The organism is Cryobacterium sp. AP27 (assembly GCF_056680495.1).
The window spans coordinates 1,769,092-1,825,665 of sequence record NZ_CM155285.1 but is presented as its reverse complement, the minus strand read 5'-3'; the positions used below and the strand labels follow the sequence as shown (position 1 = coordinate 1,825,665).

52 protein-coding genes and 4 tRNA genes (2 of these 56 cut by a window edge) are annotated in these 56,574 nt (G+C 66.2%); 37 read left to right on the top strand and 19 right to left on the bottom strand.

Going from position 1 to position 56,574, the window contains the following annotated elements; genetic code table 11:
* On the top strand, nucleotides 1-1,419 hold the 3' portion of the coding sequence (acnA, locus tag AC1MB9_RS08705; protein ID WP_479961571.1) for an aconitate hydratase AcnA. The gene continues 1,416 nt to the left of window position 1, outside the view; only the last 1,419 of its 2,835 coding nucleotides appear in the window; its start codon lies off the left edge, out of view; its stop codon occupies nucleotides 1,417-1,419.
* A gap of 122 nt (nucleotides 1,420-1,541) precedes the next feature.
* Entirely contained in the window at nucleotides 1,542-3,491 is a 1,950-nt protein-coding gene (dxs, locus tag AC1MB9_RS08700) for a 1-deoxy-D-xylulose-5-phosphate synthase (protein WP_479961570.1), read from the top strand.
* Between the two features lie 85 nt (nucleotides 3,492-3,576).
* On the opposite strand, the gene AC1MB9_RS08695 is transcribed toward dxs, so the two are convergent.
* The 4 genes from AC1MB9_RS08695 to AC1MB9_RS08680 form a co-directional block, all read right to left on the bottom strand.
* A complete protein-coding gene (locus AC1MB9_RS08695) occupies nucleotides 3,577-5,757 on the bottom strand; it encodes a 3-hydroxyacyl-CoA dehydrogenase NAD-binding domain-containing protein (RefSeq protein WP_479961569.1) in 2,181 nt (726 codons plus the stop codon).
* Nucleotides 5,754-6,959 carry a thiolase family protein gene (locus AC1MB9_RS08690; RefSeq protein WP_479961568.1) on the bottom strand — a complete coding sequence of 402 codons (1,206 nt, stop codon included), beginning with the start codon at nucleotides 6,957-6,959 and terminating at the stop codon, nucleotides 5,754-5,756. The genes AC1MB9_RS08695 and AC1MB9_RS08690 overlap by 4 nt, the downstream gene beginning before the upstream one ends.
* A 76-nt stretch (nucleotides 6,960-7,035) precedes the next feature.
* Entirely contained in the window at nucleotides 7,036-8,235 is a 1,200-nt protein-coding gene (locus AC1MB9_RS08685; RefSeq protein ID WP_479961567.1) for a ribonuclease D, read from the bottom strand.
* A gap of 76 nt (nucleotides 8,236-8,311) precedes the next feature.
* Nucleotides 8,312-8,908 carry a DUF3000 domain-containing protein gene (locus tag AC1MB9_RS08680; protein ID WP_479961566.1) on the bottom strand — a complete coding sequence of 199 codons (597 nt, stop codon included), beginning with the start codon at nucleotides 8,906-8,908 and terminating at the stop codon, nucleotides 8,312-8,314.
* 65 nt (nucleotides 8,909-8,973) lie between these two features.
* Here AC1MB9_RS08680 and AC1MB9_RS08675 point away from each other — a divergent pair, with 65 nt between their 5' ends.
* Nucleotides 8,974-10,185 (top strand): alpha/beta hydrolase family protein, encoded by a 1,212-nt coding sequence (locus AC1MB9_RS08675; protein ID WP_479961565.1) that lies wholly within the window; start codon nucleotides 8,974-8,976, stop codon nucleotides 10,183-10,185.
* On the opposite strand, the gene AC1MB9_RS08670 is transcribed toward AC1MB9_RS08675, so the two are convergent.
* Nucleotides 10,182-10,622 carry a SufE family protein gene (locus AC1MB9_RS08670; protein ID WP_479961564.1) on the bottom strand — a complete coding sequence of 147 codons (441 nt, stop codon included), beginning with the start codon at nucleotides 10,620-10,622 and terminating at the stop codon, nucleotides 10,182-10,184. The two genes, AC1MB9_RS08675 and AC1MB9_RS08670, sit on opposite strands and share 4 nt — an antisense overlap.
* The gene (locus tag AC1MB9_RS08665; RefSeq protein WP_479961563.1) at nucleotides 10,619-11,524 is read right to left on the bottom strand and encodes a sulfurtransferase; all 906 of its coding nucleotides are present in this window, start codon (nucleotides 11,522-11,524) and stop codon (nucleotides 10,619-10,621) included. Before AC1MB9_RS08665 ends, AC1MB9_RS08670 begins: the two co-directional genes overlap by 4 nt.
* A 162-nt stretch (nucleotides 11,525-11,686) precedes the next feature.
* Between AC1MB9_RS08665 and zapE the strand changes: the two genes are divergently transcribed.
* On the top strand, nucleotides 11,687-12,760 hold the full coding sequence (gene zapE, locus AC1MB9_RS08660; protein ID WP_479961562.1) for a cell division protein ZapE: 1,074 nt from the start codon (nucleotides 11,687-11,689) through the stop codon (nucleotides 12,758-12,760).
* A 198-nt stretch (nucleotides 12,761-12,958) separates the two neighbouring features.
* On the top strand, nucleotides 12,959-14,182 hold the full coding sequence (locus AC1MB9_RS08655; RefSeq protein WP_479961561.1) for an ammonium transporter: 1,224 nt from the start codon (nucleotides 12,959-12,961) through the stop codon (nucleotides 14,180-14,182).
* Nucleotides 14,183-14,347: 165 nt separating this feature from the next.
* Here the strand turns inward: AC1MB9_RS08655 and AC1MB9_RS08650 are convergent, their stop codons facing one another.
* The 3 genes from AC1MB9_RS08650 to AC1MB9_RS08640 all read right to left on the bottom strand — a co-directional run bounded on the left by AC1MB9_RS08650 (nucleotide 14,348) and on the right by AC1MB9_RS08640 (nucleotide 16,779).
* On the bottom strand, nucleotides 14,348-15,529 hold the full coding sequence (locus AC1MB9_RS08650; RefSeq protein WP_479961560.1) for a MarP family serine protease: 1,182 nt from the start codon (nucleotides 15,527-15,529) through the stop codon (nucleotides 14,348-14,350).
* Nucleotides 15,530-15,836: 307 nt separating this feature from the next.
* Nucleotides 15,837-16,493 (bottom strand): NAD(P)H-binding protein, encoded by a 657-nt coding sequence (locus AC1MB9_RS08645; RefSeq protein WP_479961559.1) that lies wholly within the window; start codon nucleotides 16,491-16,493, stop codon nucleotides 15,837-15,839.
* Nucleotides 16,494-16,536: 43 nt separating this feature from the next.
* Nucleotides 16,537-16,779: a CPBP family intramembrane glutamic endopeptidase gene (locus AC1MB9_RS08640; protein ID WP_479961558.1), complete on the bottom strand. Its 243-nt coding sequence runs from the start codon at nucleotides 16,777-16,779 to the stop codon at nucleotides 16,537-16,539.
* A 122-nt stretch (nucleotides 16,780-16,901) separates the two neighbouring features.
* Between AC1MB9_RS08640 and AC1MB9_RS08635 the strand changes: the two genes are divergently transcribed.
* The gene (locus AC1MB9_RS08635; protein ID WP_479961557.1) at nucleotides 16,902-17,906 is read left to right on the top strand and encodes a TerC/Alx family metal homeostasis membrane protein; all 1,005 of its coding nucleotides are present in this window, start codon (nucleotides 16,902-16,904) and stop codon (nucleotides 17,904-17,906) included.
* Nucleotides 17,907-18,123: 217 nt separating this feature from the next.
* Nucleotides 18,124-19,032, top strand: coding sequence for an aggregation-promoting factor C-terminal-like domain-containing protein (locus AC1MB9_RS08630; protein ID WP_479961556.1), 909 nt, complete (start codon nucleotides 18,124-18,126; stop codon nucleotides 19,030-19,032).
* A gap of 93 nt (nucleotides 19,033-19,125) precedes the next feature.
* On the opposite strand, the gene AC1MB9_RS08625 is transcribed toward AC1MB9_RS08630, so the two are convergent.
* Nucleotides 19,126-19,201 (bottom strand) — tRNA-Val (locus AC1MB9_RS08625).
* A gap of 198 nt (nucleotides 19,202-19,399) precedes the next feature.
* Here AC1MB9_RS08625 and AC1MB9_RS08620 point away from each other — a divergent pair.
* The 18 genes from AC1MB9_RS08620 (at nucleotide 19,400) to AC1MB9_RS08535 (ending at nucleotide 34,331) form a co-directional block, all read left to right on the top strand.
* Nucleotides 19,400-19,471 (top strand) — tRNA-Gly (locus tag AC1MB9_RS08620).
* Between the two features lie 59 nt (nucleotides 19,472-19,530).
* Nucleotides 19,531-19,604, top strand: a tRNA-Cys gene (locus AC1MB9_RS08615).
* Nucleotides 19,605-19,647: 43 nt separating this feature from the next.
* Nucleotides 19,648-19,719, top strand: a tRNA-Val gene (locus tag AC1MB9_RS08610).
* Between the two features lie 65 nt (nucleotides 19,720-19,784).
* Nucleotides 19,785-20,222: a DUF2269 family protein gene (locus tag AC1MB9_RS08605; protein ID WP_479961555.1), complete on the top strand. Its 438-nt coding sequence runs from the start codon at nucleotides 19,785-19,787 to the stop codon at nucleotides 20,220-20,222.
* A gap of 80 nt (nucleotides 20,223-20,302) precedes the next feature.
* Nucleotides 20,303-20,494: a DUF1918 domain-containing protein gene (locus AC1MB9_RS08600; RefSeq protein WP_479961554.1), complete on the top strand. Its 192-nt coding sequence runs from the start codon at nucleotides 20,303-20,305 to the stop codon at nucleotides 20,492-20,494.
* A 190-nt stretch (nucleotides 20,495-20,684) separates the two neighbouring features.
* Entirely contained in the window at nucleotides 20,685-22,646 is a 1,962-nt protein-coding gene (gene thrS, locus AC1MB9_RS08595) for a threonine--tRNA ligase (RefSeq protein ID WP_479964607.1), read from the top strand.
* 1 nt (nucleotide 22,647) lies between these two features.
* Nucleotides 22,648-23,214: an HIT family protein gene (locus tag AC1MB9_RS08590; RefSeq protein WP_479961553.1), complete on the top strand. Its 567-nt coding sequence runs from the start codon at nucleotides 22,648-22,650 to the stop codon at nucleotides 23,212-23,214.
* Between the two features lie 55 nt (nucleotides 23,215-23,269).
* Nucleotides 23,270-24,172, top strand: a complete 903-nt coding sequence (gene pdxS / locus AC1MB9_RS08585) for a pyridoxal 5'-phosphate synthase lyase subunit PdxS (RefSeq protein ID WP_479961552.1) — start codon at nucleotides 23,270-23,272, stop codon at nucleotides 24,170-24,172.
* Nucleotides 24,173-24,183: 11 nt separating this feature from the next.
* On the top strand, nucleotides 24,184-24,789 hold the full coding sequence (pdxT, locus tag AC1MB9_RS08580; RefSeq protein WP_479961551.1) for a pyridoxal 5'-phosphate synthase glutaminase subunit PdxT: 606 nt from the start codon (nucleotides 24,184-24,186) through the stop codon (nucleotides 24,787-24,789).
* A gap of 67 nt (nucleotides 24,790-24,856) precedes the next feature.
* Nucleotides 24,857-25,444: a DUF1697 domain-containing protein gene (locus AC1MB9_RS08575; RefSeq protein ID WP_479961550.1), complete on the top strand. Its 588-nt coding sequence runs from the start codon at nucleotides 24,857-24,859 to the stop codon at nucleotides 25,442-25,444.
* A 172-nt stretch (nucleotides 25,445-25,616) separates the two neighbouring features.
* Entirely contained in the window at nucleotides 25,617-26,381 is a 765-nt protein-coding gene (locus AC1MB9_RS08570) for a YebC/PmpR family DNA-binding transcriptional regulator (protein ID WP_479961549.1), read from the top strand.
* A gap of 5 nt (nucleotides 26,382-26,386) precedes the next feature.
* Nucleotides 26,387-27,001 carry a crossover junction endodeoxyribonuclease RuvC gene (gene ruvC, locus AC1MB9_RS08565; RefSeq protein WP_479961548.1) on the top strand — a complete coding sequence of 205 codons (615 nt, stop codon included), beginning with the start codon at nucleotides 26,387-26,389 and terminating at the stop codon, nucleotides 26,999-27,001.
* Nucleotides 26,998-27,630 carry a Holliday junction branch migration protein RuvA gene (ruvA, locus tag AC1MB9_RS08560; protein WP_479961547.1) on the top strand — a complete coding sequence of 211 codons (633 nt, stop codon included), beginning with the start codon at nucleotides 26,998-27,000 and terminating at the stop codon, nucleotides 27,628-27,630. Before ruvC ends, ruvA begins: the two co-directional genes overlap by 4 nt.
* Nucleotides 27,627-28,661 carry a Holliday junction branch migration DNA helicase RuvB gene (gene ruvB, locus AC1MB9_RS08555; RefSeq protein WP_479961546.1) on the top strand — a complete coding sequence of 345 codons (1,035 nt, stop codon included), beginning with the start codon at nucleotides 27,627-27,629 and terminating at the stop codon, nucleotides 28,659-28,661. Before ruvA ends, ruvB begins: the two co-directional genes overlap by 4 nt.
* Before the next feature lie 73 nt (nucleotides 28,662-28,734).
* Complete coding sequence (gene yajC, locus AC1MB9_RS08550; RefSeq protein ID WP_479961545.1) at nucleotides 28,735-29,133, top strand: preprotein translocase subunit YajC; 399 nt, start codon at nucleotides 28,735-28,737, stop codon at nucleotides 29,131-29,133.
* Between the two features lie 62 nt (nucleotides 29,134-29,195).
* Entirely contained in the window at nucleotides 29,196-30,911 is a 1,716-nt protein-coding gene (gene secD / locus AC1MB9_RS08545) for a protein translocase subunit SecD (protein WP_479961544.1), read from the top strand.
* Nucleotides 30,911-31,945, top strand: a complete 1,035-nt coding sequence (gene secF, locus AC1MB9_RS08540; protein WP_479961543.1) for a protein translocase subunit SecF — start codon at nucleotides 30,911-30,913, stop codon at nucleotides 31,943-31,945. Before secD ends, secF begins: the two co-directional genes overlap by 1 nt.
* 133 nt (nucleotides 31,946-32,078) lie before the next feature.
* The gene (locus AC1MB9_RS08535) at nucleotides 32,079-34,331 is read left to right on the top strand and encodes a RelA/SpoT family protein (RefSeq protein ID WP_479961542.1); all 2,253 of its coding nucleotides are present in this window, start codon (nucleotides 32,079-32,081) and stop codon (nucleotides 34,329-34,331) included.
* 705 nt (nucleotides 34,332-35,036) lie between these two features.
* Here AC1MB9_RS08535 and AC1MB9_RS08530 read toward each other — a convergent pair.
* Complete coding sequence (locus AC1MB9_RS08530) at nucleotides 35,037-36,269, bottom strand: DUF349 domain-containing protein (RefSeq protein ID WP_479961541.1); 1,233 nt, start codon at nucleotides 36,267-36,269, stop codon at nucleotides 35,037-35,039.
* A gap of 94 nt (nucleotides 36,270-36,363) precedes the next feature.
* Nucleotides 36,364-37,170, bottom strand: a complete 807-nt coding sequence (locus tag AC1MB9_RS08525) for a peptidylprolyl isomerase (protein ID WP_479961540.1) — start codon at nucleotides 37,168-37,170, stop codon at nucleotides 36,364-36,366.
* 86 nt (nucleotides 37,171-37,256) lie between these two features.
* Between AC1MB9_RS08525 and AC1MB9_RS08520 the strand changes: the two genes are divergently transcribed.
* The 10 genes from AC1MB9_RS08520 to aroB all read left to right on the top strand — a co-directional run bounded on the left by AC1MB9_RS08520 (nucleotide 37,257) and on the right by aroB (nucleotide 48,248).
* Complete coding sequence (locus AC1MB9_RS08520; protein WP_479961539.1) at nucleotides 37,257-38,597, top strand: replication-associated recombination protein A; 1,341 nt, start codon at nucleotides 37,257-37,259, stop codon at nucleotides 38,595-38,597.
* Between the two features lie 224 nt (nucleotides 38,598-38,821).
* On the top strand, nucleotides 38,822-39,451 hold the full coding sequence (rpsD, locus tag AC1MB9_RS08515) for a 30S ribosomal protein S4 (RefSeq protein ID WP_479961538.1): 630 nt from the start codon (nucleotides 38,822-38,824) through the stop codon (nucleotides 39,449-39,451).
* A 203-nt stretch (nucleotides 39,452-39,654) separates the two neighbouring features.
* Nucleotides 39,655-39,864, top strand: a complete 210-nt coding sequence (locus tag AC1MB9_RS08510) for a hypothetical protein (protein WP_479961537.1) — start codon at nucleotides 39,655-39,657, stop codon at nucleotides 39,862-39,864.
* Nucleotides 39,865-39,919: 55 nt separating this feature from the next.
* The gene (gene alaS / locus AC1MB9_RS08505; RefSeq protein ID WP_479961536.1) at nucleotides 39,920-42,574 is read left to right on the top strand and encodes an alanine--tRNA ligase; all 2,655 of its coding nucleotides are present in this window, start codon (nucleotides 39,920-39,922) and stop codon (nucleotides 42,572-42,574) included.
* 3 nt (nucleotides 42,575-42,577) lie between these two features.
* On the top strand, nucleotides 42,578-43,048 hold the full coding sequence (gene ruvX / locus AC1MB9_RS08500) for a Holliday junction resolvase RuvX (protein WP_479961535.1): 471 nt from the start codon (nucleotides 42,578-42,580) through the stop codon (nucleotides 43,046-43,048).
* Nucleotides 43,049-43,050: 2 nt separating this feature from the next.
* Nucleotides 43,051-44,493 (top strand): endolytic transglycosylase MltG, encoded by a 1,443-nt coding sequence (gene mltG, locus AC1MB9_RS08495; protein WP_479961534.1) that lies wholly within the window; start codon nucleotides 43,051-43,053, stop codon nucleotides 44,491-44,493.
* Complete coding sequence (locus AC1MB9_RS08490; protein WP_479961533.1) at nucleotides 44,490-45,368, top strand: shikimate dehydrogenase; 879 nt, start codon at nucleotides 44,490-44,492, stop codon at nucleotides 45,366-45,368. The genes mltG and AC1MB9_RS08490 overlap by 4 nt, the downstream gene beginning before the upstream one ends.
* A gap of 5 nt (nucleotides 45,369-45,373) precedes the next feature.
* The gene (gene aroC, locus AC1MB9_RS08485; protein WP_479961532.1) at nucleotides 45,374-46,597 is read left to right on the top strand and encodes a chorismate synthase; all 1,224 of its coding nucleotides are present in this window, start codon (nucleotides 45,374-45,376) and stop codon (nucleotides 46,595-46,597) included.
* Nucleotides 46,597-47,130: a shikimate kinase gene (locus tag AC1MB9_RS08480; RefSeq protein ID WP_479961531.1), complete on the top strand. Its 534-nt coding sequence runs from the start codon at nucleotides 46,597-46,599 to the stop codon at nucleotides 47,128-47,130. Before aroC ends, AC1MB9_RS08480 begins: the two co-directional genes overlap by 1 nt.
* Nucleotides 47,130-48,248 carry a 3-dehydroquinate synthase gene (aroB, locus tag AC1MB9_RS08475; RefSeq protein WP_479961530.1) on the top strand — a complete coding sequence of 373 codons (1,119 nt, stop codon included), beginning with the start codon at nucleotides 47,130-47,132 and terminating at the stop codon, nucleotides 48,246-48,248. Before AC1MB9_RS08480 ends, aroB begins: the two co-directional genes overlap by 1 nt.
* A gap of 14 nt (nucleotides 48,249-48,262) precedes the next feature.
* Here the strand turns inward: aroB and AC1MB9_RS08470 are convergent, their stop codons facing one another.
* Entirely contained in the window at nucleotides 48,263-48,691 is a 429-nt protein-coding gene (locus AC1MB9_RS08470; protein ID WP_479961529.1) for a DUF779 domain-containing protein, read from the bottom strand.
* A 134-nt stretch (nucleotides 48,692-48,825) separates the two neighbouring features.
* On the bottom strand, nucleotides 48,826-50,349 hold the full coding sequence (gene exaC / locus AC1MB9_RS08465) for an acetaldehyde dehydrogenase ExaC (RefSeq protein ID WP_479961528.1): 1,524 nt from the start codon (nucleotides 50,347-50,349) through the stop codon (nucleotides 48,826-48,828).
* 141 nt (nucleotides 50,350-50,490) lie between these two features.
* Here exaC and AC1MB9_RS08460 point away from each other — a divergent pair, with 141 nt between their 5' ends.
* Complete coding sequence (locus tag AC1MB9_RS08460; RefSeq protein WP_479961527.1) at nucleotides 50,491-51,972, top strand: HNH endonuclease signature motif containing protein; 1,482 nt, start codon at nucleotides 50,491-50,493, stop codon at nucleotides 51,970-51,972.
* 53 nt (nucleotides 51,973-52,025) lie between these two features.
* Here AC1MB9_RS08460 and AC1MB9_RS08455 read toward each other — a convergent pair whose 3' ends face one another.
* Entirely contained in the window at nucleotides 52,026-53,372 is a 1,347-nt protein-coding gene (locus AC1MB9_RS08455; RefSeq protein ID WP_479961526.1) for a helix-turn-helix domain-containing protein, read from the bottom strand.
* A 173-nt stretch (nucleotides 53,373-53,545) separates the two neighbouring features.
* Here AC1MB9_RS08455 and AC1MB9_RS08450 point away from each other — a divergent pair, with 173 nt between their 5' ends.
* Nucleotides 53,546-53,938, top strand: coding sequence for a hypothetical protein (locus tag AC1MB9_RS08450; protein ID WP_479961525.1), 393 nt, complete (start codon nucleotides 53,546-53,548; stop codon nucleotides 53,936-53,938).
* Nucleotides 53,939-53,940: 2 nt separating this feature from the next.
* Here AC1MB9_RS08450 and AC1MB9_RS08445 read toward each other — a convergent pair whose 3' ends face one another.
* The 4 genes in view from AC1MB9_RS08445 to flgK are tightly spaced (at most 36 nt apart) and all read right to left on the bottom strand, a layout consistent with a single transcriptional unit that may run on beyond the window.
* On the bottom strand, nucleotides 53,941-54,690 hold the full coding sequence (locus AC1MB9_RS08445) for an SDR family oxidoreductase (protein ID WP_479961524.1): 750 nt from the start codon (nucleotides 54,688-54,690) through the stop codon (nucleotides 53,941-53,943).
* 36 nt (nucleotides 54,691-54,726) lie between these two features.
* Nucleotides 54,727-55,107 (bottom strand): flagellar assembly protein FliW, encoded by a 381-nt coding sequence (locus AC1MB9_RS08440; RefSeq protein WP_479961523.1) that lies wholly within the window; start codon nucleotides 55,105-55,107, stop codon nucleotides 54,727-54,729.
* Nucleotides 55,104-56,009, bottom strand: a complete 906-nt coding sequence (gene flgL / locus AC1MB9_RS08435; protein ID WP_479961522.1) for a flagellar hook-associated protein FlgL — start codon at nucleotides 56,007-56,009, stop codon at nucleotides 55,104-55,106. Before flgL ends, AC1MB9_RS08440 begins: the two co-directional genes overlap by 4 nt.
* Before the next feature lie 3 nt (nucleotides 56,010-56,012).
* Nucleotides 56,013-56,574: the end of a flagellar hook-associated protein FlgK gene (gene flgK / locus AC1MB9_RS08430; protein WP_479961521.1), read on the bottom strand. Its footprint extends 884 nt past the window's final position; 562 of the gene's 1,446 nt are visible here — the last part of the coding sequence; the start codon falls outside the window, past its right edge; its stop codon occupies nucleotides 56,013-56,015.

Genomic DNA, 56,574 nt, shown 5'->3' with positions numbered 1-56,574 from the left:
ACCAACACCTCGAACCCGAGCGTCATGCTTGCCGCGGGTCTTCTCGCGCGCAACGCGGTCGCCAAGGGCCTCAAGTCCAAGCCGTGGGTCAAGACCACCCTGGCGCCGGGCTCCAAGGTCGTCACCGACTACTACGCAAAGGCCGGTCTCACGAGCGACCTCGAGGCCCTCGGCTTCTACACGGTCGGCTACGGCTGCACGGTGTGTATCGGTAACACCGGGCCACTGATCGAAGAGGTGTCCGCCGCGATCAACGACAACGACCTCGCCGTCACCGCCGTGCTCTCCGGAAACCGCAACTTCGAGGGCCGGATCAGCCCCGACGTGAAGATGAACTACCTCGCTAGCCCGCCGCTCGTGATTGCCTACGCCCTGGCCGGTTCGATGAACTTCGACTTCGAGACCGATTCCCTGGGCACCGGCAGCGACGGCCAGGAAGTGTTCCTCAAGGACATCTGGCCCGACACCGCGGAGGTGCAGTCCACGATCGACAGCTCGATCGACACGGCCATGTTCACCAAGGAATACGGAGAAGTCTTCACCGGCGACGAGCGTTGGCGCGCGCTGCCGACGCCCGACAGCGAGGTGTTCGAATGGGACGCCGAGTCGACCTACGTGCGGAAGCCCCCGTACTTCGATGGCATGACCATCGAGACGACTCCGATCAGCGACATTGTCGGAGCCCGCGTTCTTGCGAAGCTCGGCGACTCCGTCACCACCGACCACATCAGCCCGGCCGGCAACATCAAGGCCGACAGCCCCGCCGGAGCATATCTGGTCGAGCACGGCATTGCTCGCGGAGACTTCAACTCCTACGGCTCGCGTCGCGGAAACCACGAGATCATGATCCGCGGCACGTTCGCGAACATCCGCCTGCGCAACCAGCTGCTCGACAACGTGGAAGGTGGCTACACCCGGGACTTCACGCAGCCCGACGGCCCGCAGTCGTTCATCTACGACGCCAGCCAGAACTACCAGGCCGCCGGAACACCGCTTGTCATCTTCGGTGGCAAGGAATACGGTTCCGGATCCTCCCGTGACTGGGCGGCCAAGGGCACCAGCCTTCTGGGCGTCAAGGCTGTCATCACCGAGAGCTTCGAGCGGATCCACCGCTCGAACCTGATCGGGATGGGCGTCGTTCCGCTGCAGTTCCCGGCCGGCGAGAGCTGGGAGTCGCTGGGCCTAGACGGAACCGAGGTCATTTCGATCTCCGGACTTGACGAACTCAACAACGGGACAACGCCCAAGTCGGTGCACGTGACCGCCACGCCGAGCGACAACTCGCCGGCGGGCAAGACCACCGTTGAGTTCGACGCCGTCGTACGCATCGACACGCCTGGTGAGGCGGACTACTACCGCAACGGCGGCATCCTGCAGTATGTGCTGCGTACCCTCGTGGCGGAGCACCTCGCCTCCTAGCCGCGAAGCAGTACCCCCTCGGGCGGCGCGTAGACTCGTTTTATTCGGGTCTACGCGCCGCCTCCTGTATGGCGGCCCCCTGCACTTCGTGAGACTATTCACGACAACGAAAGGTGATGTGGATGACTCTGCTGGAGACAATTTCCGGTCCCAGGGACCTCGACGGCCTCTCGGGGGCTCAACTGGTGCAGCTGGCCACGGAGGTACGTGGTTTCCTGGTGCGGGAGGTGTCGAAGACGGGCGGTCATCTCGGTCCGAACCTCGGAGTCGTCGAACTCACGATCGCCATACACCGGGTGTTCAATTCACCGACGGACGCGATCGTGTTTGACACCGGTCACCAGTCCTATGTTCACAAGCTCCTCACGGGACGGCAGGACTTCAGCAGGCTGCGCCTGTCCGACGGGCTCGCCGGATATCCCCAACGCTCCGAATCGGAGCACGACATCGTGGAGAGCTCCCACGCGTCCAGCTCCCTGTCGTGGGCGGACGGCATCTCCCGTGCCTTCCAGATGACGGGTCAGACCAACCGGCACGTCGTCGCTGTTGTCGGCGATGGCGCACTGACCGGGGGAATGACCTGGGAAGCGCTCAACAACATCAGCGACGACAACACCCGCAAACTGATCATCGTGGTCAACGACAACGGCCGCTCCTATGCACCCACCATCGGCGGTATGGCCCGCTTTCTCAACACGGTACGCACCCGGGCCAGTTACCGAGACGCCTACTTCACGAGCCGTCAGGTTTTCGACAAGCTCGGCGCCCCCGGCCGAGCCGTGTATCGCGGCGTGCGCGGCGGACTGCACGGCTTCCTGAGCCGCGTCACCAACAACGAGGCGCTGTACTCCAACCTGGACATCAAGTACATCGGCCCGGTCGACGGCCACGACGTCGAAGCCATGCGGGAGGCGCTGACCCAGGCCAAGAACTACGGCGCGCCGGTGATCGTGCATGCGATCACGCAGAAGGGCCGCGGCTACAGCCCGGCAGTGCTCGACGAAGCCGACCAGTTCCACGCCGTGGGCCAGATTGATCCGGAGACCGGTGAATCCGTTGCCGGAGCCGGTGCGGCGTCGTGGACGTCGGTTTTCGCCGATGAAATGCTCGACCTCGCCACCCGGGATGACCGGCTCGTGGGCATCACCGCCGCGATGCTGCGCCCCACCGGCCTGCACAAAATGGCGGAACGGTATCCCGACCGGGTCCACGACGTCGGAATCGCGGAACAACACGCCGTCACATCCGCTGCCGGACTCGCCTTCGGCGGACTGCACCCCGTCGTAGCCCTCTACGCCACTTTCATCAACCGTGCCTTCGATCAGGTTCTGATGGACGTGGCCCTGCACCGTGCGGGCGTCACCTTCGTGCTGGACCGGGCCGGAGTGACCGGGCCGGACGGACCGAGCCACCACGGCATGTGGGATCTCGCCATTTTGCAGGTCATCCCCAACATTCGACTCGCCGCGCCGCGCGACTCGATTCGACTCCGTGAGGAGCTCGGCGAGGCCGTTCGTGTTGATGACGGCCCGACGGTGTTGCGGTACCCGAAGGGCAACGTGGGCGTCGAATACGATGCGATCAGACGCCTCGCCGACGGAGTCGATGTTTTGCAGGAATCGACCCAGCAAGATGTGCTCATTGTGACCGTCGGCCCGATGGCGGGGACCGGCCTCGACGTCGCCGACCGACTCGCCGCGCAGGGAATCGGAGCAACGGTCGTCGACCCGCGCTGGGTCGTGCCGGTGCCTCGCAGCATCATCGATCTCGCGGCCGATCACCGTCTCGTCGTGACGATCGAAGACGGCATCCGCGTCGGCGGAATCGGCACCCGGATCCGCCAGGACCTGCGCGCCGCTGATGTCGACACCGCGGTGACGGAACTCGGGTTGCCCGACGAGTTCCTCGACCACGGCACCCGGGCCGAGATCCTGGAGGCGACCGGCCTCACGCCGCAGCACATCGCTCGCGATGTGGTGGCCATGGTTCTCGGCAGCAAGCTGCCTCACGCGCGGGCCCTGTCCGCCGATCGCACGGATACCGGATCGATCTCGGTGACCCGCAGCGAGTAGCGCTCACCGTTGCATGCAGAGAAGAAGGGTTCCTCGTCGCCGAGGAACCCTTCTTCTGCGTTAGGACACGCCAGAGTGTTGCCGCTTAGCCGGCGACGCTTTCGGCGGTGACGGTTGACCCGACGCCACGGATCGGCGGCGTGTGGAACGTGCCGCCGAAGACCCGCTCGCTCGCGCCCACCCGATCAAGGTACGGGGTGACCCCGCCCATCTGGAACGGGTAGCCCGCGCCGAGGATCATGCACAGGTCGATATCCTCTGCCGCGTGGACGACATCCCCGTCCAGCATCCGCTTGATCTCGTCGGCGAGGCCGTCCTCGAACCGGCGCTGGAGTTCCGTCGCCGTCATGGGGGTCGTTCCGCCGGCGACGATCTTGAGGGCGTCCTTGTCGTAGCCCTTGATCTTGCCCTTCGCGTCACGCTCGAGGAGCTTGCCGTGTTCAGCGAGCCGGTGCAGGTTCGTACTCTCGAAGAACCGGTCGGGGAACGCGGCGTGATGGGTGTCCAGAACGTGCGCGCCCACCTTGAGGCCGACGAGTTCGAGCAGCTCGAACGGTGTCATCGGAAGTCCGAACGGGGCAATCGCTTCGGAGACGACGTCGAAGGGCGTGCCGGTGTCGACGGCGTGCATGGCCTCGCCGAGCACCTTGGCGAGGATCCGGTTGACCACGAATCCGGGGGTGTCCGTCGTGATGACCGCATTCTTACGCAGTTTTCCGGCGACGACCATGGCCGTTGACAGCGTGGTCTCGTTCGTCTGGGGCGTGTTGACAACCTCGATCAGGGGCATCACGGCCACCGGATTGAAGAAATGGAAGCCCACGAGCCGTTCCGGGTGCAGCAGCTTGGCGCCGATCTGCTCGACGGACAGCGACGAGGTGTTCGTGGCCAGGATGGCGTCGGGCGCGATGTGCTTCTCGATCTCGGCGAAGACATCCTGCTTGACGCCGAGTTCCTCGAATACGGCCTCGATCACCCAGTCGGCGTCGGCGAAGTCCGCCTTGTCGGTCGTGCCGGTGACGAGGTGCCGCAGCCGGTTCGCCTCATCCGACGAGATCCGGCCCTTGGTCTCGAGCTCCGCGATCTCGTTGTGGATGTACGCGACGCCCTTGTCGACGCGAGCCTGGTCGAGGTCGGTGATGACCACGGGCACGCGCAGGCGACGCACGAAGAGCAGGGCGAACTGGCTGGCCATGAGGCCGGCCCCGATCACGCCCACCTTGGTGATCGGGCGGGCGAGACCCTTGTCCGGTGCACCGGCCGGGCGTTTCGCGCGCTTCTGCACCAGGTTGAAGGCGTAGATGCTCGCCTGCAGCTGATCGCCGGAAATCAACTCGGCGAGAGCGTCGTCCTCGCGTTCGAAGCCCTCCGCCCTGGTCCCGGACTTGGCGGCGCGCAGCAGGTCGAGTGCCACGTACGGCGAACGAGCGACCGTGCCGATCCGGCTCTCGAGCATCTTGCGTGCGACGCCGATGGCGACATCCCACTTGACGAGCCGCTCAATCTTTCCCGGCTGGTTCGGGCGTGACACCGTGACGGTCCCGGCGATGACGCCGTCGGCCCATTCGATGGACTGCTCGAGAAAGCGAGCGGACGGGAACATGACGTCCGCGATCCCGAGCTTGAGGGCGTCCGCTCCCTTGAGTGTGCGGTTGTTCTTGAGCGGGTTCTCAATGACCACCTTGAGCGCGTTCTCGATGCCAATGAGGTTCGGCAGCAGGTACGATCCGCCCCAGCCCGGGATCAGCCCGAGGAACACTTCCGGAAGCGCGATGGCCGGGACCGTCGCGTCGACAGAACGGTACTGGGCGTTGAGCCCGATCTCGAGTCCACCGCCGAGCGCGAGGCCGTTGATGAACACGAAGGAGGGCACTCCGAGCGTGGCCTGTTTGCCGAAAGCGTGGTGACCGAGCTGGGTGAGCAGCTTGCCGACCTCCAACGACGGGATCTCGGCGACCTTGCTCAGGTCGGCGCCGGCCGCGAGGATGAACGGTTTGCCGGTCACGGCGACGCCGTGAATCTCCCCGCGGTCGGCCCGGGCCTTGAGCGCGTCCATGGTGGCCGCGAATTCGAGCAGCGACGCCGCGCCCAGGGTATTCGGACGGGTGTGGTCGCGGCCGTTGTCGAGTGTCACGAGCGCAAGAACGCGCCCCTGGCTCAGGGGCACATCCCGAACGAGGGAGTGTGTCACGACCTCGTCGGCCGACAGCTCCAGCAGGGGGGTGAAGTCGAGGGTGTCGTAGTGGGCGGGTGCTGTATCGGTCATCGCTTCGCTGCCTTCTTGTTGAAGTGCGGGTTTTCCCAAATGACGCTGCCGCCCTGGCCGAGGCCGATGCACATGGCGGTGAGTCCGTAGCGCACCTCGGGGTGCGATTCGAACTGGTGGGCGAGCTGGTTCATCAGGCGCACGCCGGAGCTGGCGAGCGGATGCCCGATGGCAATCGCTCCGCCGTACTCGTTCACACGGGGGTCCTCATCATCGATACCGAAGTGATCGAGGAAGGAGATGACCTGCACCGCGAAGGCCTCGTTGAGCTCGAACAGACCGATGTCGGTGATGCTCAGCCCGGCCTTGCGCAGCGCCTTCTCGGTGGAGGGAACGGGGCCGAGGCCCATCACCTCCGGTTCGACACCGGCGAAGCCGAAGCTCACCATCTTCATCTTGACGTCCAGGCCGAGCTCCTTGGCCGTCGCCCCGCTTGCGAGCAGGCACGCGGACGCTCCGTCGTTGAGTCCGGATGCGTTGCCGGCCGTGACTCGTCCGTGCGCCCGGAACGGGGTGCGCAGCGTGGCCAGCCCCTCCAGGGTGGTCTCCGGGCGGGGCGCCTCATCCGTGGTGGCCAGGCCCCAGCCGGCTTCGCTGCGCGTGGCGACCGGAATCAGGTCCGGCTGGATCTTCCCGGCGGCGTAGGCCGCTGCGACCTTCTGCTGGCTGCGCAGGGCGAAGCGGTCAGAGCGTTCCTTCGTGTACGCGGGGAAGCGATCGTGGATGCGTTCGGCCGTGGCGCCCATGTTGAGGGCATCCTCGCTGACGAGACGCTCCGAGAGGAAACGCGGGTTCGGGTCAACACCCGAACCCATGGGGTGGCGTCCCATGTGCTCGACACCGCCGGCGATCGCGAGGTCGTAGGCGCCGTAGCCGATGGACGCGCCCATCGTCGTGACGGCGGTCATTGCTCCGGCGCACATCCGGTCGATGGCGAAGCCCGGCACCGACTTGGGCAGTCCGGCCAGCAGCGCCGCAGTGCGGCCGAGGGTGAGGCCCTGGTCGCCGGTCTGGGTGGTGGCGGCGATGGCCACGTCATCGATCCGCTCACCGGGAACGCCGGGGTTGCGCTCCATGAGCCCGATGATCGCCTTCACCACCAAATCATCGGCACGGGTGTTCCAATACATGCCTTTTTCGCCAGCGCGTCCGAACGGAGTTCGAACCCCGTCCACAAAGACAACTTCTGCTCTCTCGGCCACAATGCCTCCATCAGTCGATCAGGTCTTCACCGATCCTAGGGGGGCAGTATTTACGAGAGGAATCGTTTGACTGTTCCTACGACTCGGTTTCCTCAGGCGCGTCCAGCGCCTGTGGAAGTTCTACAAAAGCATCCGCTATTAGTTGTGCGGTCGCGTCAATTTGCCAGGGTCGGGCGCCGAGCGTGGACAGGGCCTCACTCACGGATGCGGCATCAGCGGGTTCGGGTGGCGCCCAGCAGACGCGGCGCAGGTACTCGGGGGTGAGCAGATTCTCGAGCGGAATCGACCGCTCCTCCGTCAACACCGTGAGGGCCGTTCGGGCGGCCCGGAGGCGGGCATCGGCCTCCGGGTTGCGCTCGGCCCACGCACGGGGCGGGGGCAGCGTGTCGGTCTGCGGCTTGGCCTGCGGAAGGTCGGTTGTCGTCTGCGCGGCCTTCAGCGCCGTCCACCACCGGTCCAGCTCATTCCGGCTGGCGCGTCCGGTGAATTCGCGCAACGAAGCGAGGGCCTGCCTGGTGGTGGGCAGCACCCGGGCCGCGGCGACGATCGACGCATCGGGTACCAGACGACCGGGCGACACGTCGCTCTCCCGGGCGAGGTCGTCCCTGGCGATCCACAACTCGCGGGCGGCCGTGAGATTGCGTTGGCCGCGCAGGGAATGGATGCCCGACAACCGGCGCCACGGGTCGACGCGTGCGCCGACCGGGGGCTTCTCGAGCACGGCGAGAAACTCCTGCTCGGCGAGGTCGGTCTTCCCGGATTCGACGAGCAGGTCGACCATGATGTCGCGCAGGTCAGGGAGCAGCTCCACGTCGAGTGCCGCATACACGAGCCAGGACTCGGGCAGGGGGCGCGTCGACCAGTTGGCCGCGGAATGTTCCTTGGCGAGATGGATGCCCAGAAGCTCTTCCACGACGGTGCCGAGGCCGACACGGGGCAGGCCCAGGAGCCTGGCCGCGAGTTCCGTGTCGAAGATGCGGCTCGGGTTCAGGCCGACCTCGCGCAGGCAGGCGAGGTCCTGGCTGGCGGCGTGCAAAATCCACTCCTCGTCGGCGAGCGCAACGTTCAGCTCGCTGAAATCGCCGATCATGGGGGGATCGAAGAGGAAGGTGCCGGCGCCGCGCCGGAAGACCTGAATCAGGTACGCGCGCTGTGAGTAGGTGAACCCGGATGCGCGTTCCGCGTCGACGCCGATCGGTCCGGTGCCGGCCGCCAGTTCGGAGGTCGCGGCCAGGTAGGCCTCTCGAGTGTCGATAACGCTGTGTGTCGAGTTCATACCCTGCTTCTCGGTGTGCTGTTGCCCTGCTGGCTTATGCGAACTGCTACATTCATTCTCTCGCTCGCTCGAGCGATCAGCCACCACCGCGTGCAGCCCGGCGGGCGGACAACATGCTCACTCCTTCGCCCAGCGGCGGCAGACCGGCAATCATGCACAATAGCTCGCCCCACCCCTCCACGTGAGCGGTCAGGTTGTGGTCGAGCGGCGTCCACGATGCCCGCAGCTCGATTTGGGCCCCGTCGCCCTGCTGGGCGAGTTGGCCGAAGCCCGACGAGATGATCTTGGTGGCGGTGCCGGACGCCGCCGTGTACCGTGCCCCCCTGGCCGTGAGGGCGTCCACGAGCCAGGTCCAGGTGACTTCGGCCAGGAACGGGTCGAGACCGATCTCGACCTCGAGCGGCGCCTGGGCGAAACACACGACGCGAAAGCGTCCGCCCCAGCCTTCCGGTTCATCGGGGTCGTACAGCAGAATGAAACGACCGGTGCCCTGGTCGGAGTCACTGCCGTGGCGCACGGGCCTCACGTCGGCCGACAGGGCGACCGAGTAGGGGGCGAGCCTGCCGGGGGCAGGGATCTCGCTCACGATCAGGTCGGGTCGAGTGGTGGCACGTCGAATGGCATCTAGGGCGGCTGCGAACTCCGGTGGGAGCGATTCCTCAGTTTCGGACACGTCTGCAGACTAGAGTTTTTTCTGGGTGTTGTCTGCGAGGCACGCCGGGCGAGCAGGAGGTGTGCGTGAACGGCAGAGCAGGGCACGGAGTGGGTCTACGTAAAGCGGTGGGTCTCTCGGGGATCGTCGTGGCCGGTATGGGGTTGGCCGCGGCCACCGCGGCAGCCGTCGTGGCGGCCGTCATGGCACGCACCATCGTCACCCCGCCCAAGGAACGCGTCGACGACACGCGGGTGATCGCCGTTGACCAGACGGCGGGCATCATCATCCTGCAGCGCACCGCCGATTCCATGCTTCCGGGGGAATACAGCTTCTTCTTCAGCGCCGGAACCGGACACGCCAGACTCGGGGAGGTTGTGACGGCGGGGGAGCAGGGCGTCACCCGGCGCATCCTCTCCGTCGACTACGGCGATCTCGCCACCGCCGAGCGCGGCCGGCTGAGCGGATGGTTCTACCTCCGCCCCGAAGACCTCGGTTTTGCCTTCGAGACGGCGATGATTCCGCTTGAGACGGGATCGGATGCCCCGGCCTGGCTGATTCCAGCCGAGGAACCCGGCGACCGCTGGGTGATTCAGGTGCACGGTCGGGCCGTGACGAGGCCGGAAGGGTTGCGCGCGGTCCCGGTGTTTCGACAGGCGGGGTACACCTCGCTCCTGATCTCCTACCGGAACGATGGGGAGGCTCCGCTCAGCGGGGATGGCCTCTACGCCCTCGGCGACACGGAATGGCACGACGTGGACGCGGCCATTGAGTTCGCGGCGGATCGTGGGGCGCGCAGCATCGTGCTGATGGGGTGGTCAATGGGCGGCGCGATCGTGCTGCAGACGGCGACGCGCACCCGACACCTGGACGTGCTGGCGGGGGTGGTGCTCGAATCCCCGGTGATTGACTGGGCCGATGTCGTCGCCTTTCAGGGCGTCGCGCTCAAGCTGCCGCCGGTGATCGCGCGGGTGGCCATGCAAGTGATGGGACGCCGGTGGGGCGGGCTGATCACCGGTCAGGCCGCTCCGATCGACTTTGGCCGACTCGACTTCGTTGCCCGGGCGGAGGAGCTCGAACTTCCCATGTTGTTGCTGCACAGCAATGATGACGGCTTCGTGCCCGTGACCGGGTCGCGATCCCTGGCCACGAGTCGCGATGACATCGTCACCTTCGTGCCCTTTGGTGTGGCTCGCCACACCAAGCTGTGGAACTACGATCGGCAGCGGTGGAACAGCACGATCTCCACCTGGCTGGCCGAACTGCCGCAGGGCAGTTCGACCAGAACCGAGGCCTAGAGTCCGGTGCGCTCCCGGACCTGACGCTTTGACCGGGCCAGCAAGGCCGACATGCCGCGAATTCGCAGCGGCGATACGGCCTGGGTCAGACCGATCGACTGCGGAAAGTCGTCGGGAACGGCGAGCACCTGCTCCGGCGTGAGACCGTCGAGGCCCTGCACCAGAATCGACGCGAACCCGCGAGTGGTCGGTGACTCCCTCGGCGCCGTCGCGTACAGGTGGAACGTGTTCTCGGCATCCACCTCGACGAAGATGAAGACGGGCGATTGGCACTCCACCACGCGTTCGAACAGGTCGGGATGGTCACGGTACCGCTCGGGGAGCTCCGGCAGCTCGTTCGAGAACTCGAGCAGCAGTTGCAGGCGGTCACGCTGTTCCAGCGCGAGGAAGTCCTCGCGGATGTCGGACAGCTGCGCCGGGAGCGCCTCTTCGGTCATCGACGGGCCTGCGGGGTTTCACCGGGCTCGGTGCCGAGGACGATGGGCACGCCGACGGCATTGCCCCACTCGGTCCATGACCCGTCATAGTTGCGTACGCCTTCGAAGCCGAGCAGGTGTGTCAGCACGAACCAGGTGTGGCTGGACCGTTCCCCGATGCGGCAGTAGGCGATCACACTGTCGCCCTCGGCCAGGCCTGCCTCTCCCTTGTAGATGGCGTCCAGTTCCGCGCGCCCCTTGAACGTGGAGTCGTCGGCGGCCGCTCGCGCCCACGGCACGGATGCCGCCGACGGGATGTGGCCGCCGCGCAGGGCTCCCTCTTCCGGGTAGGCCGGCATGTGCGTGCGGGCGCCGGTGTATTCCTCGGGGGAGCGCACGTCGATCAGCGGGTTGCCGAAGTGGGCGAGCACGTCGTCACGGAAGGCGCGGATGGGAGCGTCATTGCGCTCCACGACCGGGTACGTGGTCGGAGTGACCTCGGGTCGTTCCGTCGTGAGCTCACGGCCCTCGGCGACCCACTTGTCGCGGCCGCCGTCCAGAAGGCGAACGTCGGCGTGCCCGAACAGGGTGAACACCCACAGGGCGTAGGCGGCCCACCAGTTGCTCTTGTCGCCGTAGACGACGATCGTGGAATCGCGGGAGATGCCCTTTTCGCTCAGCATCGCCGCAAATGCGGTCGCGTTGATGAAGTCGCGGGTGACCGGGTCGTTCAGCTCCGTATGCCAGTCGACTTTCACGGAGCCGCGGATATGGCCGGTTTCGTACAGCAGCACGTCCTCGTCTGATTCGACGACGACGAGCCCGTCGGTGTCGAGGTTCGCCTGCAGCCATTCGGCGGAAACGAGACGTTCGGGGTGGGCGTATGCGGCGAATTTGGGTGCCGGGTCGAGCGCGATGGACATGAAACCTCCAGAAGGGGGACGGTTCTGACGCTTCCTCTGCGTCGTGCGCGGATTAGGCTTGTCATCTGCCCCCCGTTAAATCTACGCGGTGTGGGCGCCGTTCACATTCCTACGGCTTTCGTTGCACACGATGACGACCACCCAGAAGACGAGTACCCCGCAATGACGCCACAGAATCAGTTCCAACCCCAGCTGCACACGCACACGCAGGTGCCCCGACTGGGCGAGCGCACCCCGGACATCACCGGTGCGGAGATCGTCGCCGAGCTGGTACCGCCGCCGCAGTTCGAACACGCCTCGTTCGCGTCGTACCGACCCGACCACGATTACCCCTCGCAGCTGGGGGCCGTGGAACGGCTGCAGGCATTCAGCGCGGCCGCGAACGGGCAGCGCCCCGGCGGGTTCTTCTCCCGGCGCAAGGTGAAGCCCGAGTTGCCGGGCATCTACCTCGACGGCGGCTTCGGAGTGGGCAAGACCCACCTGCTGGCCGCCCTGTGGCATGAGGCGCAGGGACCCAAGTATTTCGGGACGTTCATCGAATACACGGCTCTGGTGGGAGCGCTCGGATATCAGGAGACGATCAAGGAGCTGCGCAGCGCCAAGCTCATCTGCATCGACGAGTTCGAGCTTGACGACCCGGGGGACACGATGGTGATGACGCGTCTGCTCGGGGAGCTCGTCGCCACCGGCACCCGTGTCGCCGCAACGTCGAATACGCCACCGAACTCCCTCGGTGAGGGCCGGTTCGCGGCTCAGGACTTCCTCCGCGAGATCCAGGCCATGTCGTCGAACTTCGAGACGGTGCGCATCGACGGCCTCGACTACCGGCGGCGTAACGCCTCCGGACAGGCCACGTCCGTGCAGCCGGAAGACCTGGAGCACATGGTGACCACCCTGCAACAGCGCGGTGCCCGCTTCACCGAAGACAACTTCGGTGCGCTCATCCGGCACCTCGGTACCGTGCACCCCTCCAAATACGTCAAGATCCTCCACGACGTCGACATCATCGCGCTCACCGATGTCTACCTGTTGACCGACCAGACGGATGCCCTGCGGCTCGTGGCCTTCATCGACCGCGTGTACGACGCGGAAATTCCGATCGTCGCGAGCGGGCTGCCGCTCAACGAGGTCTTTGACCCGGAAATGCTGGGGGGCGGCTACCGCAAGAAGTACCAGCGGTCCCAGTCGCGCATGGTCGCCCTCACCACCGGGGAGCTTCCTCCACACGCGGAATAGGCTCCGCGAGCCCCTCGAAACCGGTGCGGAGCCCGAAACACGGTCTTAACATCGCAGCCAATCGCGTAACACTCGCGAAACACATCGGAACGTTTGTTGAAACGTCGTAGCCGGATACTAAAAAAGTACCCGATGCGGCACACCGAGCGATGAGTCCTCGTGGTACACCCTGTAAATCGAGAGGTGTGAGGACAATCTATGGACACGGGAAGCATTTCATGGGGGATCATGGCCACGGCCCTGGTTCTATTTATGACACCGGGCGTCGCCTTCTTCTACGGCGGACTCGTGAAGGCGAAGAGCGTCGTCAGCATGATGATGATGAGCTTCGGCGCACTGGGCCTGATCAGCGTGCTCTGGATCCTCTACGGATTCAACATGAGCGCGGTCGACGGACCCATGCAGTTTGCGGGCAACCCGTTCTCTGACTTCGGTCTGGGCGCCCTCGCCACCGGCGAGACGGCGAACGTAGACCTGCTTGGTGCAACGTTCGGCGCAACCTTCGCCATTATCACCGTCGCGCTGATCTCCGGCGCCGTCGCCGACCGCGCGAAGTTCGGCTCCTGGATGATCTTCGCCGGCGTCTGGGCCACACTCGTCTACTTCCCGGTCGCAGCCTGGGTCTGGGGCGGCGGCTGGATCATGCAGCTCGGCGAGACGCTGAACCTTCCCGGCGTCATCGACTACGCCGGCGGTACCGCCGTGCACATCAACGCGGGCGCCGCAGCCCTCGCCCTCGCCCTGGTACTGGGCAAGCGTGTCGGCTTCCAGAAGGGCATCACCAAGCCCCACAACGTGCCGCTGGTCCTCATGGGCGCCGCGGTGCTGTGGTTCGGCTGGTTCGGTTTCAATGCCGGCGCCGAATGGCTCAACGGTCTCGAAAACGTGGGCATCATCGTTGTCAACACTCTGGGAGCCACCGCGGCCGCCATTCTCGGCTGGATGCTCGTGGAGAAGTTCAAGGACGGCAAGGCCACGTCGGTCGGAGCCGCATCGGGTGCCGTCGCCGGTCTTGTCGCCATCACACCGGCCTGTGCCAACCTTGAGCCGGGCTGGGCGCTGCTCCTCGGCCTCATCGCCGGCGCCGTTTGTGCCCTGGCGATCGAGATGAAGTTCAAGCTCGGTTTCGATGACTCGCTCGACGTGGTCGGCATCCACCTCGTCGGTGGAGTGCTCGGTACCCTCTACCTCGGCTTCTTTGCCATCGACACGGGCCTGTTCACCGGTGGTGGAAACCTCGGCCAGCTCGCCGTGCAGGCCATCGCGGCCTTCGGAGTGCTCGTCTACTCCTTCATCGTCGCCTACCTGCTGGGCCTGCTGATCGAGAAGACCATCGGCTTCCGCATCCGCAACGAAGATGAGCTTGCGGGTATCGACACCATCGTGCACGGCGAAGAGGGCTACGCACTCGACCGCATCTAACGTCGAGGAGCACGGTCACGAAGGGCCTGCGGCATCCGGAAACGGATGCCGCAGGCCCTTCGTCGTGCCCGCGAGTGTCGGCCGCAATGACGCCAGACGCGGACGCATTCGGGACGACCGCATCGGGCCGCGCGGGCCACCGGTGGAGGTGCGCCGAGCGGGCGGTCAGCCGCGGATGCAGGTACCGGAGGAGACTTCGGCGCCCAGTCCGGAGGCCTGTGCCACCACGGGTTCGATTTCCTCGAGGGCGAGCGCGTATCCGACGTTGTCGGTTTCGGCGGACTTCGCGAAGACCACGCCGGCGACCAGGCCCGACTCGCTCAGCAGCGGACCGCCGGATTCGCCCTGCTGTACGTCCGAAGCGAGGGTGTAGACCTCGCGGTTGCTCGGGTCCTGACCGTAGATGTCGGCGACGCTCAACGTGCCGAGGGACAGCACCCGGGCGGGATCGGACACGAAGGGTCCGCCGAAGGGATACCCGTCGGCGACGGCGCCGCTGCCGGCGGGCAGATCCTCGCCGAGCTCAAGAGCCGGCGCGGACAGGCCGTCGACCGCGATGATCGCGAGGTCATCCACGGAGTCGAAGTACACGACCCGGCCGGGGAGCGCGCCGCCAGAGGGGGACTCGACGACCGGCGCCGTCACGCCGGCGACGACGTGCGCGTTGGTGAGCACCCGGTCGGGGGCGATGACGAATCCGGTTCCAGACTGACTCTGGCCGCACGAGTAGGCGGTTCCGGTGATGAGCATCACGGACTGGGCGGCGACGGTCAGCGCCGGGCTGCTCGTGTCGGCATCCGCCGGCTCCGGTGTCGGGCCGGAGAACGCGTCGACGATGCGGGGGAGCCCCTCCTGAACGGCGAGTGACCGCATCTGCGCCAGTACGCGCTTGACCGGATCGGGCGTGAGATCGTCGATGCTGCCGATGACGGTTGAGGAGGCGATGGCGGGGGAGAGGTAGGGAACTCCGAGCGCACCCACGCTGAAGGCGACCATCGAGGCGATGAGAGCGGAGGCGACGCCGCTGAACACACTCCCGAGCAGGCGGTCGATGACGCCGAGGGGTGTGCGGTGGGCGGCACGACCGATGGAGTGGCCGACGGACGTTCCCAGTGAGAAGCCGATGGCGATAAGAATGAGGGCCGCGCCGATTGCGGCCGGGGTGCGCCACTCCGGTGCCGGGATCCACGTTCCAACGAACGGGAGGACAAAGAATGCGGCGACGCCACCGGCGGCGGCACCGATGATGCCGCTGAGACTGCGCACGAGTCCGCTGCGATAGCCGTTCACGAGGGCACCGAGGAGCAGCACGATGAGGAAGACGTCGAGAACCGTGGAACCGGTCATGCATGCCCCCTTCGGGAGTCGGTTGGTCGTCGAGGTTTGCCCACCTGAACGGTTGGATGAGCTATTGATGGTGACACAGGCCTCCTGCGGGAACGCTGGACACAGCGCCGGTTTCCGGCCCTGAAGCGAGAGCGTTGCCGGATCGTGATCCGGCGGTGCGTCGACGCTCCGCGCGGGAGTTCGCGTGGGCGAACGACGCGCCGGTCGGCGTGCCGGCCGGTTTCCGAGACCGGCACGCCGAGGGATGGACCGGCGCTACACGCCGGTGTTACTCGCCCGTGTTACTCGCCCGTGTTACGCGCCCGTGTTACGCGCCGGCGGTGAGCGCGGTTTCGATGGGTGTCGCTCCGTCGGTGAACTCGATGAACCGTCCCACCGTCCCCGGCTGGTTCAGAACGGCCTGGGCCACGAGCGCAACATTCTCCCGCGACGTCGATTCCGTGGACGGGCCCGAGTCGACCGTGATCAGGCCGGTGGCTGCGTCCTGGTTCAGGGCGCTCGGCCCGAGAATGGTCCAGCTGAGGTCGGTGCCGCGCAGGTAGTCGTCCGCGGCTGCCTTGGCCTCGTAGTACGCGAACATGCCGTCGTCCGGGCTCGCTCCGTGGTCGGCACGAGACCCCTTGTACGAGACCATGACATAGCGGTGCACGCCGGCCTGATGAGCGGCGTCCATCGACCGGATGGCGGCGTCACGATCAACCGCGTAGGTGCGTTCGGTTCCGGCGCCACCGCCGGCACCGGCAGACCACACGAGGGCGTCGAAGCCGGCGAGCAGAGTCGCGAGTTCGTCGGCGGACAGGGTCTCGACATCCGCCACGAGGGGAGTGGCGCCTGTGGCGCTGATGTCGGCGCTCTGATCGGGGTTGCGGATGAAGGAGGTGACCTCGTTGCCCGCCGTGGTGAGGTGTCCGGCCAGGTGCAGGGCAATTTTTCCGTGCCCGCCGATGATCGCGATGCGCGTCATGTTCGTCTCCTTCGTTGAGTGTGTGCTGTCAACGGTATGCACGTCACCTGAATGCCGCCTTCAAGAAAGGTTGTGCGTCCCCGATCACGCCCGAGAGCACGAGTGCCGGCACCGTGCCGAGGCGCATCAGCCTGGGGAGCAGCCACGCGCGCCAGCCGAGTTCCTCGCCGAGCGTGGGCCCGCGGCCCACACTCCCGGCCTCGCTTGCGGCCGACGGCGGCGCGTCCGGGCCGCGTCCGACGGGCCGTCCGGACGGCGGCGATCCTGCGGTCAGGCTCGGCTGCATGGGTCGACGCTATGGTGTCCCCGAGACAGCAGCCCCGTCGGCCGGCCCCGGATGCCTATTTGGTGTCTATTCTGGTCAGTGAACACCGGATGCACCCTCAACCCACGGCAGGAAGGCCACCGATGCTCGAAGTCACGGCGCTCCGCTGGGCGCTCACGATCGGACTCATTCTGGGGCTGCTCGCTCTGGACCTGGGCCTGGCCGCGGCCCGACCGCATGTCGTCAAGTTCCGCGAGGCGGCCATCTCATCGGTCCTCTACATCGCGGTGGCGATCGCCTTCGGCCTGCTCTTGGCCGTGCAGGTGGGCTGGGACTTCGGTGCCGAGTATTTCGCCGGCTACATCGTCGAGAAGAGCCTGTCCATCGACAATCTGTTCATCTTCGTGATCATCATGGCGACCTTCGCCGTCCCGCCGAAGTACCAACAGAAGGTCCTCATCTTCGGAATAGCATTGGCGCTGGTCCTTCGGGCGCTGTTCATCGCCCTGGGGGCCGCGCTGCTCGCGCTGTTCTCGTTCATGTTCCTGATCTTCGGTCTCGTGCTGATTGTGACGGCCGTGCAGCTCTACCGGCACCGCAACGTCGACCCGGACGTGCACGACAATCTGCTGGTTCGGGTGGCCCGCCGCGGACTGACCGTCACCGACGACTATGACGGCGGGCGAATGTTCACGCGCAGCGCCGGGCGCCGAGCGGTGACGCCACTGTTCATCGTGCTGCTGGCCATCGGGAGCACCGACCTTCTCTTCGCGCTCGACTCGATCCCGGCCATCTTCGGCATCACCGACGAGCCGTACATTGTCTTCACCGCGAACGCCTTCGCCCTGCTCGGGCTGCGGGCCCTGTTCTTTCTCGTCAAGGGCCTCCTGGATCGGCTGGTCTACCTCTCCACCGGGCTCGCGCTCATTTTGGCTTTCATCGGCGTGAAACTTGTTCTGCACTGGGGACATGGTTTCGACGACCGCGTGCCGGAGATCAGCACCAACCTCAGTCTCATTGTGATCGCTGTCGTCTTGACGGTGACCACGATCGCCAGCCTGATCAAAGTTCGGGTGGATCCCACCGCACGCGCCCACGCCGGCTCACTGACGGCGGAGGACCCGCCCGACCCCGCACCAACCACCTGACTTCGGCCGGCACGCCCCGCACGCACAGGGAAGGTCGCGATTGCACGGGACCGTGGGGTGGGCGATGCGGGACGTGAGGAATCCCCAAGATACCGAGGGAATGTTCAGGAATATGAGGCAGGCTGACCGCTTCGCCTGCGCCACCATAGGAGAGCGTAGGCCCGATGCTCAGTGAGCCGGCGCTCAGGAGCGCTCGGACTTACGCCATTTGGTAGGTATGCGCCCCACTTCACAGATCACGAACCCAACCCGCTCCTCAAAACTTCACAAGAAGCGCTCCACGCGTTTCGCGCTCGGCACGGTCACGGTTGTCGCGCTCGCCGGGCTCGCCGCCGGCGGCGGATACGCGTTCCAGTCGGCCGCCGACGACCGCGAGAACGTCGCCGCCACGACCGCGCTCAGAGACACCACCGGCCGCCAGCACGAACAGCTGGCCGCCTACGGCACCATCGTCGAGATGCACACCGACAAGTCGGCGGCCGTCACCCTGGATGCGGCCAACCAGGTGCTCGTCGACGCCCAGGGCAAGGCGGACGCCACAGCCCTGGCCTCCGTGACCACCTCGCTCGCGAGCTTCAAGAGCATGCCGATCGACCTGGTCGTCTCGCTCACCGCGAAGACGAAAGTGGAGACTGCGTCTCTCGCGGCCGCGGCCGCTGAAGCCGACCGCGTAGCTGCCGAAGCGGCCGCTGCCGAAGCCGCGGCTGCCGCCGCCAGGGCCGCTGCCGCGGCTGAAGCCGACCGCGTGGCCGCTGAGGCTGCTGCCGCCGCCAAGGCCGCCGCGCCCGCCCCTGCCACCTCGCCCTCGGGCGCCAATACGCCGGCCGGAGCGAAAGCGGCCGCACGGGCCCTCGCCTCCTCGCAGTACGGCTGGGGAGAAGGCCAGTTCTCCTGCCTCGACCAGCTGTGGCAAAAGGAATCGGGCTGGAATTACAAGGCCTACAACCCGAGCGGCGCCACCGGCATCCCGCAGGCTCTTCCCGGCAGCAAAATGGCCTCGGCCGGAAGCGACTGGGCCACCAACGCCTCCACCCAGGTGGCGTGGGGCCTCCAGTACATCAAGTCCTCGTCGTACGGCACCCCGTGTGCAGCGTGGGCGCACTCGCAGGCCTATAACTGGTACTGAGCCTCGATCGGCAGTCGTCCGCCGTGGCGCCGGTCCTGCCGGAAGTTGCCAGCGGACACAAAAAAGGCCCCGATTTCTCGGGGCCTTTTTGTGTGGTGGGCGATGCGGGACTTGAACCCACGACCTCTTCCGTGTGAAGGAAGCGCGCTACCAGCTGCGCCAATCGCCCAAACAGCAATACACTCTTGTCACACTCAACACGAACGACTGCGAATTCTGATACTAGCCCAGACGGGAGGTCCCGCGCACATCGAGGCGTTCACCGACGCCCGTTTCGGCATGCGCAACACGCCGGTGGCGCGTCAGTTTGAATTCCGCATGAACTATCCGCTACAGTCATGACGTAAGCAAAAACGCTTACAGCAGTGCGGATGTGGCGCAGTGGTAGCGCATCACCTTGCCAAGGTGAGGGTCGCGAGTTCGAATCTCGTCATCCGCTCGAGTGACATGGAATCGGCCGAAAGGCCGGTTCCACTTCATTTGGAGTGAACCCAACACGGTGGATTGGCCGAGAGGCGAGGCAGCGGCCTGCAAAGCCGTATACACGGGTTCGAATCCCGTATCCACCTCCATTCCCGGTTGCATTCGTGCAAGCGTGGGTGTTTGGAACAGCATGGGCGATTGGCGCAGCGGTAGCGCGCTTCCCTGACACGGAAGAGGTCACTGGTTCGATCCCAGTATCGCCCACAGAAGTATAGAGCGGCAAAAACCCCCGGTAATGCGGGGGTTTTTTTGTGCCCTAATCTGTGGGCATGGAAACTCTTTTCTCAATTCTCCACGTCGTCACCGGCGTTTTCATCGTCGGCCCCATGGCGATCCTGCCGATGACGGGTCTTCGGTCCGTCCGAGCACGGGAAGCGGGGCAGGTGAATAATCTCACCAAGTCCATTTCCGTCTTCACCCTCCTGTCGCTCGTGGTGGTTCTGTTTGGATTCGCCCTGCTGGGCATGAGCGGTTACAGCTTCTCCACCACCTGGGTGCTGCTCTCCGTGATCCTGTACGCCATCGCGCTCGCACTCAACCTGTTCCTCGTCGTTCCCGCCCTGCGTCAGGCGGCGGAGAACATCATCGAGACGGCCGGCACCGGCGCCACCGGCAAGGTCGCGGGCTATTCCCGCATCGCGGCCGGTTCGGGGGTCGTGTCACTCCTGCTCGTCGCCGTTGTCGTGCTGATGGTCTGGCGCCCCTAGCCGTTCCCGGCAAGAGGTACCGCCCAGGTCCTTGTACACCTCGAGGCTCGGGCGTAGCGTGTCGGCCAAGGAGGTTTGCCATGCGGGCTTCAGAGGGAGATCGAATAATCATCCGCGGCAAGACGGTGGAGACACCCGACAGGCACGGCGAGGTGACACAGGTCAGGGGTGCCGACGGCGGGCCGCCCTACCTCGTCACATTTGACGACGGTCACGAGAGCGTCGTCTACCCCGGGCCTGACTTCGTGATCGAAACCTCGCACGTGGTCTGATCCGGTACCGAGCACACGACGGGCCCCCGCTTCGGTGGGGGCCCGTCGTGTGCGCACGGGGCTTCGTCGACGGCCGGCACTGGACCTCGGGCGCCGTGCGCGCCGCTAAAGTTAAAGGGTCCGCAATAAACAGGGAGTTACACACGTGGTTGACGGCTTCGCGCTATTCACCGACCGATCCGTTGTCGCCATGCGCGTCAATGGCGAGCTGAAAGACCTGGCCGCCACGGTCGAGACGACGGACGTCGTCGAGCCGGTCACTATCGGCTCGCCCGACGGTCTCAACATTCTTCGCCACTCGGCGGCCCATGTACTCGCCCAGGCGGTACAGACGGTCAACCCGGCGGCACGCCTGGGTATCGGTCCGCCGGTCACCGACGGGTTCTACTACGACTTCGACGTTGAGGTGCCGTTCACGCCCGACGACGTGAAGTCGCTCGAAAAGGCCATGGACCGCATCATCCGTCAGGGGCAGCGTTTCGTGCGCCGCGTCGTCACGGATGACGAGGCGCGCGCCGAACTCGCCGACGAGCCGTACAAACTCGAGCTCATCGGGCTGAAGGGCGGCACCTCGGCGACCGAGGCAGACGCCACGGATGCGGGGGAGTCCGTGGAAGTGGGCGGCGCCGAGCTGACGATTTACGACAACGTCGACCCGAAGACGGGCGAGACGGTCTGGAAAGACCTCTGCCGCGGTCCGCATCTGCCCAACACCCGCATGATTGGCAACGGGTATTCACTCACCCGACTCGCCGCCGCCTACTGGCGTGGCTCCGAGAAAAACCCGCAGCTTCAGCGTATCTACGGCACCGCCTGGCCAACCAAGGACGAATTGCGCGCGCACAAGACCCGTCTGGAGGAGGCCGCCAAGCGCGACCACCGCAAGCTCGGCGCCGAACTCGACCTGTTCAGCTTCCCCGACGAAATCGGTTCCGGCCTCGCCGTATTCCACCCCAAGGGCGGAATCATCCGCCAGGAGATGGAAAACTACTCCCGCCAGCGTCACACCGAGGCCGGCTACGACTTCGTATACTCGCCGCACATCACCAAGTCGACCCTGTTCGAAACGTCCGGCCACCTCGACTGGTACCGGGAGGGCATGTTCCCGCCGATGCACCTCGACGCGGAACGCGACGAGAACGGCCACGTGACCCGCCAGGGCGTCGACTACTACCTCAAGCCGATGAACTGCCCGTTCCACAACCTCATCTTCAAATCCAGCGGTCGCAGCTACCGTGACCTGCCGATGCGCATGTTCGAGTTCGGCTCGGTCTACCGCTACGAGAAGTCCGGCGTGCTCAACGGGCTGACGCGGGTGCGCGGCATGACGCAGGACGACGCGCACATCTACACGACGCGCGACGGCATGAAGGAAGAACTCACCAGCACCCTCAACTTCGTGCTGCAGCTCCTCGCCGACTACGGCCTCAGCGACTACTACCTCGAGCTCTCCACCAGGGACCCGAAGAAGTTCGTCGGCAGTGACGACGCCTGGAACGAAGCGACGGAGACCCTGCGGGAGGTGGCCGAGGCATCCGGTCTCGACCTCGTCGCCGACCCCGGAGGCGCCGCGTTCTACGGCCCGAAAATCTCCGTGCAGGCGAAGGACGCCATCGGCCGTACCTGGCAGATGTCCACGATCCAGCTGGACTTCAACCTGCCGGAACGCTTCGACCTCGAATACACCGCCAACGACGGAACCCGCCAGCGACCCGTCATGATCCACCGCGCCCTGTTCGGTTCCATCGAGCGCTTCTTCGCGGTTCTCACCGAGCACTACGCCGGGGCGTTCCCGGTGTGGCTGTCCCCGGTTCAGGTCGTCGGGATTCCCGTCTCGGAACAGTACGGAGACTTCCTCGACGGCGTCATCGCGTCGCTCAAGGCCGCGGGCGTTCGTGCCGAGGTCGACCACTCCGACGACCGCATGCAGAAGAAGATCCGCACGCACACCAAGGCGAAGGTGCCGTTCCAACTCATCGTCGGCGAAGAAGACCAGGCGAACAACGCGGTCAGCTTCCGTTTCCGCGACGGAACCCAGCTCAACGGTGTACCCGTCGCCGACGCGATCGCCCGCATCCTCGATGCGATCGAGACCCGCGCCCAGGTCGTGACCGCACCGGAATCCCTCGCGGCCGATGCCGGACAGGCGTGACATGACGGATGCCGACGGCATGGATCTCGACAACCCTCTTCTGGAAAGTTCCGCCGATTTCGCGGCCGTCCCCGACGCCTTTCAGCGCCTGTGGACGCCGCACCGCATGGTGTACATCCAGGACGGGCAGCAGCCGCACCCCGACGACTGCCCGTTCTGCCTCGCACCGGCCATGGAGGATGAGAAGGCGCTCATCGTGGCCAGGGGCACCTACGCCTACGTGTTGCTGAACCTGTTCCCCTACAACAGCGGTCACCTGCTCGTCTGCCCGTATCGGCACGTCGCAACGTATGACGAGGCCACGCCGGAGGAGGTCGCCGAGATCGGCAGCCTCACCCAGACGGCCATGCGCGTGCTCACCGAGGTGTCGAACTGCGACGGGTTCAACATCGGCATGAACCAGGGTCGCATCGCCGGCGCCGGCATCGCCGAGCACCTGCACCAACACATCGTGCCGCGCTGGTCCCTCGACTCCAATTTCTTTCCCATCATCGCCGGAACCAAGGCCATCCCTAAGCTGCTCGGCGAAACGCGCCGCGAAGTCGCGGATGCCTGGCCACGCGACTAGCTCCCCGCCCCGCGCCGGGGCCTCAAAGTTCTGACCCAAGGAATAGGATCATCAAATGACTGAAAACACCTCCTCCGAGCAGTTCGGATCCAGCCGCGTCAAGCGCGGCCTCGCCGAAATGCTCAAGGGCGGCGTCATCATGGACGTCGTCACCGCTGCCCAGGCCCGCATCGCCGAAGACGCCGGCGCCGTAGCCGTGATGGCGCTCGAACGCGTTCCCGCCGACATCCGCTCTCAGGGCGGCGTCGCCCGGATGAGCGACCCGGACCTGATCGACAGCATCATCGCCGAGGTCAACATCCCGGTGATGGCCAAGGCACGCATCGGGCACTTCGTGGAAGCGCAGATTCTTGAGGCGCTTGATGTGGACTACATCGACGAGTCCGAGGTTCTCAGCCCCGCCGACTACAAGAACCACATCGACAAGTGGAACTTCACGACCCCCTTTGTTTGCGGCGCGACAAACCTCGGTGAGGCGCTTCGCCGCATCACCGAGGGCGCGGCCATGATTCGCTCCAAGGGTGAAGCCGGCACCGGCGACGTCTCCGAAGCGACCAAGCACATCCGCACCATCAAGGGCGAAATTGCGCGGCTTTCGGCCATGAACAAGGACGAGCTGTACGTCGCCGCCAAGGACCTGCAGGCACCGTACGAGCTCGTCGCCGAGATCGCGGCAACCGGCAAGCTTCCCGTCGTGCTGTTCACGGCCGGTGGCGTGGCCACCCCCGCGGACGCGGCGATGATGATGCAGCTCGGCGCGGACGGCGTCTTCGTCGGCTCCGGCATCTTCAAGTCGGGCAACCCGGAGCAGCGTGCGGCCGCCATCGTGAAGGCCGTCGCCTTCTACGACGATGCCAAGGTCATCGCCGAGGTCTCGCGCGGACTCGGCGAGGCCATGGTCGGAATCAACGTCACCGACCTTGCGGCACCGCACCGCCTGTCCGAGCGCGGCTGGTAGCCACCACCTTCATGACAGTTGCTACACCCGTCGGCGTGCTCGCGCTCCAAGGAGATTCTCGCGAGCACGCCGACGTTTTACGTGCGCTCGGCGCCACCGTTGAACTCGTTCGTCGTCCGGAGGAACTCGCCCACGTCAGCGGCCTGGTGATTCCCGGCGGCGAGTCGAGCGTCATCGACAAGCTCGCGCGCATGTTCGGTCTGTTCGATCCGCTCCAGGCCGCCGTGCGGGCCGGCCTGCCCGTCTACGGAACCTGTGCCGGTCTGATCATGCTCGCCGACACGGTGCTCGACGGCATGGCCGGACAGCAGAGCATCGGCGGCCTCGACATCGAGGTGCGTCGCAACGCCTTCGGCTCGCAGAACGATTCCTTCGAAACCGACCTGCACGTACCGAGTCTGGGCGGCGCGCCCGTGCACGCCGCCTTCATCCGCGCACCCGTGGTCGAACGAGTCGGCCCCCTGGCGACGTCCCTCGCCACCCTCTCGGATGGTCGCTGTGTGGCCGTCGAGCAGGGGAACCTGCTCGGCACGTCCTTTCACCCGGAGATGACGGGCGAATTGCGCTTTCACGAGTATTTTCTGCGCAAGGTCTCCGCCGCGGCATTTCGTCGATAGGCCCTCTGGTCGATAGTGTCTATGAACGAACACTTTCGGTTACACCCTGGTGGGAAAAGAGTCAACGATGACGAAGTATGTGGCCCTGTTGCGGGGCATCAACGTGAATGGCATCACCATAGCCATGAGCGATCTGGCCGACCTGTTTCGTGAGCTCGGCTATACCGAGGTGCACACCATCCTTGCGAGCGGAAATGTGCTGTTCCGAACCGGGACCGGTCCCGTGGATTCCGACGAGGAGATCGACCCCAAGGTCGCGGCGGCCGAGGTCGCCGAGCACAAGGCGCTCATCGAGAGCGCGCTGCGCGAACGCTTCGCGTACGAGGCGTACATCGTTCTCGTCGAGGTGGAGCGCCTCGACCGCATCATTCGCGCGTACCCCTTCGACGCGGATCGTGACGGCTGGCACTCCTATGTCATGTTCGCCTCGGACCCGTCCGCGCTGACCGAGCTGGCCGGACATGCCAAGGAACTCGACGCGAACGAGGAACGGATTGAACTCGGTCACGGCGTGCTCTATTGGGAGGTACGCAAGTCGGTGGGTGTCAAGAGTCACTTCAGCAAGAAGAGCGGCAAACCGAAGTACCGCGAACTGACGACGAACCGTAACCTGAACACGCTCAGCAAGCTCATCCACGCCGACAGCACCGCCTGAGGGCACGCGCCCGGCCTTCGCGTGCTCCCGGCTGCCCCGGGCTAGAATAGGGGGCGCACCGCGGTGCCACGGTCACCGTCATTGAGTCACGCAGTCTTTGAGACATACAGTCACCGATGACGCAGTACCGACACAAAACGTACGAACGAACGAGCAACTCAACGGGAGATGTATGTCCGGGCATTCCAAATGGGCCACTACGAAGCACCAAAAGGCCGTCACCGACTCTCGCCGGGCCAAGGCCTTCGCGAAGCTCATCAAGAACATCGAGGTCGCGGCCCGCATGGGCGGGGCAGACCTGTCCGGTAATCCCACCCTTGTCGACGCCATCCAGAAGGCGAAGAAGACCTCCGTCCCCAACGACAACATCGACCGCGCCGTCAAGCGTGGTGCCGGGCTGTCGGGCGAGCAGGTCGACTACACGACCATCATGTATGAGGGCTACGCCGCTCACGGAGTGGCCATCATGATCGAGTGCCTCACCGACAACAAGAACCGTGCCGCCGCCGAGGTGCGCACCACCATGGCACGCAACGGCGGTCAAATGGCCGACCCGGGTAGCGTCGCCTACAACTTCCACCGCAAGGGCGTTGTGATCGTCAAGCACACCGATGCGATCACCGAAGACGACATCATGCTCGCCGTGCTCGACGCGGGCGCCGAAGAGGTCATCGACGAGGGCGAGACGTTCGAAGTGATCTCGGAGGCGCACGATCTCGTGGCGACGCGAAGCGCTCTTCAGGCCGCGGGCATCGACTACGAGTCAGCGGATCTGGCGTTCGTACCCTCCCTCAAGATCGAGGTCGACGTCGAAACCGCCCGCAAGGTGTTCCGCTTGATCGAGGCCATGGAAGACCTCGACGACGTTCAGAATATCTACAGCAACTACGACCTCTCGCCTGAGGTTCAGGCCCAGCTCCAAGCCGACTCCGAGTAACGCCGATGGCCGTCCGGGTGCTCGGAATCGACCCCGGCCTGACCCGGTGCGGCGTGGGGGTTGTCGACGTTGCGGGTAACCGTGCGGCGCGCCTCGTTGATGTCACGGTGCTGCGCAGCGGCCTCGACCTGCCGCTGGAACAACGCCTGCTCTCGCTCGCCGAGGGACTCGCAGACATGCTCGACCGCCACAAGCCTCAGTTCGTGGCGGTCGAGCGCGTGTTTGCGCAGAACAATGTGCGCACGGTGATGGGAACGGCGCAGATCAGTGGCGTCGCCCTGCTGCTCGCCGCTCAGCGCGGGCTTCCTGTCACCCTGCACACTCCAAGCGAGGTCAAGGCGGCCGTCACCGGCTACGGGTCGGCGGACAAGAAACAGGTCGGCACCATGGTCGCGCGGATCCTCGGCCTCACCGAGATTCCCAAACCGGCGGACGCCGCGGATGCTCTCGCCCTCGCGATCTGCCACGCGTGGCGAACCGGAATTGCCGGCGGAACACTGCCGACGAGCGGCGCGGTGCGCGACGGCGGGGCCGCCGAGCAGACTCCTGCCCAGAAAGCGTGGCGCGCCGCCGAGCGCGGCACGTCGGCGTCGGTGGCGCCCCGTAGTCTTAAGCGGTGATCTCTTCCGTACGTGGCCTTGTCCTCTCCGCCGTCGGCTCCACGGTGGTGATTGAAATCGGGGGAGTGGGGCTGAGTGTGCAGGTCACACCGGCCACTGCCCTGTCTCTGCGCGTCAACGACGAAGCCAGATTGCTCACGACGCTCATCGTCCGAGAGGACTCCCTCACCCTGTACGGCTTTCCGAGCAACGACGAGCTCGCCGTGTTCGAGCTGCTGGTGGGGGTGACGGGCGTCGGCCCGAAATCGGCGCTCGGCGTGCTGGCCGTGCTCAGTCCCGACCAGATCGCGCAGGCGGTGGCCGACGACGCCGACGGCGTGTTCCGCAAGGTCAGCGGCATCGGCCCGAAGACCGCGAAGCTGATTGTGCTGAGCCTGGCCGGCAAGCTGGCCATCACGGCTGCGACGCCGACATCGATCCGGCCCGCCGGGTCGGCCACCGTGGCGGCCAACGTGCAGGCGGCCCTCATCGGGCTGGGCTGGTCGGAGCGGGTCGCGGCGGAGGCGGTCGAGGAGACGCTGCACACCCTGGACACGGCCGCCGATGCGCCGCCGCCGACGGTCGCCGCCGTGCTGCGCCTGGCCCTCGGACGACTTGGCCCCGCCCAGAACCCGGGGCACCGGTCATGACGACCGATCCGGGAGTCGAGGTCACCAACCCGGCGCTCGAGAGCGAAACCGAGCTGGCGTTCGAGGGTGCTCTGCGCCCCACGAGCCTGGGTGAATTCGTCGGCCAGCAGAAGGTTCGGGGACAGCTGCAGCTGCTGCTCACGGCCGCCACGATGCAGAATCGCGCCCCCGACCACATTCTGCTTGCCGGCCCTCCGGGACTCGGCAAGACCACCCTGGCGATGATCATCGCCTACGAGGGAAACCGACCGTTGCGCATGTCGAGCGGTCCGGCGATTCAACATGCCGGCGATCTCGCCGCCGTGCTGTCGTCGCTCGTACCCGGCGAGGTGTTGTTCATCGACGAGATTCACCGCATGGCGCGCTCGGCCGAAGAGATGCTGTATCTGGCAATGGAAGACTTCCGCATTGACATCATGGTGGGCAAGGGCGCCGGAGCCACATCCGTTCCGCTGGAGCTGTCCCCGTTCACGCTTGTCGGGGCCACGACACGCTCAGGAATGCTCCCGAGCCCTCTCCGCGACCGCTTCGGCTTCACCGCCAACCTGGAATTTTATGCCGAGAGCGAACTTGAGCAGGTTCTCGGGCGGGCGGCGAAGCTGATCAATCTTCCGATCGGCGGCCGTGCCCTCGCCGAGATTGCCGGACGGTGCCGCGGCACGCCCCGTATCGCCAATCGACTGCTGCGACGCGTGCGCGACTACGCCCTCGTGCACGGAGGCGACGCTGACCTCGCCGCCGTGCATGCGGCGCTTGAGCTGTACGACGTTGATGAAATCGGTCTCGATCGTCTCGACCGCGAGGTGATGAAGATCATCCTCACCCGTTTCGGCGGGGGGCCGGTGGGCCTCAATACCCTGTCCGTTTCGGTCGGTGAGGAGTCCGAAACCGTCGAGGCGGTCGTGGAGCCCTTCCTCGTGAGGATAGGCTTCCTCACGCGCACCCCGCGCGGTCGGGTGGCGACGGGCGCAGCGTGGCGACATTTCGGTCTGAGCGATCCTCAGGTCGCCCTCACTCTGGATGACCTATAATTCAAGTTGGCTCATTATGAGTCCCCACCAATCTTTGGCCCCTGGGGCCGCAACCGGAAGGTCTAACAATTCTATGGATCCGTTGACACTCGTCATGCTTGCCGTTCTGGCAATGCTCGTTTTCTTCATGTTCCGCAACGGTCGCAAGCGCAAGCGCGACCAGGAAGCACTGCAGGCCACCATGGTCGCCGGTGCTGACGTTATGACCAACTTCGGAATGTACGGCACCATCGTGTCGATCGACGAAGAAGAGAACAAGGTGGCGCTGCTGATCGCTCCGGGCACCATTGTGAACATCCACCGCCAGACGATCGCCCGTGTGGTTGAGCCCGTCGTGGCCGAGGCCGACGAGGATGATGATGAGGACGTTCTCGCAGAGAGCCCCGTCATCGAGTCCCTCGGCGAGCCCGAGTTCGGGCAGCGCGTCGACAGCGACGACACGGACAACCAGCCCAAAAAGGGCGACGCGTAACAAACCCCTCACCGTGCCCACGCCTCCCGGCGTGGGCACGAGCATAGAAAGCTGAGTTCAAGGTGGCTAAGTCGTCTCCGGCCAAGAAGGCCTGGCGTTCCCTGACATGGCTTGGCGTGATTATCGTCGGCCTCATTGCGTTCAACGCCGTCGGCGCGTTCAACGGGAACGGGTCATGGTCGCCCAAGCTCGCGCTCGACCTCGAGGGCGGCACGCAGATCATCCTCGAACCCAAGGTTGAGGCCGGGGAATCGGTCTCCCCGGAGCAGCTTAACCAGGCCGTGTCGATCATCCGGCAGCGCATTGACTCCGCGGGTGTCTCCGAATCGGAGATCAATACCCAGGGCGGCCAGAACATTGTGGTGTCGATCCCCGGAACGCCGGACGATGCCACCATCAACCGCATCGAATCCTCGGCAAAGCTCGAGTTCCGTTCCGTGCTAGTTGCCGGAGCCCCGACCTCTGCCTCCGCCGGCGCCGACGGAACAGCCACGCCCGCGCCCGAGGCCACCATCGACCCGAACCTGTCGACGACGCCGTCCGTGGAACCCACCGACGGAAGCGACCTCAACTACGTCACCCCGGCGCTGCAGGCCCAGTACGACGCCTTCGACTGCGCCAACATCGACACCAACAATGTCGCCCCCGCCGATCAGCCGCTGATCACCTGCGAGGCGGATGGTTCCGCCAAGTACATCCTCGGCCCGGTCGAGGTGGACGGCGCGAACATCGCAGACTCCAGCAACGGCCAGGAGGTCGGCCAGAGCGGCACGCCCACCGGCCAGTGGGTCGTCAACATCGAGTTCAACGGCAAGGGTGCCGACGACTTCCTCGCCGTTTCCAGCCGACTGATCGCCCTGCAGAGCCCGCAGAACCAGTTCGCCGCCGTGCTCGACGGGCAGGTCATCACCGCCCCACGTGTGCTGGGCGTGACGGACGCCCCGCAGATCACCGGTGACTTCGACCAGGAATCCTCCAAGGCCCTCGCCGACCAGCTCAAGTTCGGCGCGCTGCCGATCAGCTTCAACGTGCAGAGCCAGGACACGATCAGCGCAACGCTCGGGTCCACGCAGCTGGTCAACGGTCTGATCGCCGGCCTGATCGGCCTCATCCTCGTGGTGATGTATTCACTCGCCCAATACCGCCTGCTCGGGCTGGTGACCATCGCCTCACTCGGAGTCGCCGCCGTCATCACCTATCTCCTGATCACCATCCTGTCGTGGCGGGAAGGCTACCGCCTCTCACTGGCCGGTGTGGCCGGACTCATCGTGGCCATCGGAATCACGGCCGACTCCTTCATCGTGTACTTCGAACGAGTGCGCGACGAGCTCCGGGACGGTCGTGGTCTTGAATCGTCCGTCGAGGCCGGTTGGAAGCGGGCCATCCGCACAATCATCGCCTCGGACATCGTCAACTTCCTCGCGGCCGCGGTGCTCTTCATCCTCGCCGTCGGCAACGTGCGTGGTTTCGCCCTGACGCTCGGACTCACCACCGTGGTCGACCTCGTCGTCGTCGGCCTGTTCACGCACCCCATGCTGCAGCTCATCGCGCAGACCCGTTTCTTCAACGAGGGACACAAGCTGAGCGGACTCGACCCGAGGGCCCTCGGCGCCGTTTACCGCGGACGCGCACGTTTCGTGCCGTCGGTCGCCGTTCCCGGCACCAAATCCGCATCGTCCAGCCGAGAGGCGGCGAAACGGCAGACCATCGCAGAGCGAAAGGCCGCAGACCTCGTTGGCGCTTCGCAGGATTCGTCGACCGACGGGAAGGATTCCTAATGGCCAGCTTCTCCAAGTTTGGAAATGACCTCTACACCGGCGAACGCTCGCTCAACATTGTGGGCCGACGCAAACTTTGGTACCTGATCGCCGCCGCCCTGATCCTCATCGCCGTCGTCGGTCCCTTCGCCCGCGGCGGGTTCCAATTCGGGATTGAGTTCACCGGAGGCAGCGAATTCGTCGTCTCGAACGTTGCCACGCAGGACCAGGCGGCCGCAGCGGATGCCGTGTCCAGCGTCGTTCCCTCCGCCGTGGCGAAGGTCTCGACGGTGGGTGCCACGGAGATCCGGGTGCAAACCGATCAGCTCACGAGCGAGGACAACCGCGCCGTTCGCGCCGCGCTCGGCACGGCCTACGACGTCCCGGCCGCCGATGTGACCGCGTCGTTCATCGGGCCGTCCTGGGGCAAGGACATCACCGGTCAGGCGCTACGCGCTCTGGTCGTCTTCCTCGTGCTCGCCAGCACGGTCATGGCGATCTACTTCCGCACCTGGAAGATGTCCATCGCCGCCATGGTGGCGCTGCTGCACGACCTGGTGATCACGGCCGGCATTTACGGCCTCACCGGGTTCGAGATCACACCGGCGGCCGTCATCGGCTTCCTCACCATTCTCGGATACTCGCTGTATGACACGGTCGTCGTCTTCGACAAGATCCGTGAGAATACCAGTGAGGACGGTCCCGGCTCGTTGCGCACGTTCGCCGATTCGGTCAACCTCGCCGTGAACCAGACGCTCGTGCGGTCTATCAACACCTCGGTGGTCGCCGCGCTCCCGGTCGCGTCCATTCTGTTCATCGGCGCCTTTGTGCTCGGCGCCGGCACCCTGCGGGACATTTCCCTCGCGCTGCTCATCGGCATCCTCGTCGGAACGTATTCGACGATCTTCATTGCCGCGCCGCTCTACGCCCAGCTGCGCACCCGCGAGCCCGCGACGCGCAAGCGGGACAAGAAGGCCCTCGCGGCGAAGGCGCACGCTGTGGCGTCGGGCGCTCCGGCATCCGACGCCTCGGTGACCCGCGAAGTGGACGCCTGAGCCGACGCGCCGCCTGAGAAACGGGGCCGCCCGCGGCCCCGTTTCTCAGATCGACCGCATTCGGACATAATTGGGGTACACCGTTGTGGTCGAACGGTCGAAAAGCCCTCCGGCCCAGGATTGAGGTGAAGCGATGACGGATACCACCACACCGTCCCCGGCTTCTTTACGGCGTCTGGTTCCCCGCATTTTCTCGCGTGCCCAGCCGGTTGGGGCCGTCGACACCCTCATCAAGACGGTGCGACTCCACCACCCCAAGGCCGACCTCTCGATCATCGAACGCGCGTACGTCACCGCCGAGCAGGCGCACGAGGGCCAGGTCCGGCGCAGCGGCGAACCGTACATCACGCACCCGGTGGCCGTCGCCCAAATTCTCGCCGACCTCGGCATCGGAACCAAGACCATCGCCGCGGCCCTGCTGCACGACACCGTCGAAGACACGGCGTACACGCTCGACCAGCTGCGCGCCGACTTCGGTGACGAGATCACCATGCTCGTCGACGGAGTCACCAAGCTCGACAAGGTGAAGTACGGCGACTCGACCCAGGCCGAGACCGTGCGCAAGATGATCGTCGCCATGTCGAAAGACATCCGCGTGCTCATCATCAAACTCGCCGACCGGCTGCACAACGCACGCACCTGGGGTTTCGTTCCCGCCGCCTCCGCCGTGCGCAAGGCCACGGAAACCCTCGAGATCTACGCCCCGCTCGCGCACCGGCTGGGCATCCAGACGATCAAGTGGGAACTCGAAGACCTGTCCTTCGCGGTGCTGTACCCCAAGCTGTACGCCGAGATCGAAAGCCTGGTGCGCCAGCGCACGCCGCAACGTGAAGAGTTCGTGCAGCAGGTCATCGACACCATCAATGACGACCTGAAGGCCGCACGCATCCGTGGCAAGGTTGCCGGACGCCCGAAGCAGTATTACTCGATCTACCAGAAGATGGTTGTTCGCGGTCGCGACTTCGACGAGATATACGACCTTGTCGGCATTCGGGTGCTCGTCAATTCCGTGCGTGACTGCTACGCCGTGCTCGGATCCATCCACGCGCGCTGGACGCCGCTGCCCGGTCGATTCAAGGACTACATCGCCACCCCGAAATTCAACCTGTACCAGTCGCTGCACACGACGGTGATGGGGCCGAGCGGTCGCCCGGTCGAAATTCAAATTCGTACCCAGGAAATGCACCAGCGGGCCGAGTTCGGTGTCGCCGCGCACTGGAAGTACAAGGAACAGGTCAACGGCAAGAGCTCCGGCGTGGGCCCGAAGAGCGACACCGACATGGCCTGGCTCGCGCACATTTCGGACTGGCAGGCCGAGACCGCTGACCCCGGCGAATTCCTCGACTCGCTGCGCTACGAAATCGGTGCGAAAGAGGTCTACGTCTTCACCCCCAAGGGTCGTGTGATCGGTCTTCCGTCCGGTGCGACGCCCGTGGACTTCGCCTACGCGGTCCACACCGAGGTGGGTCACCGCACCATGGGTTCCAAGGTCAACGGTCGCCTCGTGCCGCTCGAGAGCTCCCTCAACACCGGGGATGTCGTGGAGGTCTTCACGTCGAAGAACCCCGATTCCGGCCCGAGCAAGGACTGGCTGGGCTTCGTCAAGAGTCCCCGAGCCCGCAATAAGATCCGCCAGTGGTTCACGAAGGAGCGTCGGGACGAGGCGATCGAGCAGGGACGCGATGCCATTGCCCGCGCCATGCGCAAGCAGAACCTGCCGCTGCAGAAACTCATGAACCAGGACTCCTTCGCCGAGGTCGCCGCGGTCATGAAATACGAGGACGTTTCCGCCCTCTACGCCGCCGTCGGCGAGGGCCACGTGTCGACGCAGTCCGTGCTCGAGAAGGTAGTCTCCTCGATTCAGACGGTCGAGGAGAGTGACGTCAGTGACTTTCCGGTGGCGCCGCGCGGGCACACCCCGACACCGCGCACGAGCGATTCCGGGGTGCTCGTTCGCGGGGCGCCGGACATCCTGGTCAAGCTGGCCCGATGCTGCACGCCCGTTCCGGGCGACAAGATCGTCGGGTTCGTCACCAGGGGCGCCGGGGTCTCGGTGCACCAGGCGTCGTGCCACAACGTGCAGTCGCTGCTGAAAGAACCCGAGCGCATGATCGACGTCGAGTGGGCGCCGACGTCGAAGAGCCTGTTCCTCGTGCACATCCAGATTGAGGCGCTTGACCGGTCCGGGCTGCTGTCGGATGTGACGCGCGTGCTGTCCGAGCATCACGTGAACATTCTGTCGGCGACCGTCAACACGTCAAGCGACCGCCTCGCCATCAGTCGGTTCGTCTTCGAGATGGGGGACACCACGCACCTCGACCGGGTGCTCAACGCCGTTCGTCGCATCGACGCCGTCTACGACGTGTATCGCGTGAGCGACGGCTAGGGAATCCTGCTGGGCGAATCGAGCAGCCACCCGGTCGAGCTGCTCGAGCGCACGCGATCGGTGCGGTCCCGGTCTCGCAGTGCAGGCCCGTCGGGCCTCGCCCACGTCACGGTACCCGCCGTACCGCAGCAGGGCCCACAGCACGCTCGTCAAGTCACCGCGCTGCAGCGAGGGGTCGCACAGCGCCGGGTTCCACAGCGCCGGGTTCCACAGTGCCAGATCGACGACAGTGCGCAGCGGCGTGGTGACACGCAGCCCGCCGAGGGACTGGATATCGAACTCCGAACACACCACCTCCCTGATGTGCACACGTGCCGAGGGCAACACGTGTGCGCGAGCACGCACATCGACGCACAGCTCGTGCTCCCGAGGCTCGGCCGCGAACCCGTAGACCCAGGCCGCACTGGCGCGTTCGACAATGCCCCGTGCGGGCACGAGCGGGGCCAGCGACGCCGCGCGCAGGGAGGGGCCGTCGATCTGGTCGATGGGACACCAGCACGCGCCGAGGGGAAAGACCTCGCCGTCGAGGCCGGCGCACATCAGTTCGGCGAGCGGAAGGTCATCGGGACGGTGGCCTGGAGCCACGGCCGCGGCAAGTCGATGCGTCATAGACGCAGAATGCCGCCCCTGCACGGTTCACGTCGCGCGGCGAGGTGAACCTGTGCAGAAACGACATTCTGACCGCCTGTGGAGGGCGGGTTGGCCCTACTGGGCGATTGCCTTGAGCCACGCCTTACGTGCCTCGAGTGCCTCGGTGGCCTCGGCGATGGCGGCTGCATCCTTGCTCGCCTCCGCCTTCTCCAGTGCAACCTCGAGCTTGGCGATGGCGTCGTTCAGCTGACCGGCCAGACCCTCGGTACGGGCCTTGGTCTCCGGGTTGTTGCGCTTCCAGTGGTCCTCGTCGAGCTTGCGCACCACGGCCTCCACCTTGCGGAGACGATCTTCGATCGGCTTGACCTGATCGCGGGGAACCTTGCCGATCGCATCCCACTTGCGCTGGATCGTGCTCAGCTCCGTGCGAGCCTGGACGCGGTCCGTGACGGTGAGCAGCTTCTCTGCCTCGGTCAGGAGCTCCAGCTTGAGGACGAGGTTCGCGTCATGCTCCTCGTTGTCGATTGCCTCGACCTCGGACTTCGCGGAATAGAGCACATCGCCGGCCGCCTTGAACTTCGCCCACATGGCGTCGTCCTGCTTCTTGCCGCTGCGCCCGGCCTTCTTCCACTCCTCCAGCAGGTTGCGGTACGCGGAAACGCCGTCGGCGCCCTTGTCCGCGAGCGCTTCTGCCTGCTCGATCAGACCCTGCTTGCGGGTACGAACGTCCTTGTGTGCGCTGTCCAGCTCGGCGAAGAAGGCCTTGCGGTTCTGCTCGATGATGGTGCGCGCGGCGCGGAATCGCTTCCACAGGTCGTTTGCTTCGCCCTTGGGGATGCGCGGAGCGTCGTGCTGGTGTGCCTGCCATTTGGCGAACAGGGCGTCGAGCGCTGCGCTGGTCTGCTTCCACTGCGTCTTGGCGGGGTCCTCGGCGGCGAGACGTTCTGCCTCGTCAACGATGGCGGTGCGCTCGGCGAGGGAGGCGGCTGCTGCCGCCTTCGTCTCGACGTTCTGCTGCTCGGTGAGCTCGGTCACGGTTCCGTCGAGGGCCGAGAGACGCTCGGCGAGGGCGGCGAGGTTGCCCACGGCGTTGGCGCTGGCCACCGCCGTGGTGAGGTTCGCGACCGACTTTGCGACGTCGGCGGCGGGGGCGCCGCCCTTGGCGCGCTGCTCCAGCAGCGTCACCTGGCCGTTGAGTTCCACGTACTTGCGCTCAAAATATGCGAGTGCTTCTTCGGGGGTGGCGTCGGGATACTGGCCGACGGCGCGCTCGCCCGTGGCTTCACGGACGTAAACCGTGCCGGTTTCGTCTACGCGACCCCATGGTTGCTGATCTGTCGTAGTCAAGAGGCTCACCTTGCTGCTTTCGTTGTGGGTCCCGGAGGGGATTAATACATACTGCGCTAAGCCTATTGCAAGCCCGAGCCCGTATTGCGTGTTCCTACTGAACCGTTATGCCGGTAATTGTGGTGGGAACCGCGGGGGGACCGTCTGCCTTGCCGTCGCCGGTGCCGGCATCCGTGATCTTCGCCGTGAGCTGGTCAAGCCCGCTGGTGACTTTTCCGATCACTGAGTAGCCGCCAGCTGTGTCGGCACCGATGGTCGTGTCCTCGTAGACGATGAAGAACTGGCTGCCCTGGCTGAAGGCACTGTCGCCCTGACGCGCCATGGCGAGCGTGCCCGCGGGGTACACGTTGTCGACCGGGGCGTTCTCCACGGGGCCGTAGCGGTACTCGGGTCCGCCGCTGCCGTCGCCGTTCGGATCGCCGCACTGCAGCACGAAGAATCCGTCGGTCGTCAGTCGGTGACAGGTTGTGCCGTCGTAGAAGCCGCTCTGCGCGAGCGAAATCGTGGACGACACCGCCTGCGGGGCCGCGGCGCCGTCGAGCTCGATGCCCAGGTCCACGTCGTTGAGGGTCAGCGTTCCCGACCAGGTGCGTCCCTCGGCGATGGTGCTCGGGGGGACATCTCCGCTGCTTTCGACCGTTGCCGGGCTGGGTGTGGCCGTCGCGGACGAGTCGGCGGCGGCCGAATCGGTGGGTTCGGGCGAGCCCGGACCACCGTTGAAATAGAACACTTGCGCGACAACGAGCAGGGTCACGACCACCACGAGTCCCGCACCGGCCAGGATGTTGTCCCGAACCCGGCGCTTCTGCTGGTGTTCGTTGACGTCCCGTCGCGCCTGGTACGCCCGTGTACGGGCTCGAGACGCGCGCGCTTCGCGCTCGTGCTTGTAATTCTGTGCCACTTTCGATCCTCCAGATAGCTGGGAACGTCGGTCCTACGGCTCCACGCGAGCCTCGTAGAACTCTACGCACAAACTACGCTGGAGGAATGTCGGATGCTCAACCGGGTCTGCGCACGGGCGCGACCCCCCTCGCCGTACGAATGCGCCCGAAAACCCTCGATGAAGTAGCCGGTCAGCGTCATTTGCTCACCCCGGGGTCACCCCTGGTGAGCCTCGCGAGCGACAAGTCCGGGGAGCAGGGGTCGGTATCCGTGATTCTCTGGGGACCTCCCGGCACCGGAAAGACCACGCTCGCGCAGGCCATCGCACACAGCTCCGGCCGCCGCTTCGTGGAGCTGTCGGCCGTGACCGCAGGCGTGCGCGACGTGCGCCAGGTCATGGAGGAGGCGCGCACCAGCCGCGACCTCTACGGACTGTCGACCGTGCTCTTCCTCGACGAGATTCACCGCTTCTCGAAGGCGCAGCAGGACGCGCTGCTTCCCGGAGTCGAAAACGGCGTCATCATTCTGGTGGCGGCCACCACGGAGAACCCGTCGTTCTCGATCATCTCCCCGCTGTTGTCCCGGTCCCTTCTGCTCACCCTGGAAACCCTCGGCGACGACGACCTCGGTGTGGTGGTCGATCGTGCCGTCACCGACCCCCGTGGTCTGGCGGGCCGCTTCGATCTGGAGCCGGAAGCCCGCGACGCCATCATCCGGCTCGCGTCGGGGGACGCGCGGCGAGCCCTCACCGCGCTTGAGGCGGCATCCGTGTCGGCGGCGAGCACGCTCACGGCCGACGACGAGACCAGGCCGGTCATCACCACGGAGATCGTGTCCCTCGCGGTCGATCGGGCCCTGCTGCGGTACGACCGCAACGGCGACGAGCACTACGACGTGATCAGCGCCTTCATCAAATCGGTGCGGGGGAGCGACGTCGACGCGGCCCTGCACTACCTGGCGCGCATGATCGAGGCCGGCGAAGACCCCCGCTACATTGCCCGGCGCATCATCATCCTCGCCTCCGAAGACATCGGCATGGCCGATCCGCAGGCCCTCGTGATCGCGGTCGCCGCCGCCGACGCCGTGCAGCTGATCGGCATGCCGGAGGGGCGGATCCCACTGGCCCAGGCGGTCGTGCACCTCGCGACCGCCCCCAAATCGAACGCCGCCTACATGGCACTCGACAAGGCGATCGCCGACATCCGCGCCGGAAAGATGGGCCGGGTACCCAAGGGCATGCGCGACGCGCACTACCCGGGCGCCAAACGCCTCGGGCACGGCAAGGGCTACCTGTACCCGCACGATGACGCCCTCGGGGTCGTGACCCAGCAGTACCCGCCCACCGAGCTCACATCAACGCGATACTACGAACCCACCGAGCACGGCCATGAGCGGGAAATTTCGGCCAGGCTCGCCAAGTTGCGTCGAATCGTGCGCGGCCGATAGCCGGCGCCTGATGGGCCGGAGCGGCGCGGGCGAGGCGGCTCCTGTGGTAGCCTGAACCTTGCCTACAACTGGTTTTGGCATGCGGCTGCGTCCGATTCCAGTTTGAATGGGATTGCCCTGTAGCCGGGCCCCCTGGCAAACACCCCTCTGATCTCCCATGACGCCAGCGCCTTTTGAGCGCGGCGCCCTGGTATTCCCTTGTTGAGTCCGATTGAAAGGAAACCGTGTCTACAAAGTCACGTACCCGCAGTAAGACCCGCCTGTCGCGCGCGCTGGGCATTGCCCTCACGCCGAAGGCAGCCCGCTTCCTCGAGAAGCGCCCCTATGCACCGGGTGAGCACGGCCGTACCAAGCGCAAGACCGACTCGGACTACGCCGTCCGCCTGCGCGAGAAGCAGCGTTTGCGTGCCCAGTACGGCATCCGCGAAGCCCAGCTCAAGATTGCCTTCGAGCAGGCTCGTCGTCGTCAGGGACTGACCGGTGAGAACCTGGTTGAGATCCTCGAGACCCGTCTCGACGCCCTCCTCGTGCGCTCCGCCATTGCCCGCACCACGGCTCAGGCTCGCCAGATGATCGTGCACCGCCACATCCTCGTTGACGGAGAGCTCGTTGACCGGCCCTCCTTCCGCGTGAAGCCGGGCCAGCTCATGCACGTCAAGGCTCGCAGCGAGGGCATGGAACCCTTCCAGGTTGCAGCCGCCGGCGGACACGTCGACCTGCTCCCCAAGCTTCCCGCGTACCTCGAGGTTGAACTCGACAAGCTGCAGGCCCGCCTCGTGCGCGCCCCGAAGCGCGTCGAGATCCCCGTGACGTGTGAAGTTCAGCTCGTCGTTGAGTACTACGCGGCCCGCTAGCATCACCTGAATTACGCTGAAGGGCGGATCACCTCCGGGTGGTCCGCCCTTTTTCTGTCCCCGGACACCGTCCCGGGCCGGGCAGGGGAGCCCATTCGGGTCGGCAGGCCGACCGCGTCCCGGCGAGAGTGAACTAAGACCGCTACTCTTAACGCAGCACCTTTTGCGATAGGTGCCGCCCATCAAAACTCAAGGGAGCATCTGTGAAAAACTTCATCTGGCTGGTTGTAGGTGTCGCCGCCGGTTTCGTCGTCGCCCACGAGGTGAACAAGTCGCAGCAGGGCAAGCAGTTCTTCACCGACCTTGACGCCAAGGCGCGCGAGTTCGGGGAGGCCATCTCCGACGGCTACCGTCAGCGCGAGGCCGAGCTGCACGCGGCGCTTGGCGACGCCGACGAGGCGACTGCCCAGTAGCTCCTCGCTCGCCACAAACTTTCGCTATTCACGCACCACCAAGGCTACGGACACCATGCAGACTGCCGACATTCGCGGGCGCTGGCTCGACTTCTTCGCTGATCGCGGACACACGGTTGTGCCGTCCGCCTCCCTGGTAAGCGACGACCCCACCCTCCTGTTCACCGTTGCCGGCATGGTGCCGTTCGTGCCGTACCTCACCGGCCTCGTGCCGGCGCCCTATGCGCGCGCCACGAGCGTGCAGAAGTGCATCCGCACCAACGACATTGAAGAGGTCGGCAAGACGCCGCGCCACGGCACGTTCTTTCAGATGAACGGAAACTTCTCGTTCGGCGACTACTTCAAGGAAGAAGCCATCGGCTTCGCCTGGGAGCTGTTGACCACCCCCGAGAACCAGGGCGGTTACGGCTTTCGCGAAGCCGACCTGTGGGTCACCATCTACCTCGACGACGATGAGGCATTCCGGTACTGGCGTGCGCTCGGAGTCCCCGAGAACCGCATCCAGCGCCTCGGCATGGAATCCAACTACTGGTCCACCGGCCAGCCCGGCCCGGCCGGCCCCTGCTCCGAGATCTTCTTCGACCGCGGCCCCGCCTACGGCGCCGACGGCGGACCGGCCACCGACGACGACCGTTACGTGGAGATCTGGAACCTCGTCTTCATGCAGTACCTGCGCGGCGAGAGCACCGGCAAGAGCGACTTCCAGATTCTCGGTGAACTTCCCAAGAAGAACATCGACACCGGAATGGGACTCGAGCGCGTCGCATTCCTCAAGCAGGGTGTCGAGAACATGTACGAGATCGACCAGGTTCGCCCGGTTCTCGATCGCGCCGCCGCCCTGTCCGGCCGCCGCTACGGCGCCGACCATGACGACGACGTGCGGATGCGCATCGTCGCCGACCACGTGCGCTCGTCCCTCATGCTGATGAGCGACGGCGTCATGCCGTCCAACGAGGGCCGCGGCTACATCCTGCGGCGCCTGCTTCGTCGCAGCATCCGCGCCATGCGCCTGCTGGGCGTCGATTCGACCAGCCTCCCGGAGATGCTCCCCACCTCGCGTGACGCCATGATGTCCTCCTACCCGGAGGTCTTCACCGACTTCAGCCGCATCAGCCAGGCCGCGTACTCCGAGGAGGAGACGTTCCTGCGCACGCTCGCCAGCGGCAGCGCCGTTCTGGACCTCGCCGTGGCGAAAACCAAAACCGCGAACAAGACCGAGCTGGCCGGGCCGACCGCCTTCCTGCTGCACGACACCTACGGTTTCCCCATCGAGATCACCCTCGAAATCGCGCAGGAAGCCGGCCTCAGCGTGAACCGTGAGGCCTTCGACACGCTCATGACGAAACAGCGCACCATGGCCAAGGCCGATGCGAAGTCGAAGAAGACGCACCTGGCCGACCTCGGCGTGTACAGCGCGTTCCGCGCCGCCGGTGAGACCCTGTTCACCGGCTACGACGAGATGCAGCACGAGTCGAGCGTGCTCGGACTCATCGTCGACGGCGTGTCCGTGACGAGCGCCGTGGCCGGCGAAACCGCCGAGGTCATTCTCGCCGAGACGGCCCTGTGGGCCGAGTCCGGCGGACAGGATGCCGACGCCGGCCTGATCGTGGGTGCCGGGTACGAGCTTGAGGTGCTTGACGTGCAGAAGCCCGTCAAGGGACTGATCAGCCACACCGTCACGGTGCGCTCCGGCGAGGTCGGAGTGGGAGACCAGGCGACCAGCATCGTCGACCCGGACTGGCGTCGCGGTGCCCGGCAGGCGCACTCCGGCACGCACGTGCTGCACGCGGCACTGCGTCAGGTGCTCGGGCCGAACGCGCACCAGTCGGGTTCGTACAACAAGTCGGGTTTCTTCCGCCTCGACTTCTCCTGGAACCAGGCGCTGTCGCCGGCGACGCGGAGCGAGATCGAAGAGATCTCCAACAACGCCATCCGCGACAACCTACCCGTCACCACCCGCGAACTGCCGCTCGACGAGGCGAAGGCGCTCGGCGCCATGGCCCTGTTCGGCGAGAAATACGGTGATCGGGTGCGCGTCGTCGACATCGGCGGCCCCTGGTCGCGTGAACTGTGCGCCGGTACCCACGTCTCCAGCAGCGCCGAGATCGGCATGATCAACCTCACCAGTGAGGCATCCGTCGGATCGACGAACCGTCGCGTCGAGGCGCTCGTCGGCCTCGAAGCCTTCCGTGACCTCGCCACCGAGCGAGCCCTCGTCTCCCAGCTCACCGCGAGCCTCAAAACGCCGCGGGAAAACCTGCCGGAGCGCATCGGCGAGCTGGTACAAAACCTCAAGTCGGCGGAAAAGAAGATCGCGGCCTTCGAGTCCCGTGCCCTCACCGAACGCGTGCCCGCGTTGGTGTCCGCCCAGACGCGCGCCGGATCGGTCACCCTCGTGGCGAAAGACCTCGGCGTGCTCAACTCCGCCGACGACGTGCGCATGCTCGTGACCGCCACGCGGGAGCGACTGGGCGCAGACCCGGCCGTCGTCGCCCTCGCGGCCACCGTCGGTGAGAAGCCCGTTGTCGTCGTGGCCACCAACCAGGCGGCCCGTGACGCCGGCCACAAGGCCGGCGCGTTGGCCAAGCAGGTGGCGGGAATCCTCGGCGGCGGCGGAGGCGGCAAGGACGACCTCGCGCAGGGCGGCGGAGTGAACACCGAGGCCATCCCGGCGGCCCTCGGCGCGGTGCTGTCCACGGTCTCGCGCTAAGTCATGCGGTCGGGTGTGCGGGTCGGAGTCGACGTCGGCAAGGTTCGAATCGGAGTGTCTCGCAGCGACAACCACGGCATGCTGGCCATGCCGGTGGAGACCGTGAGCCGCGACGCGGACGGGCGCCGCGACATCGCCCGCCTGCTCGAGATCGTCAGCGAATTCGACGCCGTTGAGGTCGTTGTCGGCCTCCCGCTCGCACTGTCCGGCAACCGGACCGCGTCCACGGAGGATGCCCAGGCCTTCGCGGAGGCGTTGGGGCACGCGCTGAGCGTGCCGGTGCGCCTCGTCGACGAACGCCTGTCCACGGTGTCGGCGCAGTCCGCGTTGCGCGCATCCGGGCGCCCGGCCAAGACGCAGCGCCCGGTCGTCGATCAGGTGGCCGCCACTATAATTTTGCAGCATGCGCTCGACAGCGAGCGTTCATCGGGCAACCCAGCCGGCTCGCCCCTTGACCTGAGCGGAAGGCCCTGATCGTGCCGAGCACTCCCGGCGACCAGCCGATGCCGTCCCGACGCTCGCTGCGCCTGGCGCAGCAGGCGCGCGAAGAGGCAGAGCAGCTGGCCCGTGAAGCGTCGGGAGAGGCCGAGTCGGCTCCCGTCTCGGCCGATACGACCGGCGACGGGCCACTGCCGGAACCCGAGCAGGCCGCCGGCCCAGTTGAGCCAGAGCAGTCAGACCAGCCTGCCCGGCCCGCAGTGCCCAACCGCGACGCGGTTGCGGCGCCACGCCAACCAGACGACGGGCCCTCCATGATTCCGACCAACGAACCCACCGATCGCGCGGACCTGCGCGCCGCCGGGCGAGCCCATCGTCGTGCCACAGTCGCCGCCGAACCGCCGCGTGAGAAGCGACGTCGCAAGGGCGCCTGGGGGTGCCTCATCGCGCTGGTGGTCATCCTCGCCCTGCTCGCCGGCGGCGCCTACGCGTTGCGTGCCCCCATTGCGCAACTGATTGCCGCGGTGCAGGGGCCGGCGGACTTCACCGAGGAGGAGGCCGCAACCGGCACAGACACCATGGTCATGATCCATGCGGGTGATTCCGGTTCGGACATCGCCGCGACGCTCGTGGATGAGGGGGTCGTCAAGGGGTACACCGCCTTCTACAAGCTGCTCCTGGCCGTGCAGCCGGAGCCGGTGTTCCAGCCCGGCGCGTACCAGCTCAAGACCCGGATGACCGCCGAATCCGCTCTCGACCGACTGCTCGATCCAGCCAGCAAGCTCGACCAGACGGTGGTCATTCCTGAGGGAACCGCCGCCGACGTGGTGCTTGAGTCGATCGCGGAGGGCACCGAAATTCCCCTCGCCGACCTGCAGGCCGCCGCGGCCACCCCGGCATCCTTCGGGCTGCCGGCCGAGGCGACCACACTCGAAGGCTTCCTGTTTCCCGCCACCTACACCTTCTCGCCCGGAACCTCGGCGCAGGACGCCCTCAAGACCATGGTTAACCGGCAGTTCACGGCCCTCGACAGTGCGGGCGTCGCCCCGGAGAAGCGCTGGACGACGATCGTGCTCGCCTCCCTCATCCAGCGGGAGGCCGGTCTGCGCGACGATTATTACAAGGTGTCCCGCGTCTTCCTCAACCGGCTCAACCCGGAGCGGTGGAAGAGCGGACTGCTGCAGTCCGATGCGACCGTGGCCTACGGCACCGGCAACACGCACCTCGTGACGACCACGGATGCCGAGCGCAGCGACGCCGGCAACCTGTACAACACCTACGCGCACCCCGGGCTGCCCATCGGGCCCATCTCCAACCCCGGCGACCTTGCGATCGATGCCGCCCTGAACCCCGCGGACGGTCCGTGGCTGTTCTTCGTGACCTGGAACCTCGACACGGGAGAAACGATTTTCTCCTCCACGGTGCAGGAGCACGACGCGGCCGTCGTGAAGTGGCAGGACTGGATGAGGGAGAACCGGTGACCCGCGTCAGCACCCCGCGATTCGCGGTTCTGGGCTCGCCCATTCTGCACTCGCGATCACCCGCGCTGCACCGCGCCGCGTACCGGGTCCTCGGCCTGAAATGGCATTATGAGGCCCACGAGGTGCGCTCCGGCGAACTCGCGTCGTTCATCGACGTTCTCGGGCCCGAGTGGCGAGGGCTGTCACTCACGATGCCGCTCAAGCACGAGGTTCTCCCGCTCATCGATGAGCTTGACCGGGTGGCCGAGCTCACCGGCGCCGTCAACACGGTGCTCATCACACCGGCAGGCCAGGAGGGCGGCGCGCGGACGCTCAGCGGCTTCAACACCGACGTGGCCGGCCTGGTGCGTGCGCTCACCGAGAACGGTGTCGTGCGGCCGCCGCACGTGACGCTGCTGGGCGCGGGAGCGACGGCAACGTCGGCGCTCGTGGCCGCCGCGGAGCTCGGAGCCGAAGGCGTCGACGTGATCGTTCGCGACCCGGCCAAGGCCAGGCCGCTCAGGGAACTGGGCACGACACTCGGGCTCACCGTGACGGTGTCGGCCCTGGCCGACCTCGCCGACGCACGCCCCACGAGTGACCTGGTCATCAGCACCCTTCCGGGCGGAAGCACCCTGTCGGGAGAATTCCCGCCCGCCCTGCGCCGCAGTGTCCCGTTGTTCGACGTGGCGTATTCGCCGTGGCCGAGTGCGCTGGCCACATCGTGGCAGGCCAGCGGCGGCACGGTGTTGTCCGGCCTGGGCATGCTGTTGCACCAGGCGCTGATTCAGGACCGAATTTTCGTAGCCGGCGATTCGCTCATCCCGCTTGAGGATGAGACCGAGGTGCTTGCGGCCATGCGCGGCGTCTTGTGCCGCGACCCTGTGGAAGGATAGGAACCATGCTTCGTTGGCTCACCGCCGGAGAGTCCCACGGCCCCGAACTCATCGCCATTGTCGAGGGTTTGCCCGCTGGAATCCCGGTCACTCTAGATGCGATCCGCCTCGATCTTGCGCGCCGGAAACTCGGCTACGGTCGTGGGGCTCGAATGAAATTCGAGCAGGATGAACTCACGGTATCCGGGGGAGTGCGTCACGGTCTCACCCTTGGCGGCCCGGTCGCCCTGCGGATCGGCAACTCCGAATGGCCCAAGTGGGTCGATGTGATGAGCGCCGACCCGATCGACACCGAATCCGACTCGGCCCCGTCGACGACGCGCGGTCGCGGTGCGCCTTTGACCCGTCCGCGGCCCGGCCACGCCGACCTCGCCGGCATGCAGAAGTACGGCTTCGACGAGGCCCGCCCCGTCCTGGAGCGCGCGAGCGCCCGGGAGACGGCCGCCCGGGTCGCCCTCGGCGCCGTCGCCCGATCCTTCCTCGCCGAACTCGGCATCACCCTGGTCAGCCACACGCTGTCCATCGGTCCGGTGCGAGTACCTGAGACCGCCGCGCTTCCCCGTGCGAGCGATGTCGACACCCTCGACGCCGACCTGCTGCGCTGCTTCGACCCCGAGACATCCGCTCTGATGGTGGCCGAGGTCGACGCCGCGCACCGCGACGGTGACACCCTCGGCGGTGTCGTCGAGGTGCTCGCCTATAACCTGCCTCCGGGACTGGGCTCGTTCGTGCATTGGGACCGTCGCCTGGACTCGCAGCTCGCCGCGGCGCTCATGGGCATCCAGGCCATCAAGGGTGTCGAGGTCGGCGACGGTTTTCTCACCACCACCCGTCGCGGCTCGGAGGCGCACGACGAACTGGTCATGTCCGACGGCGCCATCCAGCGCGCCAGCGACAAGGCCGGCGGCACCGAGGGCGGCATGAGCACCGGAACCGTGCTGCGCGTGCGCGCGGGCATGAAGCCGATCGCCACCATCCCGCGTGCCCTGCGCACCGTGGATGTCGCCACGAGCGAGGCCGCACCGGCGCACCACCAGCGTTCCGATGTGTGTGCCGTGCCCGCCGCGGGCGTCGTCGCGGAAGCCATGGTCGCGCTCGTGCTCGCCAACTCGATGCTGGAGAAGTTCGGCGGAGACTCCATCGGCGAGACCCGGCGCAACCTCGAGTCGTACCTCGCGCACATTCCCTCGAACCTGCAGACGGGCGCGTCGAGCGACGCGTCGCTGTAGTGAACGACAATACGGCCGCCAGCGACACGGCTGAGGTGCGCCCGTTTCCTCTCGTGTTCATCGGACCGATGGCCGCCGGCAAGAGCAGGATCGGCAAGCGTGTGGCGCGCGGACTGGGCGTGCCGTTCATTGACACCGACAAGGTGATCGCGGCGCGGTACGGTCCGATCAGCGAGATCTTCGCACGTGAGGGCGAAGAATACTTTCGCGTGATCGAGCGCACGGTCGTCGCCGAGGCGCTGCTGGCGCCGAGCGTCGTCTCGCTCGGTGGCGGGGCCGTGCTCGACGCCGACACGCAAACCGACCTGGCGGACCACACGGTCATCTACCTCAGCGTCAATGCCAAGGCCGTCGGGAAACGCATCGGCGGCGCCAAGCGCCCGCTGCTCGCCGGGGGAATCACCGACTGGCAACGGATATTCGACCAGCGACGCCCGCTCTACGAGCGGCTCGCAAGCATCCACTTCGACACGTCACACCGTCCCATCGGCGGCATCGCCGACGAGATCGTGGCCTGGGTTAGAAAGAGATAATGACTGAAACAGCACCCTCCGCACCGGCACCCCTCGCTTCAGTGCCCGGAACAACCGTCATCCCCGTGAACGGCGACGACAGTTACCCGGTGTACGTGGGCAACGGCCTCATCGGCTCCGTCGGGCAGCAGCTCGGCACCGAGGTACGCAAGGTACTCATCGTGCACACCGCTACGCTCGGCGCGCGCGCCGTGGCGCTGCGCGAGAGCCTGCTCGACAACTACGAGGTCATGATCGCCGAGGTTCCCGACGCCGAACCCGCCAAGCGCGTGGAGGTGGCGGCGTTCTGCTGGCAGGTGATGGGCCAGGCCGACTTCAGCCGCACTGACGCCGTGATCGGCCTCGGCGGCGGCGCGGTCACCGACCTCGCCGGTTTCGTGGCGGCCACGTGGCTGCGCGGCATCAAGGTGATTCAGGTCCCCACGAGCGTGCTCGGCATGGTGGACGCCGCGGTCGGCGGCAAGAACGGCATCAACACCGCAGAGGGCAAGAACCTGGTCGGCACGTTCTGGGCGCCCACCGCCGTGATCTGCGACCTCGACCTGCTCGAGCAGCTGCCACGCAACGAGATTCTCGCGGGCTTCGCCGAAATCGTGAAGGCCGGCTTCATTCAGGTTCCGGAGATCCTCGACATCATCGAGGCCGACGTGAACCTGGCGACCGACCCCACCACGCCCCAGTTTCGTCGCCTGATCGAACTGTCGATCGAGATGAAGGCTCGCGTCGTCGGCCAGGACTTCAAGGAGTCCGGCCTGCGCGAGATCCTCAACTACGGTCACACCCTCGGTCACGCCGTCGAGCACGCCGAGCGGTACGGCTGGCGTCACGGCGCCGCCGTCGGTGTCGGCATGATGTTCGCCGCCGAGCTCGCGTGCCTGAGCGGCCGCCTCTCCGTGGAGGCCGTCGACCGGCACCGCCGCATCCTCGAGTCCCTCACCCTGCCGACCACCTACCCGGTGGGGCGCTGGAACACCCTGCTGGCGACGATGCAACGCGACAAGAAGACCCGCAGCGGCATGCTGCGCTTTGTGGTGCTCGACGACATCGCCAAGCCGACGATCCTCGAGGGCCCCGACGCGTCGCTGCTGTTCTCGGCGTACCAGGCCATCGGCTCCTAGACCGATTCCCCGGGTCAGGCGAACGGGACCGCGGTCTCCATCAGCCGGGAACGGATGAGGAACCGTACGCCGCGCGGAGCCTCGGCCGAGAAGCCGCTCCCGCGGCCGGGAACCACATCGATCGTGAGAAACGTGTGGCTCCAGTAGGCGAATTGCTCCGCCGACATCCAGAAGTCGATCTCCTGGGCCGGCTCGCCGGCCGGGGCGATATCGAGTCGGCCCAAAAGAACATCCTGGTCCGAGGTGATGAATTCGCCGGCCATGAAGCACATCGGGGCGCTGCCGTCGCAGCATCCGCCGGACTGATGGAACATGAGCGGGCCGTGCTCGTCCCACAGGCTGCGCAGCAGGTCGATGGCCACCGGGGCCAGTTCAACGCGGGGAACACTCTCCCCGGGAATGGTGACAGAGGCCATCACGGACTCTGTGGCGAGATCTGGCATGTGTGGCCCTTCCGAGAAAAGAAAAACGGGCTGTCAACGACACGTCGTCGTTGACAGCCCCAGAATAGCCGGGGCCTGCCTGCGCAGCGCCCCGGCCGTTCACATGGGGTGAACCGGGCGTGTCCGGCGACGGTTTAGAAGAAGCCGAGGGCGTCTTCCGAGTACGACACGAGCAGGTTCTTGGTCTGCTGGTAGTGGTCGAGCGCGAGCTTGTTGTTCTCCCGGCCGATGCCGGAGCTCTTGTACCCACCGAACGCGGCCCCGGCGGGGTAGGCGTGGTAGTTGTTGACCCAGACGCGTCCGGCCTGGATGTCCCGCCCGGCGCGGTAGGCGACGTTGCCGTTGCGGGACCAGACGCCGGCGCCGAGGCCGTAGATGGTGTCGTTGGCGATCGAGATGGCGTCGTCGTAGTCGGTGAAGCTCGTCACGGCGAGAACCGGCCCGAAGATCTCCTCCTGGAAGATGCGCATGCTGTTGTTGCCCTCGAACACGGTCGGCTGCACGTAATAGCCGCCGCTGAGGTCGCCGCCGAGGTCGGCGCGTTCGCCGCCGAGGGCGAGCTTGGCGCCCTCCTTCTTGCCGATGTCGATGTACGACAAGATCTTCTCGAGCTGGTCGTTGCTCGCCTGCGCACCCACCTGGGTGTCGGTGTCGAGGGGGTTGCCCTGGATCGCGAGGCTGGTGCGCTGCACGGCGTCGCCGAGGAAGCTGTCGTAGATCGACTTCTGCAGCAGGGCCCGGCTGGGGGCCGTGCAGACCTCGCCCTGGTTGAAGGCAAAGAGCGCGAAGCCCTCCTGGGACTTGTTGTAGAACGCGTCGTTCTCGGCGGCCACGTCACCGAAGAAGATATTGGCGCTCTTGCCTCCGAGCTCGACGGTGGAGGGGATGATGTTGGCGCTGGCGTACTGCAGGATGAGGCGCCCGGTGGTGGTCTCACCGGTGAACGCGATCTTGCGGATGCGCTTGGAGGAGGCGAGCGGCTTGCCGGCTTCGAGGCCGAACCCGTTGACAACGTTGACGACGCCCGGGGGGAGGATATCGCCGATCAGCTCCATCAGCACGAGGATCGACGCGGGCGTCTGCTCGGCGGGCTTGAGCACAACGGTGTTGCCCGCGGCGAGGGCGGGGGCCAGCTTCCAGACGGCCATCAGAATGGGGAAGTTCCACGGGATGATCTGGCCGACGACGCCGAGCGGCTCGTGGAACTGGTACGAGACCGTGTCGCCGTCGAGCTGGGCGTGGTCGCCGTCCTGGGCGCGGATCGCCGACGCGAAGTAGCGGAAATGATCGGCGGCGAGGGGGATGTCGGCGTTGAGGGTTTCGCGGATCGGCTTGCCGTTGTCCCAGGTCTCGGCCACAGACAGAAGCTCGAGGTTGGCGTCGATCTTGTCGGCGATGCGGTTGAGCACGGCGGCGCGTTCGGTGGCGCTGGTCTTGCCCCAGGCCGGGGCGGCCTTGTGCGCTGCGTCGAGGGCGAGCTCGATGTCTTCCGCGGTTCCGCGGGCGACCTCCGTGAAGGGGCGGCCGGTGACGGGGGTCACGTCTTCGAAGTATTCACCCTTGACGGGCGCAACCCACTCTCCGCCAATCCAGTTCTCATAGCGGGGCTTGAAGTTCACCTTTGCGCCCGGAGTTCCGGGGGCTGCATATACGGTCATGACACTCCTATTCGACGACGATGTCGGGAAGGCCGCTTGTCGCGGCCTTGGTTGGGAGTCTAGGAACACCAACGTTGCGAAAGGTTGCGGGGGCCCGGATCGGCTCGGCCCAGTGTCAGTGGTGCCTGTCACACTTATCTCATGACAACCACCATTGACGGTGTTTTCGTTGATCTGGCCGTGGCTTTGGCCCGGTCGGGTATATCCGCGGCGTCATTCGCGGAGCTCTCCGACGATCAGTCGGAGAACACCCACCGGGCCATCGCTCGGCTCTCCCGCGAGGTCGCCACCTACCTCGCCCTGTCGGCGGCGAACGTCGCCACCCGCTCCGACTGGCAGCTCGGCCGCGAAGGCCTCGCCCGCAAGAAGGGATACCCCAGTCCTGAGGACTATGTGCAGTCCCTGGGCGGAGGCGGCGGCAGCAGCAAGGCCGACACCCGTCGCCTGATCGAGGCCGGGACCATGGCCACCGAGGCCGAAACCGCCCGGGAACGCCAGAAGCAGGCCGACCAGTGGGCTCGGGAGTTTCCCGAGGCGCCGCCAGTAGATGTGCACACGCCGTGGTTCGCGCCGCTCGGCACCGCCGTTACGGATGGGACCTTGAGTACCGAGTCCGCGACGGCGATTCGTCGGGGCCTCGGTGAAACCGCAATCGGGGTGACCGAAGCGATGCTCGCCGACGCGGTCGTGCAGCTGATCGACCAATGTCAGTCGGTAAACGCGGACCAGGCGGCGAAGGCGGCCCGGCAGTGCCGGGACTCCATCGATGCCGCCGGTGTCGCGTCGCGAGCCGACGCGATGCGCGCCCGGCAGTACCTGAGGGTGTGGGACAAGCCGGACGGCATGTTGCACGGCACCTTCGAACTGGACCCGGAAAACGGCGCCTACTTCAAGGACTTCCTGCTGCAGATCACCGGCCCCCGCACCGGCGGACCCAGATTCGTGGAAGAGGGCGAGAAAGAACGCGCGCAACGCATCATCGACGACCCCCGCTCCACGGACCAAATCGCCGCCGAGGCCCTGATCGAGGTGATCAAGGTCGCGGCCGCCGCCGACCCCGGCACCCTGTTCGGCCGGATTCGCCCTTCGGTGAAGCTCGTGGTCACTGCGACAGACGCTCCAGCCCCGGCACCGTCGCGTGGTGCCTCGAGCGAACTGGTTCTGGCAGACGGGTTCATCGAAGGATCCCCGGGCGCGGTCCCGACGACGACCATCGACCGGTCGATTTGCAACGCCGGTTTCATCCCCGTGCTGTTCAGCAGGGACGGCACGGTGCTGGATGTGGGGCGGGAGCAGCGGCTCTTTACCTCGGCGCAACGCGCGGCACTGGCGCTTCGGGACGGCGGATGCAGGTGGCCCGACTGTCGCCGACCACCGAGCTATACGGAAGCCCACCACATCAACGGCTGGAACGCCGACGGAGGCCTCACGAATCTCGACGACGGCATCCTGCTCTGTGCCCGAGATCATCTCCGGTTGCACAACGACGGGTGGGAGATCACCCGGATCGGCCCCGAGTATTGGCTGATCCCACCGCCGGCGGCCGACCCCACCCGAACCGCCATCCGGCTCGCCGGCAGATCGCCACTGACATCGGGGTCGCCGCTGCACCTACAGGCCTGAACCAGCACCAGACGCAGTCGTTGGCGCTGTCGCCAGCCTTGTGCTCGGTAGGACTACGACCGGGCGCGGGCGGGGGCGGGTGTGAGTTCGTCGTCGATGCGCTTCAGGCGAGCCACGACGGTGGCCCGCTTGGGGGAGCGGGCAGGAAGCAGTTGCAGGCACGCGCGCCACACCTCGGTGTCCCAAGTGGCTTCCTCGGAGCGCGCGTATTCGAGCAAAACCTCCACCGAGGCATCCGCCAGCATCGCTTCGCGCAGGCGAGCGCTGACCTCAGACCGGATGTCGGCGATGCCGGGCGAGACCGAGTTGGGCAGCACGGATCCGCGGTACGCACCCATCGCCACCCGGTGCGCACCGCGTTCGAGGAAAGCCAGCACCCGCTGGGCATCGATCTCCAGCGTCGTTTCGAGCCGGTAGGGCCGGGAGCTGATCACCACCCGCCCCGAGAACAGTTCGAGCACCTTGCGCACGCGCACCATCTCGGCCCGAAGCGTGTCGACCGAATAGCCGTCGTCGCTCAGTAACAGGGCGAGCCGGTCGGCGGAGAGCCCCTCCCGGTGCCAGGCGAGGAGCGCGAGGATCTCGGCGTGCCGCGGGCTGAGATCCACCGACAGGGTGCCGGTTTCCAGGTGCCCGTGGTCGGTGCCGAGCACGTTGAGGGTCACGGGGGTTGCGGCCCGGCGCGGCGCGGCCACGATCAGGGGTGCGGCACGTGTGGTGGTGAAGTCGCGCGGAGTGGCACCGAGCCGCTGGATGCGCAGCTCCGCCTCCATCGCGGCCACCGCGGCCTCCACGAGCGGAAGGGTCTGTGGTGCGACGGCCTCGTCGCCACCGGTGATGTCGATGACGCCGAGGATTTTGCCCGTGTCGGGGTCGTGGATGGGAACGGCGGTGCAGCTCCATGGGTGGGCGAGCAGGCTGAAGTGCTCGGCGCGGCGAATCTGAATTCCACGATCGAGCGCCAGGGCGGTACCGGGCGCGCTTGTGCCGACGCGACCTTCGGACCAATCGGCGCCCTCGACGAACAGCATGTCCTCCACCTTGCCGCGCAGCACCCGGTCACCGTCGATCCAGAGCAGCCGTCCCGATTCGTCGCCGACCGCCACGATCAGTTTCGACTCGAAGGCGTGCCGGATCAGCAGGTTGTGCACGACCGGCAGCACGGTGGCAAGTGGATGCTGGTTGCGCATATCGCGCAGCTCAACGTCGGTGAGCGCGCGTTCCGGGGCGACCCGGGTGGGGTCGAGGCTGAGCGAGAGGGAACGCTGCCAGGAGTCCTGCACCAGCTTGCGAACACCGGCGCTGATGATGCGCTCGGACACCGCAGATTCGTGGGCCTTCTCCAGGGCGCGTCCTTCGGCGGTGGCATTCGAGGGGGAGCTGAGCCAGGGCCCGGTCAATGAATCCTCCGATCTGCGCTGGTCGACGACGACGCACACGACGGCACGGCGGACTGTCAGTCTAGGGGGGTGCGGGAGGCCGCGGTATGACGCCCGAGGGTTTCACAGCTACGGCCGCGGAGAAAACTTGTGGATAACTCACTTTGCAGGAGGAAGCGTCGCATTCTGGAGGCATGACCATCCTTGATGAGTCCCCACCCGTCAATTCCGGGGCAGAGGCCAGAGCGCGCGTGTTCGACCTGATCGGGCGCGCCATCCGACGCCAGTTATGGGTCATGGTGTTGGACGCCCACGGATACCAGCTCCCGCTGCTGATCCCGATTGGCGATATTCCGGTGCGTCCCGAGCCGGGCGACCTCGCTCCGGCGGGGGCAAACATGTGCACACTGTTGTCGGAATACGCTCCGGGCGGCAGCGTGATTCTCATCCTCGAGCGTCCCGGCACCGCCGTGCTGACGGCCACGGACCGGGCGTGGAGCGTCGAACTCGCCTCCGCCTTCGCGCCCATGCCCGTCACCGGAATCTTCATCGCCCACGACGACGGCATTGCCCCGCTCACCGCGTAGCTTTATCGGAGGCGCGCGGCCAGAAAATCGGCGTAGGTTGCGGTTCCGAAGCGATTGCCCGGAACGAGGTTGTCGCCGGCACGCAGCGCCGCGAACGTGGCGCCCGGCAGGCGGAACGATACGATCGGGCGCCGCACGCCCATCGCCGCGAACGTGCTGCGGGCGATCTCGGTGGCCGTGAGAACCTCCGGGCCGCCGATATCGGGCGCGTGCCCGGCGGCGGGCCCCGCCGCGAGGCGCAGCAGCTCGCCGGCCACGTCGTGCACGGCAATGGGCTGCAGCCGGATGCGGGGGCTGAAGACCACGGGCATCCGCCGCTGCGCGTGGAACAGCGAAAATACGAGCTGGTGAAACTGCGTCGCGCGCAGGATGGTCCACGGCAGGCCCGAGCTCTGCACGACACGCTCGGTCCACAGCTTCTCGCGGTAGTAACCGAGCGGAATGCGGTCGACGCCGACGATGGAGATATACACCAGGTGAGGCGGGGTCGCCGAGCGCCGGGCAGCGTCCACGAGGGTACGGGTCATGCGTGCGTCGCCGCCACGCGGGTTGGTGGCACAGTGAACGATCGTCTGCACGCCGTGCAGGGCGGCATCGAGGCCGTCACCGGTCAGAAGGTCGGCGCGCGCCCAATCCGGCCCGGATCCCCGGCGCGCCTGACGGCTGAGGATGCGAACGTCTCCCGGGTCGGCACCCGCCACGACGGCACGGCCGAGCGTGCCTGTTCCACCGGTCAGCAGCAGCGAGCTCATGCACGCATTCTGGCACGACCCGTGCGGAACGTGTGGCTACGCGGCGGTGGTGAGCTCGGCGCGTAGGGGCCAGTCCTGACCCTCGAGGATCAGCTGGGCGCAGACGCCGGTGAGTGCGTTCACGATGATCGGGGCCATCAGGTTGACCGTGGTGTTTCCTTCGCCGGGGTTCACGACCACGAGCACGAGCGCATCCGTCGGTTCGGTCAGGGAGAGCGAGCCGGACTGCTCGGTGGAGATGTACGGGCTGTACTCGGGCAGGTACACGGCGGCGTCGAGAACATACAGGCGCGTGCTCGGGTTCGGCACCGCCTGCAGCGAATAGAGCCCGTCGGCGCCGTCAATCGTGGTGAGCGTGAAGTTCGTCATCGGCGCGAGGCCGGGTGGGGGAGTGACGAAGGTCAAAGAAGCGGTCATCGGAGAAAGTCCATCAGGGTCGGTTGCAGCACGCGGGCGGTCACGGCCAGTGCGGCCTGATAGGTCACTTCCTGAAGCTTGAGGTCCAGAATCACCTGCGACAGGTCGATGTCTTCGACGCCCGAGCGTTGTGCCTCGAGGGCACCGGACTGCTCGAGCAGCGCGCCCTGTGCGCGTTCCAAGCGGGCCAGCCGGGCGCCCATCTCCGAGCGCTGGCCAATGATCGTGGAGAGCCGGTCATCGATCGCCGTGAGCTGGTCACTCACCGGGGTTTCGTCGCGCAGGTTGCTCGCGATGGTGTCGATGAGGGCGAAGACGGACGGGTTGGCGGACGGGGTGCCGACCGTACCGGGGGTTCCGAAGATCGCCCCACCGTCGGCATCCACACGAACCGTGGTGTCGGCACCGATACGACGGTTGACGCTGCTGCCGTCGCTCCCTTTGAACTCGTACGCGGCAGTGAAGGCGGCGCCTTTATCGGAACTGCCGGCGAAGACCGTGCGTCCGAGATAGGAGGTGTTCGCCACGCCGAGCAGATCTTCCTTGAGACCGTCGAGCTCCACCGCGATGGCTTCCTTCGCCGCGGGGGAGAGCGCGCCGTTGGCCCCCTGAACGGTGAGGTCGCGCACGCGGTTCATGATGTTCGTCGAGGCGGAGAGCGCGGAATCCACCGTCGTGAGCCAGGCGTTGCCGTTGTCGGCGTTGCGGCTGTACTGGTCGGTGGCCCGAATCTCGGCGCGCACCGACATAGCCGCAGCGGCCGCGGTCGGGTCGTCGGAGGGACGGTTGATCGCCTTCAGGGTGCCGGCCTGTTCCTGGAGCTTCGACAGGTTGGCCATGTTCTCTTGCAGGTTGCGCTGCGCTGAGCGCATCTGCGTATGGCTGGTGACGCGATCGATCATGGCTTACCTTCCCACCAATCCGGTGCGGTTGATCAGGGTGTCGAGCATTTCGTCCACCGCGGTCAGAACTCGGGCGGCTCCCTGGTACGCGTGCTGAAACATGAGCAGGTTGACGTTTTCTTCGTCGAGATCCACCGAGGCGTTGGAGAGCTGGCGGCCGACGGCGGATGCCGCCGTGCTGCTGGCAACGCTGGCCTGTTGCAGCTGCCCCTGCGCCGCAACGCCGAGCTCGATCACAAAGGTCGACCAGACGGAGTCGGGGGAGGCGATCGGCGTGCCGTCGGTGGTGTTCACGGCCTTGCCGGCGCCGAGCTGCGCGATCGCGTCGGCGATCGAACCGTCGTAGGCGCCGAGGGTCGTGTTGCCGGCGCGCACCTCCGCTCCCGTTGTCGGAACGACGCTGAGGTTCGCCGCAGCGGGGCCGGGGCCCACAGTGAAGAAGGATTTTGAGTCGGAGTCCGTGCCGTAGATGTCATTGACCTTCTGGGCCAGGTCCGACGCGAAGTTGTTGTAGGACTCCGCGGCGCCGACGATCGGCCCGCCGGCAGCGAGCATCGACATCGCT

Excerpts from the sequence above, each read along its gene's own strand:
- aroB (WP_479961530.1), top strand. The coding sequence starts at position 47,130 with ATGACTGAAACAGCACCCTCCGCACCGGCACCCCTCGCTTCAGTGCCC.
- AC1MB9_RS08630 (WP_479961556.1), top strand. The coding sequence starts at position 18,124 with ATGCGCCCCACTTCACAGATCACGAACCCAACCCGCTCCTCAAAACTT.
- AC1MB9_RS08695 (WP_479961569.1), bottom strand. The coding sequence starts at position 5,757 with ATGACCGATACAGCACCCGCCCACTACGACACCCTCGACTTCACCCCC.
- secF (WP_479961543.1), top strand. The coding sequence starts at position 30,911 with ATGGCCAGCTTCTCCAAGTTTGGAAATGACCTCTACACCGGCGAACGC.
- ruvC (WP_479961548.1), top strand. The coding sequence starts at position 26,387 with ATGGCCGTCCGGGTGCTCGGAATCGACCCCGGCCTGACCCGGTGCGGC.
- AC1MB9_RS08590 (WP_479961553.1), top strand. The coding sequence starts at position 22,648 with ATGACGGATGCCGACGGCATGGATCTCGACAACCCTCTTCTGGAAAGT.
- AC1MB9_RS08440 (WP_479961523.1), bottom strand. The coding sequence starts at position 55,107 with ATGACCGCTTCTTTGACCTTCGTCACTCCCCCACCCGGCCTCGCGCCG.
- AC1MB9_RS08640 (WP_479961558.1), bottom strand. The coding sequence starts at position 16,779 with ATGCAGCCGAGCCTGACCGCAGGATCGCCGCCGTCCGGACGGCCCGTC.
- exaC (WP_479961528.1), bottom strand. The coding sequence starts at position 50,349 with ATGACCGTATATGCAGCCCCCGGAACTCCGGGCGCAAAGGTGAACTTC.
- AC1MB9_RS08670 (WP_479961564.1), bottom strand. The coding sequence starts at position 10,622 with ATGACCGAAGAGGCGCTCCCGGCGCAGCTGTCCGACATCCGCGAGGAC.
- alaS (WP_479961536.1), top strand. The coding sequence starts at position 39,920 with ATGCAGACTGCCGACATTCGCGGGCGCTGGCTCGACTTCTTCGCTGAT.
- AC1MB9_RS08685 (WP_479961567.1), bottom strand. The coding sequence starts at position 8,235 with ATGAACTCGACACACAGCGTTATCGACACTCGAGAGGCCTACCTGGCC.
- AC1MB9_RS08600 (WP_479961554.1), top strand. The coding sequence starts at position 20,303 with ATGCGGGCTTCAGAGGGAGATCGAATAATCATCCGCGGCAAGACGGTG.
- pdxT (WP_479961551.1), top strand. The coding sequence starts at position 24,184 with ATGACAGTTGCTACACCCGTCGGCGTGCTCGCGCTCCAAGGAGATTCT.
- flgL (WP_479961522.1), bottom strand. The coding sequence starts at position 56,009 with ATGATCGATCGCGTCACCAGCCATACGCAGATGCGCTCAGCGCAGCGC.
- AC1MB9_RS08575 (WP_479961550.1), top strand. The coding sequence starts at position 24,857 with ATGACGAAGTATGTGGCCCTGTTGCGGGGCATCAACGTGAATGGCATC.
- AC1MB9_RS08650 (WP_479961560.1), bottom strand. The coding sequence starts at position 15,529 with ATGACCGGTTCCACGGTTCTCGACGTCTTCCTCATCGTGCTGCTCCTC.
- AC1MB9_RS08665 (WP_479961563.1), bottom strand. The coding sequence starts at position 11,524 with ATGTCCATCGCGCTCGACCCGGCACCCAAATTCGCCGCATACGCCCAC.
- AC1MB9_RS08445 (WP_479961524.1), bottom strand. The coding sequence starts at position 54,690 with ATGAGCTCGCTGCTGCTGACCGGTGGAACAGGCACGCTCGGCCGTGCC.
- AC1MB9_RS08470 (WP_479961529.1), bottom strand. The coding sequence starts at position 48,691 with ATGCCAGATCTCGCCACAGAGTCCGTGATGGCCTCTGTCACCATTCCC.
- AC1MB9_RS08605 (WP_479961555.1), top strand. The coding sequence starts at position 19,785 with ATGGAAACTCTTTTCTCAATTCTCCACGTCGTCACCGGCGTTTTCATC.
- thrS (WP_479964607.1), top strand. The coding sequence starts at position 20,685 with ATGCGCGTCAATGGCGAGCTGAAAGACCTGGCCGCCACGGTCGAGACG.
- pdxS (WP_479961552.1), top strand. The coding sequence starts at position 23,270 with ATGACTGAAAACACCTCCTCCGAGCAGTTCGGATCCAGCCGCGTCAAG.
- AC1MB9_RS08450 (WP_479961525.1), top strand. The coding sequence starts at position 53,546 with ATGACCATCCTTGATGAGTCCCCACCCGTCAATTCCGGGGCAGAGGCC.
- yajC (WP_479961545.1), top strand. The coding sequence starts at position 28,735 with ATGGATCCGTTGACACTCGTCATGCTTGCCGTTCTGGCAATGCTCGTT.
- AC1MB9_RS08535 (WP_479961542.1), top strand. The coding sequence starts at position 32,079 with ATGACGGATACCACCACACCGTCCCCGGCTTCTTTACGGCGTCTGGTT.
- ruvX (WP_479961535.1), top strand. The coding sequence starts at position 42,578 with ATGCGGTCGGGTGTGCGGGTCGGAGTCGACGTCGGCAAGGTTCGAATC.
- AC1MB9_RS08570 (WP_479961549.1), top strand. The coding sequence starts at position 25,617 with ATGTCCGGGCATTCCAAATGGGCCACTACGAAGCACCAAAAGGCCGTC.
- AC1MB9_RS08520 (WP_479961539.1), top strand. The coding sequence starts at position 37,257 with ATGTCGGATGCTCAACCGGGTCTGCGCACGGGCGCGACCCCCCTCGCC.
- dxs (WP_479961570.1), top strand. The coding sequence starts at position 1,542 with ATGACTCTGCTGGAGACAATTTCCGGTCCCAGGGACCTCGACGGCCTC.
- AC1MB9_RS08460 (WP_479961527.1), top strand. The coding sequence starts at position 50,491 with ATGACAACCACCATTGACGGTGTTTTCGTTGATCTGGCCGTGGCTTTG.
- aroC (WP_479961532.1), top strand. The coding sequence starts at position 45,374 with ATGCTTCGTTGGCTCACCGCCGGAGAGTCCCACGGCCCCGAACTCATC.
- ruvB (WP_479961546.1), top strand. The coding sequence starts at position 27,627 with ATGACGACCGATCCGGGAGTCGAGGTCACCAACCCGGCGCTCGAGAGC.
- zapE (WP_479961562.1), top strand. The coding sequence starts at position 11,687 with ATGACGCCACAGAATCAGTTCCAACCCCAGCTGCACACGCACACGCAG.
- AC1MB9_RS08655 (WP_479961561.1), top strand. The coding sequence starts at position 12,959 with ATGGACACGGGAAGCATTTCATGGGGGATCATGGCCACGGCCCTGGTT.
- AC1MB9_RS08645 (WP_479961559.1), bottom strand. The coding sequence starts at position 16,493 with ATGACGCGCATCGCGATCATCGGCGGGCACGGAAAAATTGCCCTGCAC.
- AC1MB9_RS08635 (WP_479961557.1), top strand. The coding sequence starts at position 16,902 with ATGCTCGAAGTCACGGCGCTCCGCTGGGCGCTCACGATCGGACTCATT.